Raw genomic sequence first — 50,713 nt, forward strand, 5'->3', positions numbered from 1 at the left:
CCCCCCCCCCCGCCCCCGCCCCCCGGGGCCCCCGCCCCCCGGGCGGGGGCGGGCGCGCCGCGCCCGGGGTGCGCGGCGCGGCGTACACACGACGATGGCCCGGGTCTCAGGCGGATACGCCGTCAATCCGAGCCATCGCGTCTTCCGCGCCGTACGGCTGCAGATATGGCAGCCAGCGCGGGTCCCTATGCCCGGTGCCGATGATGCGCCAGGCCAGACCGGATGGTGGGGCTGGTTGGTGGCGCAGTCGCCAGCCGAGCTCCGCGACGTGGCGGTCGGCCTTGACGTGGTTGCAGCGGCGACACGCCGCGACCACGTTCTCCCAGGCGTGCTGGCCGCCCCGGCTGCGCGGGATGACGTGGTCGACGCTGGTTGCGACGCCACCGCAGTATGCGCAGCGACCGCCGTCCCGGGCGAAGAGGGCACGGCGGGTCAGCGGAACGGGGGCCCGAAAGGGGACTCGCACGAACCGCTTGAGGCGAACGACACTCGGTGCGGGTATGACGCGGGTCGCGCTGTGCATCAGGGCGCCTGACTCCTCAAGGCTGACGGCCTTGTCATTGAGGATGAGTACGAGCGCGCGGCGGAGCGGTACGACGCCGAGTGGCTCGTACGACGCGTTGAGGACCAGAACATGCGGCACGGGTGCCTCCCTGTACGCCGGCGGCGCGTGGCTCGCGCCGGGACGATCTCCCCTTAGTGTCTACGCACGCCTGGTGAGAGCGCCACCACCACCAGGTAACGGACCAAGAGTGTTTTCGACCACAGTCTGTTCATCTCCGCGCCGCCAGCGGTTGTCGTTCGAACATCGCAACGAGACACCTGGCGTGCCCCGTTAGTGTGGAGCGTCTGCCCAGGTGTTTTTGCCGGGCATATCCCCACAGAAGGGCTGCTTCTCGTGCTTCGGTCCGCTCCGTCCGCTGACGTGACGCCACGCGCCACGGCGCTCGACGAGACACAGGAGTCCGCGGCCAGCGCCGCGAGCTGGATCGAGGAGAACTGGTCCGACTGGCTGGGCCTGGGCCTGCGCATCCTGCTGATCCTGATCATCGCGTTCGTGTTGCGTTCGGTGATCCGCCGGTCCATCACGCGGCTGATCTCGCGGATGAACCGGACCGCGCAGGCCGTGGACGGGACGGCGCTCGGCGGGCTGCTGGTCAACGCGGAACGCCGTAGACAGCGGTCCGAGGCCATCGGTTCGGTGCTGCGCAGCGTCGCCTCGTTCATGATCCTTGGCACGGCGGCGCTGATGATCCTCTCCGCGCTGGAGATCAACCTCGCGCCGCTGCTGGCGAGCGCCGGTGTGGCGGGTGTGGCCATCGGCTTCGGCGCCCGCAACCTGGTCACCGACTTCCTCTCGGGCGTGTTCATGATCCTGGAGGACCAGTACGGCGTGGGCGACACCATCGACGCGGGGGTGGCCTCCGGCGAGGTGATCGAGGTCGGCCTGCGGGTGACGAAGCTGCGTGGCGACGACGGCGAGATCTGGTACGTACGCAACGGCGAGGTCAAGCGGATCGGCAACCTCAGTCAGGGGTGGTCCACGGCGGGCGTCGACGTGCAGATCCGGTACGACGAGGACCTGGACAGGGCGAAGAAGGTGATCACCCGCGCCGGCGCCGAGATGGGCACCTCGCGGCCGTGGGACGAGGCGCTGTGGGAGCCGGTGGCGGTGCTCGGTCTGGACGCGGTGTACCTGGACTCGGTGGTGATTCGCGTATCCGCCAAGACCATGCCGGGCAAGTCGCTGGGCGTCGAGCGGGAGCTGCGCTGGCGGATCAAGCGCGCGCTGGACGCGGAGGGCATTCGCATCGTCGGCGGCCCGCCGCCCGCCGTCGAGGGCGCCCCGCCCGCCGCCGACCCGACGGCCGGCGTCTCCGCGCCCTCCGCCCTGGCCAGCCCGACATCGCCGCAGTCCCTCGCGACGGCGCCGATACCGCCGGCGCCGCCCAACCTCCAGAAGTAACCCGCCCTCGACGGGGCGGCCCCACCCGCCCCGGGCCGCCCCACCCCGCCCCGCGCGTCGCATCCCACCGCGCCCCGGGGCTACTTCCGCGCGCCCACGCGTCCCCCTGCCCACCGGGCCGGAGCAACATCACACACACCCACCGGGCCGACCCACGCCCGGCGCGCCCCAGCTCGCCGGCGCCTCCACCCACCGGGCCGGACCGACATCCCACCCGCACCCGCCAGGCCGCCCCCACGCCGCACGCCCCGCCGCGCCCCCGCTCACCGGGCCGAGACCACCGCCCCCGGCCGCACGCCTCGCATCCGCCCGGCCCGCGCCACCCCCGTACGCCCCACGGCCCACGCCGCTCGGCCCACGCCCCACGCCCCTCGGACACTCAGGCCCCCCTGCCCCCAGGACGCTCCCGTCCCCAAGGCCACAGCCCCCACTCCCCACGCCTCCGAAACCCGGGGCGCCCTCACCCCCAAGGCCACAACCCTCACGCACTCGCCACCCGCACTCGCCCGCGCCCTTCCGAAGCAAGGTCGCCACCCCCACTCGCCCGCGCCCTCCCGAAACACGGTCGCCACCCCTGCTCGCCCAGCGGCCAGCGACCAGCACCCAGCCACTCGGTCAGGCGCCCCCCACTCCCCCACCCGCCCAGCCCCCCACCCCACCAACCCGCCGATCGTTGCGCGGAGTGCGTCGGGGGTAGGCCGTCGGTAACGCTTTGGGCAGGCATGGACGGACGTTCGGATCGAACCATTGACGACGCGCTGATGGGCGCCTACCTTCCTGTTCACCGTTAGGAAACTTTCCTAATAGACGGCGCGGCAACGGGGCCCGGCGTCTGAGCGGAGAAGGGCGGTGGTCAGTCGTGGTCGGTACGCCAGGCACACCACGCGTGCTGCGGGCGATGAACGACCGGGCCGCCCTGGACCTCCTGGTGGCCCACGGCCCGCTCACCCGCACGCAGCTCGGCGAGCTCACCGGCCTGTCCAAGCCGACCGCCTCCCAGCTCCTGAGCCGGCTCGCGACGGCGGGCCTGGTCCGGGCCACCGGCACCGCCACCGGCCGCCCCGGCCCCAACGCCCAGCTCTACGAGATTAACGCGGGCATCGCGCACGTCGCGGCGCTGGCCGTCGACCCGCTCGGCATCACCGCGGTCGTCGCCGACCTGGCCGGCACGGTCGTCGGCGAACACCGCCTCGCGGCCGACGCGATGGCCGACGACGTTCGCGACCGCACCCCCGCCGTGGTCGTCGCGGCCGTGGACGGCGCGCTGCGGGCGACCGGTCTGGGGCGCGACGCGCTGCACCGCGTCGTCATCGGTACGCCCGGCGCCCTGGACCCGCGCACCGGGGCGCTGCGGTACGCGCCGCATCTGCCCGGCTGGCAGTCCCGTACGGTGCGGGCCGACCTGAGTGCCGCGCTGGGCACCCCGGTGGTCATCGAGAACGACGTCAACCTGGTCGCGCTGGCCGAGCACGACCGCGGCACCGCGCAGGACTTCGACGACTTCGTGCTGATCTGGGTCGACGAGGGGGTGGGCGCCGCGATCGTGCTGGACGGGGCGCTGCTGCGGGGCGCCACCGGCGGCGCGGGCGAGATCGGCTACATGCCGCTGCCTGGCGCCCCGTTGGCCCGTAGGGCCGAGACCTTCGCCGAGCCGGACGCCGGTGGTGGGTTCCAGCGGCTGGCCTCCTCGCCCGCCGTCCTGGCGCTCGCGCGGGCGCACGGCATCGCGGCCCGGGACGCGCCCGCCGCGCTGGCCGAGGCGCTGGTGACGCCGGGGGCCGGTGACGCGGTGCTGGCCGAGCTGGCGCACCGGCTGGCCACCGGCATCGCCTCCGTGATCGCCGTGGTGGACCCGGAGTTGGTCGTGCTCTCCGGTGAGGTGCCGCAGGCGGGCGGGGAGCGGTTGCTGGCCCTGGTCCAGGAGGAGCTGACCGGCCTCGCCCTGCCCCGGCCGCAGTTGCGGCTGAGTGCGCTGGACGGGAGTCCCATCCTGGTCGGCGCTTTGCGTACCGCGCTGGCCGACGCCCGCGACACCGTCTTCGACACCGCCTGACCGTCTCGCGGCCCGTACCCGCCGCCCGCCACCCACCGCCATCGGACCGCTCCCCCGCCCGCTACCTCTGTCCGTCCCCACGGGGCGCACGGCCCCGCACCCCGTGGGGGGGGGTCGCTGACCCGCCGTGCCCCGCCCTCGCCCTGCCCCGACGTCCCCCTGTCCGTCCGTTTCCGCTCTCTCCCCCACTCTCTCAACCCTCCGTACCCTCTTCTCGCCGTGAAGGAAGTCCGCCATGCCGCGAACGCGTACGCACCGCGCTCCGGCCGTCCTCGCCGCCGTGCTCGCCACCACCGGGCTACTGCTCGCGGGGTGTGCCAATCCGAGCACCGGTAGCGCGAACGACGACCCGACCAAGCCCGTGACCCTGAAGTTCTGGCACGGCTGGTCCGAAAAGAACGAGGTCAAGGCGATCAATGACAGCATTGACCGGTTCGAGGACCTGCATCCGAACATCAAGGTGAAGGCCACCGGGAACGTCACCGACGTCACCATGAACCAGGCGCTGCGCGCCGGTGGTGGCAAGGCCCCCGACGTGGTGTCCTCCTTTACGACCAACAATGTCGGCCAGTACTGCTCGTCGGGCATGTGGGTCAATCTCGACCCGTTCATGAAGAAGACGGGGCTGGACAAGAACAAGGTCTTCCCCAAGACCCTGTTGGACTACACGCGGTTCGAGGGCGAGCAGTGCGCGTTGCCGTTGCTGGCGGACGCGTACGGCATGTACTACAACAAGGACGCCTTCGAGAAGGCGGGCATCAAGCGTCCGCCGCGCACCATGTCGGAGCTGAAGCGCACGGCGGTGAAGCTGACGCAGCGCAAGGGCGACAGTTACCAGCAGCTCGGTTTCATGCCGAACTTCCGGCTCTACCAGAACAGCCCGGACCGGCTTTTCGCCCAGTGGGGCCCGCGCTACTTCGACGGGGACGGAAAGGCCCGGTTGGCCGACGAGCCGGCCGCCAAGGAGTTCTTCACCACGCAGCGTGACCTGGTGAAGTCGTTGGGCGGGTACGGGGCGCTGGAGGATTTCCGTACCACCTTCGGTGACGAGATGTCCTCGCAGAACGCCTTTCTCACCGGAAAGCTCGCGATGCACATGGACGGCGAGTGGCGTGGGCTCATGCTCAACGAGGCCAAGCCCAACTTCGCGTGGGACACGGCGCCCATGCCGGTGCCGGACGACCAGGCCGACACGTACGGGCGCGGCTATCTGACCGGGACGGTCGCCGGTATCGCACACAGCAGCAAGCACCAGAACGCGGCGTGGGAGCTGGTGCGATTCCTGACGGCCGACACCGATCAGGTCGTGGCCTTCGCCAACGCGATTCACAACGTGCCGTCCACGAAGGCGGCGCTCGTCTCGCCGAAGCTCGACGCCGACCCGACGTTCCGTACGTTCCTGCGGATCGCCCAGCACAAGGACAGTGTCGCGTTGCCGCCATCGATCAACGGTGGCCAGTACGTGCTGGCTCTCCAGGACTTCGCCTACGACGCGGAGGCGGGGAAAGTCGACAACCTCGACAAGGGGCTGCGAAAACTCGATGACCAGATAGACGCCGACACTCTCCAAGCGCAGAATTAACGGGGCCCAACCATGGCAAGAACACGTAAGGCAGTGGAGGCCGTCCCAGCCGGTGTGCCGGATAATTCGGCGGAGCTGCGGCGCAAGCACCAGCGGGACCGGCTGCGTACGCTCGGATTCCTCTCTCCCTGGCTGATCGGATTCACCGTCTTCTTCGGGTATCCGCTGATCGCCACCGTCTACTTCTCGTTCATGCACTACAACCAGATCGAGCCGGCCACGTTCGTGGGCTGGCGGAACTGGAAGTACGTGTTCGACCAGATGCCGTTGTTCGGCCCGGCGTTGTGGAACACGTTGTGGCTGGTCGTGGTGATGGTGTCGCTGCGTGTGGTCTTCGGTATCGGCATCGGGTTGCTGATCACGAAGCTGAAGACCGGTGTGGGCTTCTTCCGTACGGTGTTCTACCTGCCGTATCTGGCGCCGCCGGTGGCCGCGACCGTGGCGTTCGTCTTCCTGTTGAATCCGGGCACCGGTCCGGTGAACGAGGTGCTCGGCACGGTCGGCATCGAGGCGCCGAACTGGTTCAACGACGCGAACTGGGCCAAGCCGTCGCTGGTGATGCTCTCGCTGTGGGGCATCGGTGACCTGATGGTCATCTTCATGGCCGCGTTGTTGGACGTGCCCAAGGAGCAGTACGAGGCGGCGGAGCTGGACGGCGCGGGTTCCTTCGCCAAGTTCCGTTACATCACCTGGCCCTCGATTCTGCCGATCGTGATGTTCGCGGTGGTCACCGGGACCGTGCAGACCATGCAGTACTACACGCAGGCCCTGGTGGCCGGGAAGCTGGCGTCCGGGGTGAGCATCGGTCCGGGGACGACCGTTCAGCCGGGCTATCCCGACCATTCGACGCTCACCGTGCCGCAGCTCGTCTACTCGCTGGGCTTCCAGAACTTCAACACCGGCGCGGCATGCGTGCTCTCGCTCGTGCTGTTCGCCATCGCCATGGCCGTGACCACCCTGCTGATGCGCAAGCGCGCCGGGCTGCTGACGGCGGAGGACTGATCCATGACCACCACCGCACTTCCCCCGCGCACCTCTCGCGCGTCCCGGCCCACGCCCACTCCGGCGCAGGCCGCGGCGCGGGCGCGACGTAGGTCCGTACTGCACTGGATCGCCGTGCACACCGGCGCGCTGGCCGTCGCGCTGTTCTTCGTGCTGCCGTTCGTCTTCGTCTTCCTCACCTCGGTGATGAGCGACAGTCAGGCGATGAGCGGCGAGTTGTGGCCGCACGAGTGGCACTGGTCGAACTACGCGGACGTGTTCAACACGCCGGGCTTTTTGACCTGGTGGCGTAATTCGCTGCTGTACGCGGGTCTGGGCACGCTGTTCACGGTCTGCTCGTCCATACCGGTGGCGTACGCGCTGGCCAAGTTCCGTTTCCGTGGGCGCCGGGGCGCGATGATCCTGGTCATCTCGACGATGATGCTGCCGCCGCAGGTCATCGTGATTCCGATGTACCTGGTGTGGGCGCAGCAGTTCGGTCTTTCCGGGTCGCTGTGGCCGCTGATCATTCCGATGGCGTTCGGCGACGCGTACTCGATCTTCCTGTTGCGGCAGTTCCTGCTGACGATCCCCAAGGAATACCTGGAGTCCGCTCGTGTGGACGGGTGCGGGGAGGTCCGTACGCTGCTCACGATCGTGGTGCCGATGGCCAAGCCGGGCATCGCGGCGATCGCGTTGTTCCAGTTCTTCTACTGTTGGAACGACTATTTCGGTCCGCAGATCTATGCGGCGCAGAATCCGGGGGCCTGGACGTTGAGTTACGGTCTTGAGTCGTTCAAGAGCGCGCACAGCGTCAACTGGAACCTGACCATGGCGGCGACGTTGCTCGTCATGGCCCCGGTCATCATCGTTTTCTTCTTCGCACAGAAGGCCTTCGTCGAAGGCGTCACTCTCACCGGAGTAAAGGGCTAATTGGCTATGAAGCTCGCAGTGGTCGGCGGAGGCTCGACCTACACCCCCGAACTCATCGACGGATTCGCCCGGTTGCGCGACGCGCTGCCGTTGGAGGAGCTGGTTCTGATCGACCCGGCGGCCGATCGGTTGGAGCTGATCGGCGGCCTGGCTCAGCGGATCTTCGCCAAGCAGGGTCACCCCGGTCGGGTCTCGTGGACCTCGGACCTGGACGCGGGCGTGGACGGCGCGGCGGCCGTGCTGCTGCAACTGCGGGTGGGTGGTCAGGCCGCGCGGAACAAGGACGAGACGTGGCCGCTGGAGTGCGGTTGTGTCGGGCAGGAGACGACGGGCGCCGGCGGTCTGGCCAAGGCGCTGCGTACGGTGCCGGTGGTGCTGGACATCGCGGAGCGCGTGCGGCGGCGCAACCCGGACGCGTGGATCGTGGACTTCACCAATCCGGTGGGCATCGTCACGCGGGCCCTGCTGACGGCGGGCCACCGCGCGGTGGGCCTGTGCAACGTGGCGATCGGTTTCCAGCGCAAGTTCGCCAAGCTGCTGGACGTGGCGCCGGACCAGGTCTACCTGGACCACGTGGGTCTCAACCACCTCACGTGGGAGCGGGGCGTGCGGCTGGGTGGGCCCGAGGGCGAGAACGTGCTGCCGAAGCTGCTCGCCGAGCACGGCGAGGCGATCGCGGCGGACCTGCGCATGCCGCACTCCCTGGTGGACCGGCTCGGCGTGGTGCCCTCGTACTACCTGCGGTACTTCTACGAGCACGACGCGGTGGTGCGCGATCTGAAGTCCAAGCCCTCGCGCGCGGCGGAGGTCGCCGCGATCGAGAAGCAGCTCCTGGACCTGTACGGGGACCCGGCGCTGGACGAGAAGCCGGAGCTGCTGGGGAAGCGGGGTGGGGCGTTCTACTCGGAGGCGGCCGTCTCGCTGACCTCCTCGCTGCTCGGTGACACGGGCGACGTGCAGGTGGTGAACACCTTCAACAACGGCACGCTGCCGTTCCTGCCCGACGACGCGGTGATCGAGGTGCCGGCGGCGGTGGGTGCCGGCGGTGCCACGCCGCTGCCGGTCGCGCCGTTGGAGCCGCTGTACGCGGGGTTGACCTCGCATGTCACGGCGTACGAGGACCTGGCGCTGCGGGCTTCGCTGCTGGGTGCCGAGGCCGGCGAGCAGGCCGGGCGGCGCGCGGTGTTCCAGGCGCTGCTGGCGCACCCGCTGATCGGTCAGATCGAGTACGCGGACCAGCTCACCGACTCGCTCATCGCACACAACCGGGAGCACCTGGCGTGGGCCTGACCGGTTCCGTGCTCGCCATCGACGCGGGCAACAGCAAGACGGACGTGGCCCTGATCGGCCCGGACGGCGCGGTGCTCGGCTCGGCCCGTGGCGGGGGTTTCCAGCCGCCGTTGGTGGGCGACGAGCGTGCCGTCGCGGGTCTGGCCGGCATCGTCGCCCGGGCGGCGGTCGACGCGGGGCTCGACGGTTCGTCCGGGGTTCTGGCCCAGCACGTCTCGGCGTGTCTGGCCAACTGCGACCTGCCGATCGAGGAGGAGCGGCTGACGGCGGCCATCGCGGCCCGGGGGTGGGGGCGCAGCGTCACGGTCACCAACGACACGTTCGCGTTGTTGCGGTCCGGGTTGCCGGACGGCGGTGAGCCGACGGGTGTGGCGGTCGTGTGTGGCGCGGGCATCAACTGCGCGGGGTTGGCCCCCGGGGGGCGTACGGCGCGTTTTCCGGCGATCGGGCGGATCTCCGGCGACTGGGGCGGCGGTGGGCACCTGGCGGACGAGGCGCTGTGGTGGGCCGCGCGGTCCTGGGACGGGCGGGGTGAGCGGACGGCGCTGGCCGACGCGTTGCCCGCGCACTTCGGGCTCGGCGACATGTTGGAGCTGATCACCGCGCTGCATCTGGGTGAGGTGGACCGGGGGCGGCGTTACGAGCTGACGCCGGTGTTGTTCGCGGTGGCCGAGGCGGGTGACGCGGTCGCGCGGGCGATCGTCGCCCAGCAGGCGGACGAGGTGGTCACGATGGCCACGGTCGCGCTGTCCAAGCTGGATCTGCTGGGTGAGCAGGCGCCGGTGGTGCTCGGTGGCGGGGTGCTCGCGGCCCGGCATCGGTTGCTGGACGACGGTGTGCGTGAGCTGCTGGCCGAGCGGGCGCCGAAGGCCCTGGCGCGGGTGGTGCAGGCGCCGCCGGTGCTCGGCGCGGCCCTGCTGGGGCTGGATCACATCGCGGCGGCGCCGGCGCTCTACGAGCGCTCGCGCGCGGGTTACGCGGGCTAGGGAGGCGTGGCGTAGCGGGTGGCGCGGGGCGCGGTGGTGTGCGGTTCCGCGCGCGGCTCCCGGCTCGGGGTGTGGGTCGGGGGCCGGTGGGGTCGGGGGTGGTGGTGTGGTCGGCGGGGGTCGGTCGGCGCGGTGGTGGGTGGGGCGCTTCGGGCGTGGGCCCGGCGTGCCGTGCTCGCCGCGCCCCCGGGCGGGCGGCGCGGTAGCGTTGCCGTGCGCCCGGGGGTTCGCGCCCCGGGGGTGGCGGGGTGGCGCGCGCCTGGCCGGGGGTGGGGTGGGGGCGGCGGTTCGGGGGCGGTCGGGATCGCCTCGCTTATCCGGCTAGTCCGCTTTGCATAACATGGGGCGCCAGGTAGTAACTTCGCATCTATTGTCCCTCATTCGGAGCACCCCCCTCCCGCCCGGCCTGTCGTTAACCGGGCGTGACTTCATCCACCGCGCTTCCCGGTCCAACAGCCCCGGCCGCGCCCCTCACGGAGTCTCATCGCATGGGGGACTGGGTTCTCACGGCCACGCCCGCGGGCAGCCCCCGGGGCTTCACTCACGCTCATCTGCAACGCGGCGCCGAGTACGTGCAACTGCGCTACTGCCAGGCCGAGTTGCGTGATCTGGCCGCCGCCATGAAGGGCATCGAGACGGACTTCGCCCGGCGCTGCGACGCGCTACGCGCCCCCGGGCTTCCCGAGTCGGCCCGGGCGGCGGCCGACCGGCCCCCGCCCCCGCTGGCGGGCCCGCTCCCGCCGCCGCGACGGGAGCGCCATGCGTGAGCGATACGAGTACGGCGCCTTCGGCAGACACGGCCCCGAGACCGTCCCGCATCCCGAGTTCGGTCCCGGTCACGAGTCGGGCCTCGGCTTCACGCCGGGTTTCCCGCCGGGTTTCGAGCCCGGCTTCGGGCCGAGCCTCGCGGCGTACGACTCGTCGCCGGTGGGAGCCGAGCCGGACCCCGGGTACGTCGCCTACGACGCCTTCCCCATCGGGTCCGAGCCGCTCACCGCCCCCGATCTGGCCGTGCTCGGCGGGCACTGGGACTCCGAGGCCGAACTCACCCAGCTGTTGCGGGAGTCGGCACAGACCGAGCAGCTCGACCCTCTGGTGGCCGAGACCGCGCCTCCGCCACGGCTGTCGCAGCCGCCGGCCACGCACCGCAGGCGTCGCCTTCGCCGGCTCCGTGGGGCGTTGCGTGGCGGGCCGCGCCGGACGGTGTCCCGCGCGGAGGTGCTGAGCTGTCTGATCGCGGTGCTGGTCGCGGTCATCGTGGCGGTGGTCAGCGTGCTGGGCGGGATGTGCGCGCACGAGCCGCTGCGCCAGGTGGTGGCGCCCAACGTGGCGCACCATCTGACGATGTGGTGGCCGGTGCTCATCTACGGTCCGTGGCTGGCGGCCTCGCTGTCGATCATCCGGCACGCGGTGCACTACCAGCGGGCCCCGCACGCCTGGCTGGTCGTGGTGTTGTTCAGCGGCTTCTCGGTGGCGCTGTCGGTGGCGCACGCGCAGCGCACGGTGGGCGGCATCGCCGTCGCCGCGTTGCCCGCCATCGCCGCGTTGACCTGCTTCCACCAGCTGGTCCGCCAGATCACGCTGACCCGGCCGCCGCGCCGGCCCGCGCCGGCCCAGCACGGGGCGCCGCGCCGCTAGTCACCGTCTTGGCCCGGGTTCGTCGACGGGTGCCGGATCTCCGGCGCCCGTCGACGAACCCGGGCGTTCGTGTGTGGGGGCGGCCCGGTGGGCGGGACTCAGAGGCGGACGCGGATCCCCGTGGGCGCGTACCGCTGGACGGCCACCAACAGCGCCTCGCGGTCCACGCCGGGCCCGAAGCGGACGAGCAGGGCCGCGCCCTCGCTGGTGCGGCGCCGCCTGGGCAGTCGCGTGACGCCCTCCACCGCGTCGTCGATGACCCACAGGCGCAGCCACCCCGCCTCCCGCCCGGCGCCGGCGTCCAGTCGGCGTACCCGGCTCCACGGCACGTGGAAGGTGCTCTGGCCGGCGGCGCGGGCGGTGACGCCGCGCTCGTCGAGGCCGACCGCGTCCGGGCTCAGGTAGTCGACGCGTATCCGGCGCAGCGCCCGGGTCCCGGCGGGGAAGCCGAGCAGGCCGAGGGCCGCCAGGCCGGGCAGGGCCACCTCGGTGCCCGCCTGGTGGGCCACGCCGGCCGACAGGGCCAGCGGGAGGCCGAAGCAGGCGAGGAGGTGGAGCCAGGCCAGGGCGCCGGGGCGCACTCGCTCCCGGACGAAGAGGGCACCGGGCCCGAAGTCGGAAGGTGGCTGGAAAACGCGCATACGCGGTTCCTTTCGGCTTTCGTTCGCTCGCTCGCGTTCGGGCCCCGCGGGGGCGCCGTTCACCATGGCGTGGTGCGGCGGCCACGGCGGGAGCGGCCCAGGGTGCCATGTCCGCGTGACGGGGGCGTGGCCAGCCCCGGCCCGGGTGGCGGTCGTACCGGGCCCGTCGGTCGGGTCCGGTGGGGAACCGAACGGTCGCGCGCGGCGTGTTGGCAGGCGAGCGCGCGGGGGAACCACCGGGCGGCGGCGGTCGGTCCACGGCCCGGCAAGATCCGTTCCCGGCCGGTGTGGTGGGCGGCGCTTGCGGCCATACTGCTTGCGGAGGTGTCAGCCGGCCCGGTCCACCGGGCGCGGATGGGCCGCCGGCGAACCTGGGGGAGGTCTCGTGTCACACCCGCCGACCGGCGGAATCGCGCCAACGGCCCAGGCCGGGGCGTCGACCGGCCTCCCTCCATCCCCCGCCGCCACGCCGCCCCCCGGTGCGGGTGGGTCGCCATCCGGTCCGGGGCCCGGCCCCCGGCAGGCTCGTCGGATCCGACATCGATCTGGTGCGGGCGAGAGCGAAAGAGATATTCGGCGACCCCGACGCCGTTGTCTTCCGTACCATTCCCACCAACCAGCGCATACCGGCGCTGCGACAGCGCAAGGTGGACATCGTCGCAGGGACCATGCTGATCAACCGCGATCGCATCCGGCGGGGCATCGCGTTCTCCACCGCGTACTTCCAGGCCGGGCGGCAGCTCCTGGTGCCCCGGGGCTCGGCCATCACCTCCTACGGTCCGTCGCCGCGCGGCAAGCGGGCGTGCACGGCCGCGAGTTCGACGGGTGAGCGGTGGCTGCGCGACGGCCGGCGGGGGCGCGGGCGCCGGGGCCCTGCTGGACACGGCGCCCAACCAGCTCGACTGTCTGGTGCGCCTGCGACTGGGCCCGGTGGACGCGGTCTTCACGGACGACGCGCTCGCGGCGGGCCAGGCCGCGCGGGACCCGTCGGCGAGGCTGGTCGGCGAGCCGCTCACGCGGGAGCCCTGCGGTGTGGCGACGCACGGCGACGACACTGATCTGGTGCGCCGGGTGAACAAGGTGCTGGAGGATTACCGCGAGGGCGGGGCGGACAGCCCCTGGATGCGGGCGTACCGCGGGTGGCTCCAGAAGGACCTGAAGGGGATCACGGCGCCACCGGCGCCCGTTCACAAGGACTGACCGCACGCACAGGAGAGGTGATCGATGGCGGCCTCGGGACCCACACCCGGCTCGTCGGGGATGCCCCAGGGTCCGGTCATGGACCGGGAGGAGGTGGACCGCGCGCTCACGCGACTCGAAGCCGAGCACGAGGCGATCGAGACGTCGCTGCTCGCGCTCCAGGACCACGCCGGACGCAGGCTCCTGGAGGGCGCCGAGCTGTCCGGTACGACCAAGGCGCGGTGGACCGCCGCCGAGCAGACGATCTCCCTGCTGTGGACGTACTACGACGCGTACGCGGCGGCCTTCCGCCAGGCCCGCGAGGTGCGCGCCCGGCGTCGCTGGCCCGGGCGGGCCGAACTGGCGGAGCTGACCGAGGTGCTGCGCGGCGAGCACGTGACCGTGCCGGGCGGCTCGGTGGCCGGTTCGACCCGGCCGAGCGAGCGGTTCACGCTGGCGGCCCTCGTGGAGCGGATGAACGGCGGGTACGCGCGGGCGCTGGACGTCGTCGTCACCGCGGACGCCGTCTGGTCGGCGCTGCCCGCCCGGATCGACATGCTCGCCGCCGAGTTGCGGCGCACGCGCTCGCTGGCGCACTCGGTGGGTGTCCGGCCCGGCGAGCACCCCTCGGGGGACGACCTGGAGCGCATCACCGCCGAACTGACCGCGCTGCGCGCCGAGGTGATCCGCGACCCGCTGGCCTTCTGGTCCGGCGCCTCGCCCAGTTCGGCGCCCGGCGGCGGCCGGCCCGACACCGAGCGCTACGACCGGGCGGCGCGCGCCCTGGAGGACGTGCGCCGCGAGATCGAGGCGGTGCTGGGGGTGCGCCAGGACGCGGAGCGGCGGCTGATGGTGCTGCGCGACGTGCTCTCGCGCGCGGACCGTACGCTCACCGAGGCGCGGCAGGCGCGTGGCGAGGTGCTGGCGAAGATCGCCGCCTCCGACGTGCCCGCGGTCAGCGGACCGCCCACGGCCCTGCACGAACAGCTGGCGCTGGCCTCCGAGCACCGCAGGCGCTCGCAGTGGCACCGGCTGTCGCCGCTGTTGGAGAGCCTGGAGGAGCGGGCCGAGGACGAACTGCACCGGGCCCGCGAGTCGTTGACCGCGGTGACCGCGCCGCTGGCGGTACGCGCGGAGCTGCGTAGCCGGCTCGACGCGTACAAGGCGAAGGTGGCCCGGCACGGGATGGACGCGGATCCGCTGCTCGTGGAGCGCTACGACGCGGCCCGGCGGCTGCTGTGGAGCGCGCCGTGTGACCTGCGCGCCGCGGAGCGGGCCGTGGCGCGCTACCAGCGGGCGGCGGCCGAGACGCTGACGCCCCGTCCCCCGGCCGGGCCCGATCCGGCGCCCGGGCCCGGCGACCGGGGCGGGGCGGATGACGCGTGGGCGCCCGACCGGCCGGGCCGGGTCTCCGACGCCGGGGGCCCCGCGTGAGCGCCGATCCGTGCCAGCGACCCGAGTGCGCCGGGTCCTACGAGGACGTGGGCGGCGGGGAGCCGCCCTGCGACACCCGCGCTCTGGCGCCGGTGGCCTCCGCCAGCGGGCCGCTCAAGCTCATCGACATCGGCGCGGTGCGCCGGATGGGCGACGAGGACAGCCCGATCTACGGCACCGTCGGCTACCAGGCCCCCGAGATCGCCGGTCGGGGCCCGTCGGTGGCCTCCGACCTGTCCACGGTGGCCCGGACGCCGGCCGTGCTCACCGTCGACCTCCAGGGGCGCACGACCGTCTTCGCCGACAGCTTCCCCGCCCCCGGCGACATCGAGGTCCTGCACCGCTGCGAGTCCTTCTCCCGGCCGCTGGTGCGGGCCACCGACCCGGGCCCCGGGCGCCGGTTCGCCTCCGCCGGTGAGATGGCCGACCGGCTCACCGGCGTCCTGCGGGAGGTCGTCGCCCTCCGGGCGGGCCGACCCCGGCCGGCGCTGTCCACGCTCTACGGGGCGAAGCTCCACGGGGCGAAGACGCGCGTCGTGGACGCCCGGGTGTTCGCCGACGGCCGGGAGCCGCCGACGGTCGACGCGCGACGCGGGGCCCGGCGCGGCCGGCGCGCGGCACGGGCCCTGGCCCTCGTCGGCGAGCCCGCCACGGGCGCGCCGGCGCTGGGCTGCGGGCTCGGCGGGCCGGGTCAACCTCCGCACCCCCGGGAGCGGGTACCGCTTTCGGGGACGGCCCGGCCGGCGCCGCCCGACGCGGACGGCGCGGCGACCGGGGAGGCCACGGACGGCGCCGAGACCGTCCGCGCGCTGGACGTACGGGCTGCCGCGCTGGCGCTGCCCCTGCCGCGCGTCGACCCGGCCGACGCCAACGCCGGCTTCCTGGCCGGGCTGCTCGCGGCGGCCCCGGCCGCGCTGGGCGCCGCGCTGGCCGCCGCGCCCACCGACTCGATTTGGCTGCGGCTGCGCCGCGTGCGGGCCGCGTTGGCGCTGGGTGACGACCAGACGGCGGGGCGGGTTCCGGACGCGTTGGAGCGCGCGCGCCCGGACGACTGGCGCGTCGTGTGGTACCGCGGCCCGCGCGCGCTGGCCAGCGGCGACCACGGGACGGCCGCGCTCGCCTTCGACGCCGTCTACGACGCGTTTCCCGGCGAGAGGGCGCCCGAGTTGGCGCTGGGGGTGTGCGCCGAGGCACGGGGCGAGCCCGACAACGCCGCCACCTCCTACCACCTCGTGTGGGCGACCGACCCGAGATTGGTCAGTGCCGCGTTCGGGCTGTCCCGGGTACGGTTCACGGCCGGCGACCGGGCCGGCGCGGTCGCGGCCCTGGAGTCCGTGCCGGAGTCCTCCATCCCCTACGCGGCGGCCCGCGTGGCGGCCGCGCGGGCGCGGCCGCGGCCGGCTTCCCCGCCGGGGTCGGTCACGGCGGGCGGGCCCGGCCGGGCCGGTGCGCCGGGCGGGCGACTCGCCGAACTGACGGCGGCGGCTCGTCAGGTGGAACGCCTCGCGGACTTCGGACTTGACCCGGTACGGCGCGAGCGGTCGCGCACCGAGGTGCTCACCAGCGCGTTGGACTGGGTACTCTCCAGCGGCAGCGGAATCCCGCAGGCCGCCGGACCCGAAGCGGCGACGGGAGCCCGACCCGTGCTGCTCGGCAGCCGCCTGGACGAGCGCGGGCTGCGCTTCGGTCTGGAACGCTCGTATCGGGTACTCGCCCGGCTCGCGCAGCGGGGCGAGGAAAGGATCGAATGGGTGGAGCGGGCCAACCGGCTCCGCCCCAGGACGTGGGTGTGATCGATGTCGCGGAAGCCTCGGCTGTCAACCTGCCCGAGCTGTGCGGAGCCTCTTGACGTGGAGGACAACTTCTGCGGCGCCTGTGGCACGAGTGTCACCGCCGCGGCGGCGCCCGGTGGCGCCGGCCCCCACGGGGGGGCCGACCCCGCCGGCAGAGCCGGAGCGGGCGTGGAACCCGCCGCCGGCCCCGGGTTCGGCGCGGCCCAGCCCGCCCCCGTGCCACGGCCCGGGGCGGCGCCGCCCGTGCCGCCGCGCCCCGACCGGGCCCCGGCGGCCGGACCGGCGCTGCCGCACCAGTCGGCCGCCCCGTGGCCCACTCCCCGGGCCGACCACGAGGCGGCGGGCGAGGAGGGGGCCGCTCCCGCGCTGACCCCGGCCGCGCGGCCGGGTGCCGGCGGCGGGGGCCCGGACCGGTCCGGGGCGGCGCCCCGGGGCGCCGCGCCGGGATACGGGCCGGCCGCGAGTGCCGAGGTCGCCCCGGGCGTCCCACGTCCCACCACGGTCAGTTCCTGGTCGCCACGGTCACCGGAGTCGACCCCGGCGGACGCCGTCGACGCGCCGACCCTGGTGATCGGGCAGGCCACGGGCCCCGCCGGCGACCGTGGGCCGGCGGCCGGGTCGGGGCCGGTGGGCGAGCCCGCCGGGGCGTCGCGCGAGGCGGCCGGGCCGGCCGCGCCGACCGGCGGGGCGAGCGCGCCGCCCACGGGAGCCACCTCGGCCGGCGCCGGGGGCGCGCCGGGGGTCGGGGGGCCACGGCCGGCGCCGCGCCGGTGCGCCGAGTGCCGGGCCGGCGCCATCGACGACGACGGGTACTGCGAGAACTGCGGACACGCACAGCCACGGGAACGGGACCACATGGAAGAGGAGTTGGCGTTCGTCGCCGCGGCCAGCGATCGCGGACTACGCCACCACCGGAACGAGGACGCCTTCGCCCTGTCGGAGGCGGAGTTGCCGGACGGTTCGCCGGCCGTGGTCGCCGTCGTCTGCGACGGCGTCTCCTCCGCCACCCGCCCCGACGACGCCTCGGCCGCGGCGGCGCGGGTGGCCGGCGAGCGGCTGCTGACGGCGCTGCCCCAGGGCACGCACCCGCAGCAGGCCATGCACGAGGCGATCATCGCCGCCGCCGAGGCGGTCAACGCGCTGGCCCAGGAGGCCCGCCCGACCCACCGCGACCCGCACCGCCACGAGAACGCGCCGGCCTGCACGATCGTCAGCGCCGTCGTCGCCTCGGGCATCCTGACCGTCGGCTGGATCGGCGACAGCCGCGCGTACTGGGTGCCCGACGACCGCGCCACGCCCGCCGCCCGGCTCACCGAGGACGACTCCTGGGCCGCGCAGATGGTCGCCGCCGGGCTGCTGACGGAGGCGGAGGCGTACGCGGACGAGCGGGCGCACGCCATCACCGGCTGGTTGGGGGCGGACGCGTACGAGATCGAGCCGCACACCGCCGCGTTCAAGCCCGACCGGCCGGGTGTGGTGGTGGTCTGCACGGACGGGCTGTGGAACTACGCCGAGTCGGCGCCCGAGATGGCCGCGGCCGTGCCCGTCGACGCGCGGTCCCGACCGTTGGACAGCGCACGGCAGTTGGTCGGTTACGCACTGGAAGGCGGCGGCCACGACAACGTCACGGTGGCGGTCGTGCCGTTCCCCGTCCCGCCAGGGCGGGCGGGATCGGCCTGATGGTCCGCCGGCGCCGGAGGGCGTCGGTCACGGGGTAGGGGCCCCGCCGCTGGCCGAGGGGGTCGCGGCACGGCACGGAGGCGGCAGCCCGCGCGCGGCGGGCACGTCATGGAAGAGCACGGGACGGCGGGGGCGAGGGGGCTCCCGCCGCACCACGGGGGAACACCGGGGGGCACGCGTACGGCGACGGGAGCCGTCGGCGTACCCGCTCCCGTCCCCCGGTGTCGAGAGGTCCACGCGGAGCGTTCAGGACGTCAAGGAGCGGAACGGATGGCCACCTTCTCCACGTCGCGTGGGCCACGGTTCGCGGTCGGGGTCTACCAGAGCACGGTCCCGCCCGACGGGGTACGGAACGTGAGCGCGATCGTCACCGCCACCGGCGGCCCGCCGCTCCCCACGACCGGCCCGTGCGACGCGGTGGCGCGGGGGGACGGGCCGAGCGTCGCCGTGGCCATCACGCTCGACCGCCCCGGCTCGATGGCCTCCCCGCCCACCAGGCCCCGGCACGCGCGGAAGGCGACGGCCGCGGCGATCGGCACGCCGCGCGACGGCGTCGCCCGCGCCGTGATCGCCGGCACGCACGAGCCGGCCGAGGTCTGCCCCGGCGGCGGCGCACTCACCCACGCCAGCGCGGCCCCGCGCGCGGCGGCCAGGGAGGCGCTGGGCACGCTGCGCGCGGGCCGCTTCACCCGCGACGCGCGCGGCGTCGACACCGGCTGGGAGGTGAAAGAGGTCACAGCCATCGCCTCGCCCCTCCTCGAAACCGCCGACATCGTGGCAAACCCCTCCGAACTGGCCGAGGAATTCCCGTACATGATGGCGTCCGCTATGGGCAAGGACGTGACGGATGTCGCCCTGTGCGTCCGGACGCTCCGGGGCGCGGACGTCACATTCGTGAAACAGGTGGCTCTCACCGTGGACGCCCCCTCCCCCCACCGCGCCGAGGCCGGGCCGCGCTCGGATGACCACCCCACCGACTCGTGGGGCGACGCGTCCCGCGACTCCCCCGTGACGGCCCGCGTCCCGGCCGCCGCCATCAGCCAGGAGACGCTGGCCGCGCGGGTGACGCCGGACCCGGCGGGCGCCTCACCGCAGACGCTGGGCCAGGGTCTCGAACGCGCCGTGCGGACGGCCGACACGGCGGCGTCCACCTCCATGAACCCGCAGGTCGCGCGCTCCACGGGGCAGGCGGAGCCGGCACGGGTCGTCCAGCGGGGGCTCGATGCGCGCACGTCGGGCGACGGGGACGGAGCGACCGCCGGACTGGGCCGCGCGGTGCGGCTCGCCGTCGCCTCGGGGAACGCCGATACCGCGAAACCGCTTTCGACGGTGCTGGACGTCGTGGACGCGGTGACAGGTACTGTGCGACTGAAGGTGAAGGTGGCCGACGTGGACGAGATGACCCTGAAACGCGCTCCACGAAGACCGTTCGCGTAAAGAAACAACGCGGAGGTGCGGCCGGGCGACCGGCTGGACGATCCGCCTCATACCGGTCATGGCCGGGCCCCCACGGCCCGTCCTCGACCAGCGGCACCACCCGCACGACGTGGCGCGACCAGCACCACCCGTACGACCGGTTCCACCAGCTCGACCAGTTCCACCAGCAACGCGTTCCAACCGTTCCAACGCCAAGAAGCGGCACACGAGGGGGAATCACCGACATGCCGACTTGCCCAAACGGCCATCAGTCGTCGGCCGAGGACTACTGCGAGGTGTGCGGGCACCGCATGTCCGCCGCACCCGCCGGCGCCGTTCCCCCGCCCCCGCCGCCGCCCGGGATGAGCGCGCCCCAGCCGCCCCAGCCCCCGGCGCACCCGGGCCCGCCCGGACCGGGTGGGTACGACGGGCCCGGCGGCCCGGGACAGGGCCACGGCTTCGACGGCCAGGGCCGTCCCCCGGGCCCGCCCGCCCCCGGTGGTCCGGGCGGTCCGCACGGCTTCGACGGTCAGGGCGGCCCCGGTGGCCCCGGCGGCTTCGGCTCCCCGGCTGGCCCTGGACCCGGTGGCCCGGGCGGACCCGGTGGCTACGGCCCCGGCCCCGGCGCGCCCGGTGGCTACGACGGCCCCGGCGGCCCGCGCGGCTTCGACGGCCCTGGTGGCCCCGGGGGTCCTGGGGGACCTGGGGGACCTGGTGGCTACGACGGCTCGGGGAGGCCTGGCGGCCCCGGCGGTTACGACGGTCCGGGTGGCCCCGGCGGCCCTGTCGGGCCCGGCGGCTACGACCGACCCGGTGGGCCCGGTGGACCGGCCGGCCCCGGTGGCTTCGACGGCCCGGGTGGACCTGGCGGCCCCGGCGGCTACGACCGGCCTGGCGCTCCGAGTGGCCCGTTCGGCGCGCCCGGTGGGCCCGGTGGACACGGCGCGCCTGGTGGGCCCGGTGCCCCCGGTGGGTACGGCTACCCCGCCGTGCGGCCGGAGGCGACCTTCCCCGCGGAGCTGTGCCCGCAGTGCCGTACGCCGCGTGAGGCGCAGGCCCCGTTCTGCGAGGAGTGCCGCTACAACTTCGTGACCCAGTCGGCCACCTCGTACACGCCCTACAGCCCGGCGCCCGCGCCGGGCCAGGGCGGCTTCCCGCAGGGGCCGCCGCAGCAGGGCCCGCCGCCCGGCCAGCCCGCGCACCCGCACGGGGCCGAGCCCTCCCAGCCGCCGGGGCCGCACGGCCCCCCGCAGCCGGGCCCCGACTACGCGGGCGCCCGCCCTCCGCAGCCGGGCCGACCGGGTGAGCCGCTGCCGCCCGGCCCCGCCCCGCTGCCGCCGCACGCCGGTGGCCCGCACGGTGGTGGCGCGCCGGGCGAGCCCCGGCCCGCCGGTCCGCCGAGCGGTCAGGGCTTCGGAGGCGACGACGACTGGATGCTGTCGCCGCCGGGCGCCTCGGAGGCGCCGCCCGCGGCGCCGCCGCACGGCGCTCCGCCGCCGGCGCCCCACCCGTACCAGGAGCCGCCCGGCCAGGGCCCCGGTGGCGCGCCCGCCGGTCGACCGCCGTTCCCGGGTGACGACGCGTTCCCGGGCGCGGCCCCGCCGCACCCCGGGCCGCCGCAGTCCGGCCCGCCGGCCGGCCCGCCGCCGTTCCCCGGGCAGCCGGGGCCGGGGCAGCCGCCGGCCGGTCCGCCGCAGCAGGGTCCGCCGCACGCTGGGCCGCCGCCGCACGAGGGCGGCTACCGGCCGGAGGGGGCGTACCAGCAGGGTCCGCCCGGTGGTGGGCAGGCCGAGTCGGGCGCCTGGGTCGCGGTCATCGCGCCCGACCGTGACTACTTCACGGCGATGATGACGCGCAGCGGCCCGGAGGCGGCCGGTCTCAACCTGCCGGCGTACTCGCCCGAGCAGCGACTGTCGCTCTCCGGTCACCAGATCACCATCGGTCGCCGGCGGCACAGCACGGGCGAGGCACCCGACATCGACCTCTCGCGCCAGCCGGAGGACCCGGGCGTCTCGCACCAGCACGCGGTGCTGGTGCCGCAGTCCAACGGTGGTTGGGCCGTGGTGGACCAGGACTCGACCAACGGCACGACGATCAACGGCGGCGACGAGCCGATCCAGCCGTACGTGCCGATCCCACTCCAGGAAGGCGACCGGGTCCACGTCGGCGCGTGGACGACGATCACCCTCCGCAGGGGCTGACCGCCCCTCTCCCGGCCCGCCCGGGAGCCATGGGACCCAACGGGCCCGCCTCCGGCCGGGGGCGGGCCCGTCGCCGTGTCGTCGGGGCGGGTCCTAGGACCTGGGGCCTCCGCCGGGGCATCTGCGACCATGGAGAGGTGAATGAGATCCCGCGCGGCACGCTGCCAGAGCAGACCTTCTACGAGCAGGTCGGCGGCGAGGAGACGTTCCGGCGCCTGGTGCACCGCTTCTACCAGGGGGTCGCGGAGGACCCGCTGCTGCGGCCGATGTACCCGGAGGAGGACCTCGGGCCGGCCGAGGAGCGTCTGGTGCTCTTCCTCATGCAGTACTGGGGCGGCCCCCGGACCTACAGCGACCAGCGCGGTCACCCCCGGCTGCGGATGCGGCACGCCCCGTTCGTCGTGGACCGGGCCGCGCACGACGCGTGGTTGCGGCACATGCGGGAGGCCGTGGACGAGCTCGGTCTCGCCCCCGAGCACGAGCGGCAGTTGTGGAAGTACCTGACGTACGCCGCCGCCTCGATGGTCAACGCACCGGGCTGAGCCCGGCCGTCACGGGCCCCTCGAAAGGGGCCCGAAGACCACGTCGCACACCCTCCGTGTCGCATAGCGGACGATCTGTATCGCATGTCGGTCACAATCGGATCAAGTCCGGACCGCAACCGCTTTCAGCCGCCATCTTTCTCTGACAACATCCAGGCACGCTGCCGAGCCGACACGCCACGGCCACCTCCGGGTGTCCGCACGCCGTTCGCCGGTCGGCGACAGTCCGGTGGGCGGGGAGCGGCGCGGGGGGTTCAGTGGCGGGTTTCGTGTTGCTGCGTGTCCGCGCGCATCGCTTGCTGTTGACCGCCGCGCTGTTGACGGTGCTGCTCACCACCGCGGTACTGGCCACGCTCGCCGCCTTCGGCACGGCCATCGGGGACGCCGGGTTGCGGCACACCCTGCGCGAACGCGGCGCCGCGCCGGCCGCGCTGCGGGTGGCCACCGACCTGCCCGAGGCCGAGCGCGCGGCGGCCGAGCGGGTCGTACGGCGCGGGGCCGAGCGGACGTTCAGCGGCCTCCCGGTGACGCTGCGTTCGATGGCCCGCTCGGGCCCGTACGCGCTGCCCCGCGACCTCCAGTCCCGCACCGCCCGACAGGGCGACCCCGACCTCACGCTGTTCGCCGCGATCGACCGCTCCCGCGTCACGCTGACCGCCGGCGCCTGGCCCGACACGGCCCGTGGCGCGGCGCCGCGTGGCAAGCCGACGGGCACCGCCGCGCCCACCGCCGCGCCGCTGCCGGTCGCGCTCCCGGAGACCGCGGCGGCCCGCCTCGGGCTGCGCGTCGGCGCCCGGCTGACCCTGACCGACCGGCTCTCGGGGCCGCCCGTGCGGATCGAGGTCACCGGGCTGTACCGGCCCAGGGACCGCACCGACGCGTACTGGCAGTTGGACGACCTCGGCGGCAGCGGCGTACGGACCCTGGCGTTCACCACGTACGGCCCGTTGCTGACCGACGACGCGGCCTTCAGGACCGGGCGCGTGGCGCAGGCCGGGGTGTCCTGGCTGGCGATGGCCGACTTCTCCGGGGTGCGCGCCGTTGACGTGGACGACCTGCGGTCGGCCGCCGAACGTGGGCGGGCCGCGCTGGCCAAGGACCCCGCGCTGGGCGGCGGCCCCGAGGTCCACACGGGCCTGCCGACCGTGCTCGACCAGGCGGACCGTTCGCTGCTCGGGGCGCGCTCGACGCTGCTGATCGTGACGCTGCAACTGGTGCTGCTGGCCGGGTACGCGCTGCTGCTGGTGGCTCGGCTGCTGAGTACGGAGCGGGCCGGCGAGACGGAGTTGCTGCTGGCCCGGGGCGGCTCGGGGCCGCGGATCGCGCGACTGGCGGCCGTCGAGGCGCTGCTGCTGGCCGGGCCCGCGGCGGTGGCCGCGCCGCTGCTGGCCGGGCCGCTGATGGAACTGATCGCCGCGCACGGCCCGTTGGCCCGTATCGGCCTGGCCCTGGACACCGGGCTGACCTGGCAGACCTGCGCGGTCGGCGTCGCCGTCGCGCTGGGCTGCGCGGCGGCCGTGGTGGCGCCCGCGCTGCTCGGGGCCGGCTCGCGCGGCGGCCCGACGGTGGTGCGCGGGCGGGCCAGCGCCCTGCCCGCGCCGCTGCGCGCCGGCGCCGACGTGGGCCTGCTGGTCATCGCCGGCGTCGCGTACTGGCAGCTCGACCAGCGGGCCTCGGGTGGCGAGGGGGTGCTCAGCGGCGACGGTGGCGCGCTGGGCGTCGACCCGGTGCTGGTCGCGGCGCCCGCGCTGGCCCTGCTCGCCGGCACCGTGCTCACCCTGCGGCTGCTGCCGCCGGTCGCCAGGGTCGCCGAGCGGCGCGCGGCCCGTGGCAGTGGCCTGCCCGCCGCGCTCGCCGGCTGGCAGCTCGCCCGCCGCCCGCTGCGCGGCGCGGGGCCGGTGCTGCTGCTCGTGCTGGCCGTGGCGATGGGCATGTTCGCGGTCGGCCAGGGCGCCTCCTGGGAGCGTTCACAGGACGACCAGGCCGACTTCGCGGCGGGCACCGGCGTCCGCGTCATGTCCAGCCGCATCCCGCAGTTCGGGCAGGGCGGCGCGTACGAGGCGGTGCCGGGGGTGGCCTCGGCGGCGCCCGCCGCCCGCGCCACGTTCGGCCTCTCGGGCGGGCGCGGCGCCGACCTGCTGGCGCTGGACGCGCGGCACGCCACGGGGTCGCTGCTGCTCCGTGACGACCTGGCCGAGCGGGACGCGCGGGGGCTGTTGGCCGCGATCGCGCCACGCCCCGACACCGAGCGGCCCGGGATCGCGCTGCCGGGCACCCCCGACGAACTGCGGCTGACCGCGCGGCTGAGCGCGCCCGGCCAGCCGCGTGACGCCTCGCCCAGTGGTATGTCGGCCACGGTCACCGTCACCGTCGAGGACCGCTACGGGGTGCCCTACCGGCTCGCGCTGGGCAGGCTGCCCGTCGACGGCGGGCCCCGCACCCTGGTCGGCGGCATCGCGCAGGCCGCGGGCGCGCCGGCCGGCAAGCCCGCGGGCCCGCTGCGGCTCACGTCGGTCGAGCTGGACCTCCTCCAGTCGGACCGTGACGAGCGGCACCGGTTCGAGGTCTCCGCGCTGGCGGCGGTCGCGGCGGACGGCGCGGCGCGGCCGGTGTCGGTGCCGGCGTCGTTCGACTGGCGGTCGGCGGCCACCTTCGCGGAGGAGGAGCCGGGCAACGTGCGCGTCAAGCCCCGCGCGGAGCGCCCCGGCCACCCGGCGGACCGGCCGCTGACCGCCGAGTACCACACCGGTCGCCACATCGGCGCCGACCTCGTCTACGGCCAGCCCAGCAGCACGTTCACCTTCGCCGCGCCCTGGCCCCGGCAGCCGGGTCCGCTGCCCGGCATCGCCACCGACCGCTTCCTGGACTCCAGCGGCGCCAAGGTCGGCTCGACGGTCAGCGTGCCGGTGGCGGGCGAGACGCTGTCGGTACGCGTGGTGGACACCGTGCGCGCCCTGCCCACCACGGGCCCGGCCGCCGAACGGACCGGAGGCGCGGCCGGCGGCGCCGGGTCGGGCTCCGACGAGGCGCCGGCCGCCGGCGACACGACGCTCGACGGCGGCGCGCTGCTGGTCGACTTCCACGCCGTCAACCAGGCGCTCGCCGCCCGCGCGTCCGCCGCGCTGCCGCCCACCGAGTGGTGGCTGCGGCCGGCTCCCGGCAAGGACGACCAGGTGGTGGCCGCGCTGCGGGCACGGCCGGACACCGATCCGGCGCAGGTCGTCGCCCGCTCCGAGATCGCGGACGAGTTGCACGACGATCCGTTCGGCGCGGGCCCGCAGGCCGGGCTGGCGGCGGCGGCCCTGGTCGCGGCGGCGCTGGCCGCGGTCGGCTTCGCGGTCAGCATGGCCGGCTCGATGCGCGAACGGAGCGCGGAGTTCGGCGTGTTGCGCGCACTGGGCGCCCCGCGCCGTCAGCTCGCCCGCATGGTCGCGGCCGAACAGGCCCTGCTCATCGGCCTGGCCCTGGCCGTCGGACTCGCCCTGGGCACCGTGCTGACCAGGGCGGTCGTCCCCCTGATCGTGTTGACCGGCGAGGCGGCCCAGCCGGTTCCCGAAGTGCTGGTCGAGCTGCCGCTGTGGCAGGTCGGCGGGGTGCTCGCGGCGGTCGCCGCCGTACCCGTACTGATCGTCGCGGCGGTGGCGCTACGACGCGGCGACCCCGTCGCCACACTCCGCCACCGGGGAGGTGAGTAGGCCATGGCCGCGTCCACACAGGACCAGGGGTCCACGCCGGAGCGCGCGGGGCAGCAGGGGCCCGCGCCCCGCGTCACGGACGAGCCCGGGCAGGCGGTGCCCGCCACGGACCCGGGCCGCCCGGCCGCCGACGGCCGCTCCCCCGCGCCCGTCGTGACGGGCTGGATCAGGCTGCGGCTGCGCGCCGCGCCGGGGGCGGCCTTCGCGCTGGGCCTGCTGGTGCTGGTGACCTCGTTCCTGGCCGCCGCGTTCCCGCGCGGCGTCGACGCGTACGAGACGCACGCCATTCGCGAGCAGATCCGCACCGCCGCGCCCGACCGCAGCGCCTACCAGGTCACCTCGGGCCCGCCCGGCGCCCAGCGCCCGCAGCACGAGCGGGCGGCGGCGCTGGCGCCGGGGCCGCTGGCCGAGCAGTACCGCGCGGTGCGCGAGCGACTGCCCGGTCTGGTACGCGTCGACGCCGGGCAGTCCGCGTACGGGGTGCGCACCCCCGAGCCGCTGGTGGCCACCGACGCGTGGCTGCCGCGCCCCGACGGGCTGCCGCCGAAGCTGTCGCTGACGGCGCAGTCGGGCCTGGCCGAACACGGCCGCGTCCACGAGGGTCGGCTGCCGCGCGGCACGAACGATTCCACCCACCCCTTCGGCGACGAGCGTGCCGGCGAGCGCGACGTCGAGCGCCTGGAGGTCGAGGTGGCCGTCACCCGGGAGACGGCCAGGGCGCTGAAGCTGCGCGTCGGCTCGCGTGTCCACCTCGACGCGCCGGGCACCACCGCGCTGTCGGCACGGGTCGTCGGCGTCGTCGAGCCGCGTGACCCGGAGCGGGCGTACTGGTCCGTCGAGTCGCTGCTGCGCTCACCCGGCCTGGCCACGGTGCAGGCCGCGGGCGACACGCCCAAGTCGTTCTGGGTCGGGGCGCTGCTGCTGGCCCCCGACGCCGGGCCCTCGCTCCTGGCCGCGACCGGCACCCCGGAGACGTTCTGGCGGCTGGCGAACGACCCGGACCACCTCACCGGGCGGGATGTGCCGGCGCTGCGCGAGCAGATCGCCTCGCTGGAGAACGGGCCCGCGCTGGTGGCGTTGCGGCAGGCGATCGGGCCCGGCACGGCCCTGGACACCGACGTCGACACCATCGTCGGCGACTTCGGGGTGATGCGGGAGGCGGTGGCGCCGGTGGTGGCCGTCGCCGCGTTCGGCGTCGGCACCGTCGCCGCCGTCGTCCTGCTGATGGCTGGCGGACTGGCCGCCGCCCGCCGGCGCGCCGAACTGACCCTGCTGCGCTCGCGCGGCGGCTCGCTGGTCGGCGTCGGCCGCCGCCTGCTGGCCGAGACGTCGGTGGTCGCGCTGCCGGCGGCGGCACTCGGCTGCGCGCTGGCGGTGCTGATCGTGCCCGAGGCGCGGCTCACGCCGGCGCTGCTGGCGACGGCCGCGGTGGCGCTGCTGGCCTGCGGCGCGCTGCCGCTACGCGCGGTCGCCGCCCACCGCCGCCCGCTGACCAGCACCGAGCGTACCGACGTGGTAAGGGTGCGGCCTTCGCGGCGGCGCACGGTGGCCGAACTGACGGCGCTGGTCCTGGCGGTGGGCGCGGTGGCGGCCCTGCGTCAGCGCGGCACCGCCGACGGCGAGGTGGACGCGCTGGTCAGCGCGGCGCCCGTGCTCGTCGGGGCGATCGCCGCGCTGGTGCTGGTGCGGCTGTACCCGTGGCCGCTACGGCTGGCCTCGCGCCCCGTGCTGCGGCGGCGCGGCGTGATCGGCTTCCTGGCCCTGGCCCGCGCCGGCCGCGCCCAGGCGACCGGGGCGCTGCCCCTGCTGGCGCTGATCACCGCGCTGTCCACCGCCTCCTTCGGCGGCTCCGTGCTGGCCGGCGTGGACAACGCGCGCGAACGCGCCTCGCTGCTGGCGGTCGGCGCCGACGCGCGGGTGGACGACCGCGCGGGCCTGCCCGACGCACTCGCCGACACGCTACGGAAGGTGGCGGGCGTACGGCAGGTCGTGCCCGCGCACATCGAGTACGACCTGCGGCTGGCCGACGACGGCGAGGAAATCGCGCTGGTGGCGATCGACCCGGTCGCGTACAACAAGCTGGCCCGCCACGTGGGCATGGACCGCGTGCCGGCCGACGCGCTGCGCGCCGGTCGCGGTGGTGTCGTGCCGGCCATCGCCTCGCCCGGGGTCGCCCGGCGCATGGGCACCGGGCCGCAGGAGCTGCGGCCACTGGGCGGCGACATCACGGTCAAGGTGGCCGCCGTGCACGCGGGCACCCCGGCCACGCAGGTCAGCGACTACCTCCTGATCGACGCCGCGCGACTGCCCCGCCCCTATCCGACGACGCTGCTGATGGCCGGCTCCGGCGCGCACGGCTCGGGCATCGACACGGCGGCGCTGCGCGCGGCGGTGGGCGCCGGGGGCGGGCCGGCCGAGAGCGGCCCGGACGCGGCGGCGCGCGAGGCCGGCGTCGCAGGTCAGGGCGGGTCCGGGCAGGGGGACGCCGCGCGGGGCGGCGCCTCCGCCAGCGGCGACGGCAGCGTCCGCGTCAAGGCGCGGGCCGAGGAGTACGCGGCGCTGGCCGACTCGCCGCTCCAGGACGGCACGGAGCGGCTGTACGCGGCGGCGGTCGTGGCGGGCGCCGGGTACGCGGCACTGGCCGTACTCCTCTCGCTGCTCCAGGCCACCCCGGAGCGCACGGCACTGCTGGCCCGGCTGCGCACCATGGGCCTGACCCGACGTCAGGGTCGGCGGCTGTTGGTCCTTGAGGCCCTGCCGCAGGCCCTGCTCGCCGCGTGCGGCGGCGTCCTCGTTGGTTACGGCACGATCCGGCTGCTCGCCCCCGGCCTGGACCTGACGCGGCTGGCGCTGTCCGCCCGCGCCGGCTTCGGCGAACTGGGCACCGTGCGGCTGCGCGCCGACGCGCTGTCCCTGCTGGTCCCCGCGGTGGGCGTGGTGCTGCTGACGCTGGTGGTCGTGCTGGCACAGGCGTGGTGGAGCGGGCGTCGCAAGGAGAACACCGAGCTGAGGGCGGGAGAGACGCGATGACGCGGACGGCGACAGGCACGAACGGACCCGACGGCGACGGCGACGCGGGTGGCGGGACGCCGGCGGGCGGAGCGTCGACGGACGGGGCGTCGACGGCGGGTGGGGGCGCGGGGGGCGCGTCGTCTGGTGGCGCGTCGTCTGACGGCACGGTCACGAGCGGCGGCGCCGCTGCTGGTGGCGCGGCTGCCGGGAGCACGTCGTCCGAAAGCGCGTCGCCCGCGGGCGCGGGCGGCGCCGGGTCCGGGGGTGGTGGGGCGCGGCCGGCCGTCCCGTCGCTGGCCGAGCTGGAACGCCGGGCGACCTCGCACCGTGACCGACCCGCCTACGGTCACGACGCGCTGATCACCTGCGACCGGCTGGTCCGCGTGTTCTCCACCGACGGCGTGGAGGTGCAGGCGCTCCAGGGGCTCGACCTGCTGGTCGCCGAGGGCGAGTTGATGGCGCTGGTCGGCGCGTCCGGCAGCGGCAAGTCGACCCTGATGAACATCCTGGCCGGCCTGGACGTCCCCACGGCCGGCGCGGCGTCGGTGGCCGGCAGCGACCTGCTGAACATGGACGCGAAGGCCCGGCTGCGCTACCGCCGCGACATCGTCGGCTTCGTCTGGCAACAGACGGCCCGCAACCTGCTCCCCTACCTGACGACCATCCAGAACGTCCTGCTCCCCATGCAGTTGCGCGGCCGTGGCCGACAGCGCGCGGCGCGACTCCAGCACGCCGACGAGCTGCTGGGCATGCTGCGCATCGACCACTGCCGGGACAAGCGCCCGCAGCAGATGTCCGGCGGTGAACAGCAGCGCGCGGCCATCGCGGTCGCCCTCGCCAACACCCCGGCCCTGCTGCTCGCCGACGAGCCCACCGGCGAGTTGGACTCGGCCACCGGCGAGGAGATCTTCGCGGCCTTCCGCACGGCCAACGCCGAACTGGGCACCACCGTCGTCATCGTCACCCACGACCAGGCCGTGGCCAGCGAGGTGCGCCGCACGGTCGCCATCCGCGACGGCCGCACCTCCTCCGAGGTCCTCCGCCGCACGGAGGTGGACGCCGAGACAGGCCAGGAGTCCCTGGTGGCCCGCGAGTACGCCATGCTCGACCGCGCCGGCCGGCTGCAACTCCCGGCCGAGTACACCCAGTCGCTGGGCATGGAACAACGTGTCCTGCTCGAACTCGAACCCGACCACATCGCCGTCTGGCCCGACCAGGCCCCCACCCCGTCCCGCGACGAGCCGCCCTCCGCGCCCCGCCCGAGCGGGGCCGACGCCTGAGCTCCGGCCGCCGCCCCGGCGCCGAGCGGGCACCGGGGCGCTGGGCTCCCCGCCGGGGCGCTGGGCGTGCGCCGGGGCGCTGGGCCTGCGGCGGGGTGGCTCAGTCGCTGGGCCAGTCGTAGGGGAGGAACTTTCCGTCGAAGGTGATGACGACGTGCTCGGCCCCGTCGTGGGTCGCGCGCCCGATGTCCAGTTTGAAGTTGATCGCGCTCATGATCCCGTCGCCGAACTGCTCGTGGATCAGTTCCTTCAGGGCCGGCCCGTAGACCTGGAGCGCCTCGTGGAGGCGGTAGATCGTCGGATCGGTGGGGACGGCGGTGGGCAGCCCGCCACGGTAGGGGACGGCGGTGAGCGCCGGCACCGCCTCCGCGGGGAGGTCGAGCAGTTCGGCGACCTGGCGCGCGCGCTCCGGTGGGAACGGGTGCTGCCCGAGCAACGCCGCGGTGGTCCACACCAGCGGCCGGCCGATCGCGTCGGCCAACTGCTGCCATGTGAGGCCCTTGGCCAGCCTGTTGGCGACGATCGTGGCCGTTACCTCGTCCCGGTTCATGCGGGGTCTCCCTGTCTACGGGTCCGGCGCGCGGGCGGTCCGCGCGCGAGCGGGCGGGCCGCCGGGGGTGGCGTCCTGGCGTTCGCCAGGGTGTGGCGCTGGGGCGGTCGCCGCTCGCGACGGGTCGGTCAGGCGAGCGCCGGTGTGGGGGCGGGCAGGTACGGAGTGATGTTGCGCCAGGCGCGCTCGATGTATTCCTCCTTCTCGCCGACGGGGGCCACGTAGTGCAGCGCGTCCTCGGCCGCCGCGGTGCCCTTCAGGCGGGCGATGGTCCAGGCGGCGAGGTAGTGCGAGGCCAGGCACCCGCCGGCGGTGGCGATGGTGTCCTTGGCGTAGAAGGGCTGGTTGAGCACCTCGACGCCGGCGGCGCGGACCCAGGGCCTGGTGGTCAGGTCGGTGCAGGCGGGGATGTCGTCGAGCAGTCCGAGCCTGGCCAGCACCAGCGCGCCGGAGCACTGCGCCGCGACGAGCTGGCGCGTGGGGTCCAGGCCACGGAGGACGTTCATGATCGCCGGGTCCTCGACGACCTCGCGGGTGGCGACGCCGCTGCCGACGATCACGGCGTCGGCCGCGCACGCCTCCTCAAGGGTGGACATCCGCTCGATGGTCACCCCGTTCATCGACGTCACCCGAGGTCCGGGGGTGGCGATGGTGACGCGCCAGCCGTCGGTCTTGACGCGGTTGAGCACTCCGAGCGCGATCAGGGAGTCGAGCTCGTTGTAGCCCTGGAAGGTGAGGATGGCTGTGTGCACGGCGGCTCTCCTTCTGGATGAGTGGGTGCGGGTTCTGGATGAGCGGGTGTTGACGGTAGGGACCCGCGATCAGGACAGTCAAAGAATTGTCATGGGTACAATCCGGCGCATGACAGCCGCCCGCTACAAGGTGCTGGTCGACGCGCTCGCGTCCGACATCCGGGCCGGGCGGCTCGCCGCGGGCGTACGGCTGCCGACGCACCGCGCGCTCGCCGCCCGCGAGGGCATCGCCGTGGTGACCGCGACCCGGGTCTACGCCGAGCTGGACGCGATGGGCCTGGTGAGCCGGGAGCAGGGCCGTGGCACGTTCGTCCGGGACATCGCGGTGCCCGCCGGCCACGGCATCGACCAGCAGGTCGTCGCCACCGACGCCGTCGACCTCAACTTCAACTACCCGTCGCTGCCCGGCCAGTCCGATCTCCTGCGGCAGGCCCTGCGCGAGGTGGCCACCTCCGGCGACCTCGACTCGCTGCTGCGCTACCAGCCGCACCGGGGGCGCCCCCAGGACAGGGCCTCGATCGCACGACACCTCAGACGCCGGGGGATCACGACGGACGCCGACCGGCTCCTGGTCGTGAGCGGCGCGCAGCACGGGCTGGCCGTCACCGTCATGGCCGTACTCGAGGCCGGCGACGTCGTCGCGGTCGACGCCCTGACCTATCCCGGCTTCAAGGTGCTCGCGCGGGCCTTCCGGCTCGACCTGGAGCCGGTGCCCACCACCGCCGACGGGCCGGATCTCGACGCCCTGGCGGCACTGTGCGCGACTCGCCCCGTCCGCGCGATCTACACCATGCCCACCCTGCACAACCCGCTGGGCTGGGTCATGTCGGCGACCGACCGCGTCCGCCTGGTCGCCATCGCCCGCCAGCACGGCGCGCTCCTCATCGAGGACGCCTCGTACGCCTACCTGGTCTTAGACCCCCCACCGCCGCTGGCCGCGACCGCCCCCGACATCACCGTCTACGTCTCGGGGCTGTCCAAGAGCATCGCCACGGGCCTTCGGGTCGGATTCGTCGTCGCCCCGCCCCGCACGATCCCCGCACTGGAACGCGCGATCCGGGCGACCACCTGGAACACCCCCGCCCTCACCACCGCGATCGCCTGCCGCTGGCTCGACGACGGCACGGCGGACCTGCTGGAAGCGCGGAAACGAGCCGACGCCAGGGCCCGCCAGACGCTGGCCCGAGAAGAACTGGCGGGCCTACCGCTCACAGGCCACCCCTCGTCCTACTTCACCTGGCTGCCGCTGCCCGACGACGCACGCGCCGACCGCCTCACCGCCACCCTCGCCCGCCAGCACATCTCGGTGACCACGGCGGAACCCTTCGCCGCCTCGACCCCCACCCCGCAGGCGATCCGCCTCGCCCTGGGCTCGACCGACCCGGACAGCCTCCGGTCCACGCTGCGCACGGTACGCCGCGTCGTCGCCGAGGACGCCTCCACGTAGACGTCCCCCGAGAGCCGCTCCCCGCCCCGCCCGGGAGTCGACCACGACGCGGCTCGCCCCGGACTGCTACCCACCCGCTCCCGGGCAACGCGACCACACACCGCCGTCACCCGCCACCGCCGACAACCGAGCCGCAGGTCAGAACACATGTGAACGCCCCCGGCAGCGGCCCGCCACCCCACACCCCGACGACGATCCGACCCAGCCGGACCCACCGCACGATCACCCAGCCTCACGACGGAACCCAGAACACCGGCAACGCGGGACACTCACAAAGCGCGAGCCACCCCAGCCGGCGCCGCTAAGCCGGAGTGACCGACAGACCGGTCGCCCCCGCCGTCCGCACGGCTATGGAGCCGTACGGCGTGCGCAGCCGCAACCACCCACGCGCGGCGAACAACACCAGCGACGGCTCCGCCACTCCCGCACCACGCTCCCCCAGGCCAGCACCGGCTGGAGCGGGACCCGCAGCACCGAGGTGGGCTGGAACTTGGCTGGCCGGGTCGGGCCCAGCTGGCGCCGGGTGACTCGGGGCGGGGTGAGCCGCGCCGGGGTCCGCTGGAGCGAGGTGGGTTGGGGTGGGCACAGCCGCACCCGAGACAGCTGGAGCGGGGTGGCCGGGGACCTGGCGAGCCGCGCTGGGAACGGCTGACGCGGACTGAGCCGAGGCGGGGCTGGCGTCATCGGGGCCCCCTGGCGCGGGCTGAGCCGGGGGGGAACTGGCCGGGTCGGGAACAGGCTGAGCCGAGCTGGAGTCAGCCACCTCGGAGTCCGTCGCGCCGAGGCGGGCTGGACCGTCGCTGACCATGTCAGGCCCGGCTGTCGCAGGCTGAGCCGGGGCGGGGTGGGCCGCGCCCGCAGCAGGCTGAACCCACCCGGGGTGGGCCGCGCCGAGCACGGCTGGCGCGGGCTGAGCCAGGGGGGAAGTGGCCGGGTCGGAGGCGTTGCCCTGGTCGACACCCCTCACGGGGCGGGGTTCCGGGGCCGGTGGGGGCGCGGTCGCCGGGCTCCCGGTGCGCGCGGCGGCGATCGCCGGTGCGGGCTCCGCCGCCCGGGTCGGCGCCGGGTCGATCGTGGCCGGCGGCTGTGTGGAGGTGGTCGCGGGTGGGGCCAGGGGGGCGGCGCCACGGGGGTGGGCGGCTCGCAGGAAGCCCACGGACTGCGCCGCGTGGGCGGCCCGCAGTGGCAGGTCGGTCTCCCCCACCGTGCGGGACCAGATTTCGCGGCCGATGCGGTCGCGCTCCGCGCGCGTGCGCAGTTCGGGTGCCAACGCCTCGTCCCGGGCCCGGAACTCGGCGACCGCCGCCGCCAACGTCCCGCGCAGCGCCTGCGCGTCCGGCAGACCCGCCACCCGTTGCCAGCCACCCCGTGGCGGCAGCACCCCGGCCCACGGCGGCCCGGTCACCGGCTCGGGCACGACGACCGCGAGCCCCCGTGACCCGACCTCGTCCGGCGCGGTCTCGGCGCCGTGACGTGCCGCGTCCACCGCGTCGGCGAACTGCCCGGCCGAGACGGTGACGTCCAGCTCCCACACCGCTTCGGCCACGCGCTGGCCCGCGTCTCCGTCGCCGGCGGTGTCCTCCGCTGACGAGGCCGCTCCCGCCCGTGGCGGCGGGGTGAGCACCGCCGTACGGATCGCGAGCACCTCGAACGACGCGGGGCGGCCGAAGACCGCGAGCACCCCGCCCGCCCGTGGGCCGACACCCACCACGCTGGCCTGCAACCGCACGGCCGCGGCCCGGTCGTAGCGGATCAACCGGGCCAGGAAGGCGGCGAGGTCAGCCGCCTCCCTGGCGTCGGCGAAGTGCAGCGCTGGCGCCGTCATGCGGCGACGGCCTCCTCCGACTCGTCATCGCGCTTACGCCCACCCTTGGCGGGCGTCTCTTCCAGGTACGCCTGGAGGAAGCGCTCCTCGACGGGCGTGAGCCGTCGCGGACGGCCGGCCTCAAGGTTGTACGGGACGACGACGGTCGAGGCCCGCACGTACACCGTGTCCTCGTCCTTGACCTCGTACGACAGCGTGAGTGACGCGGCGCCGATCTTCGTCACCCAGGTCTCGACGGTGACCGGGGCGTGCCGGTGGACCAGCGGCTTGCGGTAGTCGATCTCGTGTCGGGCCACCACGGAGCCCCCCGAGAACGCGTCGCCCTCCGCCTCGGCCGCCAGCCGCCACATCAGGTCGACGCGCGCCTCCTCCAGATAGCGGAGGAAGACCACGTTGTTGACGTGCCCGAAGGCGTCCATGTCCGACCAGCGCAGCGCACACGCGTACTTGTGCCGTGCCATCCTGCTCAGCCCCTGGTCAGCTTCTTGTACGTGGCGCGATGGGGCCGGGCCGCGTCCGGGCCGAGCCGCTCGACCTTGTTCTTCTCGTAGGACTCGAAGTTGCCCTCGAACCAGAACCACTTCGACTCGCCCTCGTACGCCAGGATGTGCGTGGCGACGCGGTCGAGGAACCAGCGGTCGTGGGAGACGACCACGGCGCAGCCGGGGAACTCCAGCAGCGCGTTCTCCAACGAGGAGAGCGTCTCGACGTCGAGGTCGTTGGTGGGCTCGTCGAGGAGCAGCAGGTTGCCGCCCTGCTTGAGGGTGAGCGCGAGGTTGAGGCGGTTGCGCTCACCGCCGGAGAGCACGCCCGCGGGCTTCTGCTGGTCCGGGCCCTTGAAGCCGAAGGCGCTGACGTACGCCCGCGAGGGCATCTCGACCTGGCCGACGTTGATGTAGTCCAGCTCGTCGGAGACGACGGCCCACAGGGTCTTCTTCGGGTCGATGTTGGAGCGGTTCTGGTCGACGTAGGAGATCTTGACGGTCTCGCCGACCTTGATCGAACCGGAGTCGGCGGTCTCCAGGCCCTGGATCATCTTGAACAGCGTGGTCTTGCCCGCGCCGTTCGGTCCGATGACGCCGACGATGCCGTTGCGCGGCAGAGTGAAGGACAGGTCGTCGATGAGGACCTTGTCCCCGAACGCCTTGGAGAGCTTCTCCACCTCGACCACGACGCTGCCCAGGCGCGGACCCGGCGGGATCTGGATCTCCTCGAAGTCCAGCTTCCTGGTCTTCTCCGCCTCGGCGGCCATCTCCTCGTAACGGGTCAGGCGCGCCTTGGACTTGGCCTGCCGGCCCTTGGCGTTGGAGCGGACCCACTCCAGCTCTTCCTTGAGGCGCTTGGCGCGCTTGGCGTCCTTCTGCCCCTCGACCTTGAGGCGGGTGGCCTTCTTGTCGAGGTAGGTGGAGTAGTTGCCCTCGTAGGGGTGGGCCCGGCCGCGGTCGAGCTCCAGGATCCACTCGGCGACGTTGTCGAGGAAGTACCGGTCGTGGGTGACGGCGACGACGGTGCCGGCGTACTTGGCCAGGTGCTGCTCCAGCCACTGGACGGACTCGGCGTCCAGGTGGTTGGTGGGCTCGTCGAGGAGGAGCAGGTCAGGGGCCTCGAGCAGGAGCTTGCACAGCGCCACGCGACGCCGCTCACCACCGGAGAGGTTGGTCACCGGCCAGTCGCCGGGCGGGCAGCCGAGGGCGTCCATGGCCTGCTCGAGCTGGGTGTCGAGGTCCCAGGCGTTGGCGTGGTCAAGATCCTCCTGGAGCTTGCCCATCTCCTCCATCAGCGCGTCCGAGTAGTCGGTCGCCATCAGCTCGGCGACCTCGTTGAAGCGCTTGAGCTTGCCCATGAGCTCGGCGGCGCCGTCCTGGACGTTCTGCAGGACCGTCTTCGTCTCGTCCAGCGGCGGCTCCTGGAGGAGCATGCCCACGCTGAACCCGGGCGCGAGGAAGGCGTCACCGTTGGACGCCTGCTCAAGACCGGCCATGATCTTGAGGACGGTCGACTTGCCCGCACCGTTCGGGCCGACGACACCGATCTTCGCGCCCGGCAGGAAGTTCAGGTTGACGTCGTCGAGGATCACCTTGTCGCCATGGGCCTTTCGGGCCTTGCGCATGGTGTAGATGTACTCAGCCAAGAGAAACCGTCCGGCAATCATGAGGGTGGGCAGATAGAACCATCTTGCCGTACGCGTAGAGCTGGGCGAAAACGAGTAAGGTCCCCGCTCCCCAGCCCCTCGCCACGGCCGCGCGCCAGCCTGATCGACAGGCCCGGCGCGAGCTGTGCGCGCCACCCGAAACGGCGGCATCCTGCCTGGTCAGCGGCCTAAGCGGCGGGCTCGTTCGACCGCGCGGTCTTCTTCCTGCGCACGAGGACGACCGCGGCGCCACCGACGAGGACCAGCCCGCCCGCTATGCCCGCGATCAGGGCGACGGGGCTGCTACTCCCGGTATCGGCCAGGTCACCGTCGCCCTGCGCGGCCATCTCCCGCGGGACGTCGTCCACCGGGGTGGGGCTCGGCCGCGAGGCGGGGCGGTTCCCGCCCCCCGCGGCGACGGTCGCGTCGGCGGCGCCCGGGGTGTCGGGGTCCGTGGCGGAGCGGTCCTCCGCGCTCACGGTCCGGCAGTCCAGTGCCCCGGCGAACGTCTTCTCGAAACCGTCCGGCCCGGTCAGCGCGAACCGGTACGCCCGGTCCTCGCGCGCCGGCACCGTCACGACGGCGGACCTACCCGGCGCGACCACGTACTCACCCTGCGCCAGCGTGTAGGGGAAGCGCGCGTCTCCCTTGTTGGCGACCGTGACGTCCACGCCGCCCTTGGCGCAGTTCGGCCTGGCCGAGACCGCCGGGATGGCGCCGGTCCTGGCCCAGTTGGCGCCGGCCCGGGCGGAGACGGTGCTCTCGCTGGAGCTCGCGAGGATCTGCGTCTGGCTCTTGGCGTGCTGCCCGACTCCGGAGAAGGTGCGCCCGACGGGCACCTTGGTCGCCGCCTCCACTGTCAGCCCCGCCGTGCCGTCCGGCGATCCCGGGGGGACGTCGAGGAAGAGCCTGGTTCCGTTGGTCGCGCGGGTGATCGGCTTGCCGTCGGCGCCGACGACCCTCACTCCCGAAGGCACGGTCGTCGTGGGCGGGGCGATGGTGACGCCGCTCGCGTTCGTCCTGACCGTCACCGGGCCGAGTCGCGTGCCGGTCTTTCCGGCGATCGCGGGCGGGTCGAGGGTGAGTGACGCCCTGGGTTCGCCCACCCGTCGCGCCGCCTTGTGGAGATAGTCGGCGAGTTTCTCCGCTTGCGGGTGTACGGCATCCACTTTGATGTGGTCCGAGTAACGCCAGATGGCCACCTGCGTACCGGCTGCCGCCGTCTTCTCACTCAACGTGCCCGTTCCGGCCGCTGCGGCAAGCCGGTCGAGATCGTTTATCTGCGGATAGGAGTGCTGGAGAATCCAGCGAATTTTCCCCGCGTCGGGATTGTCGTGGAGCGAAGAGGACTTCCAGGGCACTTCCTGGTACTTCGCCTGGTCCTGCGTCGGGTTGTGGATGTCGATGCTGTAGCTCTGGAGCGTGCCGCCGTTCTCGACGGACATCTCGAAGAGCCCGGCGCCGATCTTCCCTTCCTTGCCAGGCTCGCGGATGACCGCCCGGTCGAAGGTCCTGAGCCCGTCGAGGGTCGCTGTCGCACCACCACGGTAGACGGGCACGTCGTCCGCCGTGGCCGGCCCCGCCACGGTCACCACTCCCACCGCGGCGAGCCCGGAGGCCAGCGCCGCGGCGGCAAGGCGGCGGGTTCCCCGCCTCGTGACACAAAGCATGGATTTTCCTTCCAGGGCAGACACGAGCGGCCTACCGGCGGCGTCGCTCCTGATGGCGAACTCGAAACTCGGAAGCCCTCGTTGCTACGGACGAAGATCCTAGATACGGGGCGCACCCGGACCCCCTGATAGCCAGCCTCGGCCACCGATCCGACTCGGAATCGTTATCGGAGTCAGGGTTCGACGATCGGGATTATCGACAAATCCCTGTGGATTCATGGGGCCGTTGGGCTCATAGCAGAGATATCCGACATCACTTCCGCACCCGCTTCCGTGGCCACCGCCGCCGCGAACGGTTCAACTCCCGTTGACACGGCCGAAGAGGGAGATTCAGATACTCCGCTCGCCGCCTTCCTGGCCTGTGCGACGCGGCGGAAGGCCGATGTTCCACGTGTCAGATCGTGCCCGACGGCGAGCGCGTCCAGGTCGGCCGAGAACCACCACTTCCCCTCCCGCTCCTGTTCGTTCACGCGCAACCTGCCGCGCACGATGAGGGGGTCGCCCAGCGACACCGAGGCGGCGACGTTCCCCGCCAGCCCGCGCCAGGCCCGCACCGTGTAGAAACTCGTCCCGCCGTCCGTCCACCGCGTACGACCGCGATCCCAGCGCCGCGAGGTGACGGCGAGCCGGAACCGCACCACCGCGACCCCCTCCGTCGTCTCCTTGTACTCGGGCCGCGTCGCCACGTTGCCCACCGCCGTCACTTCGGTCTCGTTCATCCGACCCACGACTCCTTCTCGCTCGTCCACTCGTCCGTCACCGCGCGAACGGCCCCCACACGCTGGCTCCGCCCCCTCGCGCCCACATCCCGCACCGCGAACCCACCCACCTCACCCACGCCGTGGCCACGCGCTCGCGCGCCCGTCAGCCGTCCGGTCCCCTCCCGTACGCCATCGGGCCCCACCAGGAGCACGCCAGGCCCACTTCACGCTCGGCCAGGGCGGACCGCCGCACAGCGCCACCGCACTACGTCACCGGGGTGGCCCTGCCGCGACACAGCACGCGCCAGGGCCTCCCCCGTCACCCACCGCTCACGTGGCACCGCTCGCTCTGTGCTCCACCGGTCGCGTGCGCCGCAGGTGATCCCATAGTGAGCGCGCCCCGAGATCCCCGCTGAGCCATGTGGACAGACCACGACCTGTGGATAACTCCCTCACCCGTTCGGGGAGCTTGTGCGCACGGGAGGGGGCTGGCGTGGCTGTGCTCTGGCCCGGATCTCCTCGTGTCCCGGTGGTCCGCACGGTCGGACCGCATACCGCGCCGCCTCGCGGACGTGCGAGGCATGCGGGGGGGTCGGCTCGTCAGCCGGCGTACCGCGTCTCCCTCGCCGATGTCAGACCGCTCGACGTAGGCTCCGTACCGGCGCCGAGGACACCAGTGCCCGCAACTCGGTTCGCCCCCGCTCCACGACATCCAGGATCTCGGCTGGACGGGCATCGGGCGGCAGCGGTGTGTCAGCCATCAGGTTGAACATCGTGTACGGCTTCTCCAGCCAGCGCCGCAACGCCCGCCAGTGCTGGGTCCGATCCGGGGGCAACGCTGGATCCCAGGGGTGGGCGGCGTAGTTGGTGCGGTCCTCGCCGTAGGCGTACAGCAGGCCCGAGCGGCGGACCAGGCACGGGAAGCAGAGGCCGCAGTGAGCCAGGCGCGAGGTGCCGGGCTGATGAACCGGGGGTGTGCCGCAGCTCAGCGTGGCCTCCACCACCTCCCGGGGCAGGTGGGCGTCTCGCGCTACCGCGCACACCTGGCCCTTGGTGAACGCGGCGAAGGGGTTGACGACACGGACCGCGAGCTCGGGTGGTCGTGCTGTCTCCTCGATGACCCGGTTGAGGTGGGACAGCGTGAGCGGGTGCACTGACCTGGTGGAGCAGGCGCCGACGCGGGCGGCGGACAAGGGCGGGTTGAGGGCGAGTTGGCCGTTCTCGGGAAGGTGGACCACGGAGACCCGCTCGGCCGCGGCGGCGGAGACGGCGGTGGCCGCGTACAACAGGCCACGTGATCGAGTGGAGCGCTCCAGACGAAGCGTCGTGCCCTTCGGTCTACGGACGGTCTGGCTCAGCTCGATCCGGCGCAGTGTGCGCTTCCCTCGCTGACACACCGCCCGGTAGAGCTCGCCCTGCAGTGCCTCGAAGTTTCGCTCCTGGAAGGTGACCAGCAGCATGGAGCGCGAGCTGGGGACGACGGCGCGCTGGACCGCCCAGCCCAGGGAGTCAAGGCCGCCGGAGAAGAGGGCCACTTCCCGCGCGTAGTCGTCGGGGCCGAAGGGCAGCGGTTCGCGTCGCGCTCGCCCCGCAGTGTCGAGAGGCCGGAAATCGACCTCCCAGCGGTCACCCGTCACTGTGGCGAGCAGCGCCGTGAGGTGGGGAAGCGCACGGCTCCACGCGGCCGGATCGGCGACGGGCACACACAGCCGGATGTGCCGTGTCCAGCGGTCGAACGCCACCGTGCGGGGCGTGCGGCGATCGGCGGCGAACACGGCCCGGGCGACGCGTTCGAGGTCGCTCGCCCAGTCCGGGGCGGTACCGAAGAGCTGACGTTGGTCGGCTGTGCGCGCCGGCGACTCCCAGTAAAGGTCGTCGGCCAGGGGCTGCCAGGGTGACGCGGGTGGCGGCGCGCCCTGGTGGGCGAGCCAGAAGTAGTGGACCGCTGTCGTGTGCTTCACGTGGCGGGCACCTCCTCGCCGGTGGCCGGTTCGTACACGGAGCCGGAGGCCAGGCCGAGCGCCGCTCCGACGGTTCGCGGGAGCAGGTCGCGGGCGACCCTCGCCAGCGAGCCGCTCGCCGAGTTGTCCGGAGCCACGCGCCCGTTCCTTCGCTCCGCCCCGTCCGCGAGGTGGGCCTCCTCGCACGGGTTGGGCAGCAGGCGCAGCACACGTTCAAAGACCCCCCGCGCGACGTGGTCCTCGGGGTCGAGCAGGGGCAGCGCCGGGAGGACGAACGTGACCTTCTCGGCGATGACGGCACGCAGGAACTCGGCCACGACACTCGCGAAGAACCCCTGGTAGAGCAGGCAGAGCAGGTCGCCCGTCCAGCCGGAGCCGTCGGCGGCGAGCGCCTCGGGATGGAGCCGGCTCACCTCGTCCGCGGTCGCCACGGCGGCTCGCCGTACGGCCGCGTCCGTGATCGTGCCGCCTGTGCCACCGACGACCGTTGAGACGTAGCCGACGAACGCGGTACGCGGGTCCGTGTCGGCGCGGAGCACATCGGGTATCGCGTCGAGAGCCTCATCCCGGGGGCCGCCCGTCGCGCTACCGGTGGCAGCCAGGGTGGTGGTGCGTGCCAGGGCTCCCAGCAGGGAGCTCACCCGCTCGCCGGCCGCGTACGTGGCGTCGTACAGGCCGAAGGCCGTCGGGTCCGCACGGACGGTCCGGTGAAGCACCGCCAGGTAGTCGTCGGCGATCGTGTCCAGCTTCGCCGGGGCGCCTGGGCGGTCGTGGCGCCACGATGACAGGCGCCTGGCGACACGACTCCACTCCCCGGCCGTCGTCCCGGAGCTGCCTCCAGGGCCTGGCCACCGTGCCGACGTACCCACCTGGCACCCCCCTGACCGGCCGGCACGACAGCCACAGCGCCGTCAGCGGCCGACTCCTTGATCCAGGAGAACAGGCGCCGTCCCGGTGTCGACAGGGCGCGACTCGGCCAAGCGCGAGCCGTCCACCGAAGTGACGAGACGCCACCGGTGGGGGCTCGGGGGCTGGTGAGGAGAGGCACGACCCCCGAATGGTGGGGTCCCGGCACGTGTGCGATCACGAGACAACTCGTCTCGGCGGGCTTCCATTTCGTGCTTCCGTCACGCTCCATGCGCGCTGACGCGTCGGCACTGGTGATGTCCGGCCCCGCTCCGTCGTCGGGCGGGGACGCCGCCCTCCGTGCGGGGCGGGCCATCAGGTCGCAGGAGGTGAACGGGCGGTTCGGCTGTTCACGAAGCCGCCCATGGGACGTTCACGTGACCGTGGGGCCTCGTTGGACGGATCGGTGTTCGCGTGGCGCGCTACTCACCACAGCCAGCCAGCACCCAGAACCGCTCGAATCACTTCTCCACCGTGAGGAGTTAGCGGCGCTATCGGGAGGCCCTGTGGACCTGACGAGCCCCTGCGCGGGACACCTCACACAGGGGCCGCGCGGAATCCGGCGCTGCGATCCCCGTCGGCTGGTGACGGGCTCCGCGTCACCAGCCGGCCTGGCCTGAATCGACTGGCGCACACGCGCCCCCCCGGGGGGCACACATGAAGATCGACGGGCCCCCCGGAGCGCCGGCCCGCCGCCCCCGTGGGCGCGCCCGGAGTCCGTGGGTGGCCGCCGGCCCGCATGGGTGGCCGTCGGCCCGCACCCCGTCCACGGCTCGCGTCGAGTGCGGCGCCCACTTCGGGGTCGCGCCGGGCTTGGTCGGGGGCTCTCGCTCGCTCCGCGTCACACAGCTCGCGCTTACACCGCCGCTACGCGGGCCTCGCTAGCGTGCCTCTGACCAGCGCGGACGGGGGCTCCCGGGGGAGGGCGGGCGGTAGTCGGGCGGAGCGTCGCGCGGCTGGTGTTGCTGGCGGGGCGCTTGGCCTATGAGCGATGTGCTGAGCCTCACGCGAGAGCCTCACCGGCGTTTGCGCTGGTGAGGCTGGTTGTGCGCCCCCGGCAGGACTCGAACCTGCGGCCAAGCGCTTAGAAGGCGCCTGCTCTATCCACTGAGCTACGGGGGCCGGTTGGTGGCCGCGAACGGCCGGTGGAGCCCCTGGGGCCTGCGGGTCCGACCGTTGGGCCGCTGTGCCGACGGCCGTGCGGGGCGGAACCGTGACGTTGCCGGGTCAAGGATAGGGCTCCGTACGCCTCGTCCCGGTTGCTTCACCTCCGTGGCACGTTGTGGAGGTTCCGTGAAGCGATGCCGATAATCGCAGGCGAGTACGAATCCTGCACGGCTTTTCGCGGATCGGCGGGCGGGTGTTGTGCAGTCGTTATGCCTGCGGCTCAGTCCTCCCGCCGGGCCCCTGCCCCTTCTGCGGTGATCCGGGTGGGTCTCATCGGCGCGCAGAGAGGGCTATACGCTTCAAAAGCTAAGCAAAATTGGGCATTGTTCCCATGTGGCGACCTTGGACGTACGGCCCCGACTGCTCGACGCGCTGTCCGCACTGCGTGACCGTGTTGACGCCACACGCTTCCCGCTCCCGCTTCCCGGCGCGGCGCGCGCCCGACGCAGCCGTGCCGAACTCCTCGCCCAGCTTGATGACTACGTCGTGCCCCGGCTGAGCGCTCCCGAAGCGCCTCTTCTCGCGGTGGTCGGCGGCTCCACCGGGGCCGGGAAGTCCACGCTGGTCAACTCGCTGGTCGGCCGGCGGGTCACCGCGGCGGGGGTGCTGCGCCCGACGACGCGTACGCCGGTCCTGGTGTGCCATCCGGACGACAGTCACTGGTTCTCCGGCCGGCGCGTCCTGCCGCACCTCGCCCGCGTGTGGATGCCGGTCCAGGACGGGCCGCCGGAGTCGGGCCACGCGTCGTACGACGGGGCGGTCGAGCGCGCGGCGGTGGTCGGGGGACCCGTGGGATACCGGGTGGGGGACGGGCGTGAACCGTACGAGCGGGCGTATGAGACGTACGACCCGTATGGCGCGGGCGGGGCACGTGGGGCGTACGGGGGTTTGGGGGCGGTGGGTGGTCTCGGCTCCGGCGTCGGCGCGGGAGGCGGGATCGCCGCTGGTGGGGGCGTCGACGGCGGGATGTATGACGCTCTCGGGGGCCGGGGAGGGTACGGCGGCTTCGGGGCGTACGGGGGCTACGACGCCTATGCGGATCGTGGGGGTTACGGCGGTCGCGCGGGCTCGGAGGGGTACGGGGGTTATGGGGATAACTACGAGGGTTATGGAAGGCGCGGGGGTGACGGGGGGCTCGGGGAGGTGGGTGGGTCCGGGGCCGGTGGGGGCTACGGGGCCGAGGAGCCGTATGACGCGTTGGTGGACTCGTTGCGGCTGGAGGTCGATCCGGCGCTGCCGCGCGGGCTGGCTCTGCTCGACGCGCCGGACATCGATTCCCTGGTCGTCGAGAACCGTGAGCTGGCCGCCCGGCTGATCTGTGCCGCCGACGTCTGGGTGCTCGTCACGACGGCGGCACGGTACGCCGACGCGGTGCCCTGGCACCTGTTGCGGACCGCCAAGGAGTACGACGTGACGCTGATCACCGTGCTCGATCGGGTGCCGCACCAGGTGGCGCTGGACGTCACCCGCGAGTACGCCGCGCTGTTGGAGGAGGCGGGTCTGGGCGGTGTGCCACGGTTCACCATCCCGGAGTTGCCCGAGTCCGCGGGCGGCGGCAGCGGGTTGTTGCCGGCCTCGGCGGTGGCGGCGTTGCGTGACTGGCTGGCGCGGCGGGCCGAGGACCCGGTGGCTCGGGCGGCGGCTGCCGCGCGTACCGCCGAGGGGGCCATCGCCGCGCTGCGTACCCAGTTGCCGGCGCTGGCCGCCGCGGCGGCGGCCCAACACGCCGCCGCCGTGCGGGTCGCCCAGCGGGTGGACGACGCGTACGCGCGGGCCGAGGAACGGGCGCTCCAGGAGATCGCGCGGGGCGCTCCGCTGGCCGGGGACGCGCCCACGCACTGGCACTGCTTCCCCCGTGACAGCGCCCCCGGCACGTTGCTCGACGCCCTCACCGCCTCCCTGGCGACCCTGCTGACCTGCGTGATCTCCGCCGCCGACGCACAGATCGCGGCGGCCGGCCACCACGATCCGGCGGGCGAGGCGACGCTCGCGCCGCCGGACGCGGCGGGCGTCGCCGGCCGGGCGGGCGTGGCGGCGCGGCACTGGCGGCGCTGCGTGGAGGAGTTGGCCGAGGAGCGGGCGGGGCTGGCCGAGCGGCCCGTCACGCCCGACCCGGAGGTGGTCGCGGCCCTGGCGGCCACGGCGTTGCTCGGCGGCCGTCGCGCCCCCACCGCTGGCGAGCGGCTCGCGGACGCGCTCGGCACACCCGGCGCGCAGCGGCTGCGGGACGCCGGGCGGCAGCTGCTGGAGGAGTGCGTACGACGCGTCCTGGACGCCGAGCAGGAACGGTCGCTCGCCCCCCTGGACGCTCTCGACATCACGGCGGAGCAGCAGGCCGACCTGATCGCCGCCCTTTCCGTATTGCGGAAGGAACACCCCCGTGTGGCGGCCTGGTCGCCGACACGGCACGAATCTGAGCGCAGAGAGAGGTGACCGAGATGACGGCCACGGAGCCCGGCCCGGAGACCGAGGCCGACCACGTCCCCACGGGGCACGCCGAGCACGACGGGACCGGCGCGACGGGCGGGGCCCGTGGGGCCGGCGGCGGCACGGCACCGGCTCCCTCCGGTACGCCCGACGCGGGGGTCGGCATCGGGGACGGGGCTGGGGTACGTGGTGGGGGTGACGGCTTCGCCGGGGGCGGGGCCTGGGCTGGGGCTGGCGGGGGTGGCGTGGACACGGGGGGCGGTGGGGTTGGTGGGGCCCGCGCCGCCGTGGCGGGGAACGGGGCTCGGGAGGTGGCCGGTGCGATCGATGCGACCGACGGCGTCGCTGGGGCCGATGTCGAGGGCGAGGTGCGGAGGGACGCCGACGCGGTCGGCGGGTTCCACGACGCCTGGCGCGGGGTCGCGGCCGAGGGTGGGTCGGAAGTCGGGGACAGGGCTGGGATGCCCGGCATGGGTGACGGCTTCGGCCGGGTTGGTGTCGGAAGTGAGGTGCGTACGGGGGGTGCCGGGGCTCGTGTGATCGGTGGTGCGGGCGAGGTCGAAGGCTGGGCAGGGGCGGAGGGCGGTGCGGAGTGGGTGGGCGCGGGAGAGGGGCGGGGTGGGGCTGTCGGAGGCGGTGGTGGCGTACGTGGTGTGGGTGGTGTGGGTGGCGGTGGTGGGGACGGTCGGGGTGAAGGTGCTGGAAGCGGAGAGGTTGGGGCGGTGGATGGGGTGTATGGGGTGGAGGTGGTGCGTGAGGAGGTGGCGGGTGGTACGGGTGAGGTGATGGGTGCTACGTGGGAGTCCCCGCCCGAGGTCGGGAATTCGGTCGGAGCTGGCGGGGCGCCGACGGGGTTCGGGCAGCCGCCCCGGCACTCCTGGGACGACGGGCTGATCGCACGCCGGGCCCCCGCGTCGGTACGTACGCGCGGAGGCGCGGGAAGCGGAAGCGCGGGGAACGGGGACGTGAGGGCTTCGGGCGCACCGGCGCGTGGGGCGCGGGCTGGGGCTGATGCGGGTGTGGTGGCCGGGGCTGGGGCGGGGGCAAGTGGCGGCTGGGGAGCAGGCGTTGCGGCGGAGTCGGGGCGTGCGGCGGGGGCAGCGGATGCGACGGGGACGGCTGATGTGACAGGGGCGGCTGAGGCGGGAGAGCCGGGCGCCGCAGTCGCGAGGGCGGGTGAGGCGGGTGAACTGGGTACTGCGGTCCCGGGGGCGGGTGGCCCGGATGCGATGGGTGACACGGCGGGGCGGGGCGGGGCGGAGTACGCCGGCGCCGCGACGGGCGGGGGCGCTGGGGGTGTGGCTGGTGCGGCGGGCGGCGGGATCGCGACTAGCGCCGCCGGTGCGGTGAGCGGCGGAGTCGCAGGCAGTGCTGCCAGCGCGGTGGGCGGCGGGACCGCAGCCGGAGCCGTCGGTGGAGTGGGCGGCAGGGCCGCAGGCGGAGCGGTAGACGTGGGTAACGAGGCTGCGGGTAGTGCAGCGGACGTAGTACGCGGCGGGCCCGCAACCAGTACGGCCGGCCTGATGGACAGCGGAGCCGCAGGTAGCGCCGCCGGCGCGGGGGGCAACGGGATGGCAGGCGGCACGGCCGACGTGGTGCGTGACGGGGCCCCAACTAGTACGGCCGGCCTGGACAGAGGGCCCGCGGCCGGTGCTGCCTCAGCCGTGAGCGGCGGAACCCTGAGCAGCGCCGCCGGCGCGGTCGGCGACGGGCCCGCACGCGGCACGGCCGACGTGGTGCGCGGCGCGGCCCCAGCCAGCACGGCCGCTGTGGTGGGCGACGGGGCCGCAGGCAGAGCGGCAGACGTCGTGGGCGGCGCGGCCCCAGCCAGTACGGTCGGCCTGGACAGCGAGCCCACAGCCGGAGCTGCCTCAGCCGTGAGCGGCGGAACGCCGAGCAGCGCCGCCGGCGCGGTCGGCGGCGGGCCCGCACGCGGCACGGCCGACGTAGTGCGCGGCGCGGCCCCAGCCAGTACGGCCGCTGTGGTGGGCGGCGGAGCCGCAACTAGTGCCGCCGCCGGTGCGGGGGGCAGCGGGATCGCAGGCAGTGCTGCCGACGTGGTGCGCGGCGCGGCCCCAGCCAGCACGGCCGGTGTGGTGGGCGACGGGACCGCAGGCAGAGCGGCAGACGTCGTGGGCGGCGCGGCCCCAGCCAGTACACCTGGACCAATGGACGGCGGTGCCGAAACCGGAGTCGCCGGTGCGGTGGCCGACGGGGCCCCAGCCAGTACGGCCGGCGCGGTCGGCGACGGGCCCGCACGCGGCACGGCCGACGTAGTGCGCGGCGCGGCCCCAGCCGGTACCGCCGCTGTGGTGGGCGGCGGAGCCGCGGTCGGTACGGCTGGCCCCATGGGTGGCGGCGACGCTGGCGGGGCCTCGGGCCGTGGCGCAACCGGGGCCGACGGGTGGGGAGTTGCCGGGGGCGTGGAGGCGGTGGGGAGTCTGGGCGGCTCAGCGGGGTGGGGAACGACAGGCGGCGCGGGCACGGTGGCCGGCTCGGCAGGACCCGGGCCCGCGCGTGGTGCGGCGGAGGGGGGAGCCGCGGAGGGCGCGAGGGACGCGGCCCGATCGGCAGAGGCCGAGGCCACGGGCGACCCAGCGGAACGGGGAGCCGCGCGGAACCCGTGGGCCGCCGCGAACGGGTCAGGCGCGGAAACCGCGCCGGGTCCAGCGGACTCGCCGGACCCCACGGACCCGACGGACCCCACGGACCCCACGGACCCGACAGGCTCCACTGACCGAACGGACCGAACGGACCGAACGGACCAAACAGGCCGAACAGACCCAACAGGCCCAACGGGCTTCACGGGCCCGACGCGTTCGGTGGACGCGCTGGCAGGCGGCGGCGCGGGGGGACGGGGGGACGGGGGACGCACGAGGTCCGCGGCGCGCGCGACTGGCCCGGGGGCGGCGGCGGGCCTGACCGGTCACGCGCCAGTCGGAGAACCCACGGGCGGGGGCGACGGGGAGGCCCCGGGGGCCGCGACGGGTGCGGATGCGTATGCCGTGGGGGCGGCGAGGGTTACGGGAGAGGGCGGGGCGTGCCGGGGTGCGGCGCTTGGAGATGCCGCTTCCGCGCGCTGGGGCGCGGGCGGCACCGGCGGGGCTTCGGCGAACGCCGAGAGCGCTCCGGCGAGGGCGGGAACGCTCGCCGATAACGCCGACTTCGACACGTACGCCCTGGCCCAGGCCGTGAGCGGGCCCGATCGCGCCGTGGTGGCCGACGGTGGTGAGCCCTCGGCGGCGTCCGGCAGGACAGGCCCCGCCACGACGTACGACATGACGGGCGGGGCGGGCGCGACCGACACGAAACCGGCCTACGACGCTCGCGGCGTGACGGGCACCAGCGCGGGATACGCGCGCGGTACCTCACGCGCCGACGCGGCGTACGACGCTCGCGGGACGACGGGCGCGGGTACGGGCGCGAGGCATGACGGGCAGCGTGTGGCGGAGGCCGCCCCGACGCACGGTGCGTCGGGCGGGGCGGGCCCGCACCCGACGGTCAGCGCCGGCGTCGCGACCAGCGCTCACGGGGCGTACAGCGCGCGCTCCACGGCCGACCCGGTGGCCCCGACGTCGAGGCCGGACCCGACGTCCAGCGCGAACGACACGACCAGCGCCGACGGGGAACCCGGCACGCACGGCGTCGCCGGCACGACAACCCCGACGAATCCGAACCGGGCGGCCAGCGCCAGCGACGCGACCAGCGCTCACGGGGCGTACAGCACCCGCGACATGACCGACTCGGCGGCCTCGCCGTGGGGTCAGGGCTCGGCTTACGGGGCGCGTGGGGCGGCGGGGTTGCGGGGGCGGTTGGTGGCGTTGCGGGAGGTGGTGGGGCTCTCGCGGAGTCGGGTGGACGGGCGGACGCTCGCCGAGGCCGAGAAGGTGCTTGACCAGGCGGCGGCGCGGGATCGGTACGCGCGTGGTCACACCGTCGTCGCCCTCGCCGGCTCGACCGGGAGTGGGAAGTCCACGCTGTTCAACGCGCTGGTGGGGGCGCCGCTCGCGGAGGCGGGTACGCGGCGGCCGACCACCTGCGCGCCGCTGGCCTGCGCGTGGAGCGACCGCGCCGACGGTCTGTTGGACCGGCTGGGCGTCACGCTCGCCGATCGGCACCGGCCGGCTGATCCGGCCGACCCCGCGTTCGCCGGCCTCGTACTGCTCGACCTGCCCGACCACGACTCGGTCAGCGTGGGACACCGGGCGCGAGTGGAGCGGCTGTTGGGGCTGGTGGACGTGATCGTGTGGGTCGTGGACCCGGAGAAGTACGCGGACGCCGTGCTGCACGAGCGCTATCTGCGCCCGCTGGCCGGGTACTCCGAGGTGATGGTCGTGGTGCTCAACCAGGTCGACCGGTTGCCGGGCGACGCCGCCGACCAGGTGGTGGACGACCTGCGGCGGCTGCTCGACGAGGACGGGATCGCGCTCGGCGAGCACGGCGAACCGGGTGCGGCGGTGCTGGCCCTGTCGGCGCTGACCGGTGAGGGCGTCGGGGAACTGCGGGAGACGCTGGGGCGGTTCGCGGCGGACCACGGGGCGGCCGAGCGGCGGCTGACCGCCGACGTCGACGGGGCGACCCTGCGCCTGCGGCCGGCGTACCTGACCGAGGGGCGCACCGGGTTGAGCGAGCGGGCCTGCGAGGAGTTCGAGGACGGTCTGGCGGACGCGGCGGGCGTGGTCGCGTTGGGACAGGCGGCGGAGCGTTCCTGGCTGCGGGAGGCGGCGTACGCGTGCGGGACGCCGTGGGCCCGGCTGTTCGACCGGCGCGCGGGTGGTTCGCGCGCGCCGGTGTCGCGACGCCGTGCGGGTCGGCCGCCGTACGGGGCCGCCCCGCCCCACCCCCACCCCCTGGGCGGGGCCGCTCTCGCCCCC

The 50,713-nt window shown here is 74.3% G+C and carries 30 protein-coding genes, 1 tRNA gene and 4 pseudogenes; 23 read left to right on the forward strand and 12 right to left on the reverse strand.

The genetic code is table 11. The features are described 5' to 3' along the window. Positions 1 to 106 precede the first annotated feature (106 nt). Complete coding sequence (locus ACFVFR_RS16635; protein WP_176161630.1) at positions 107 to 643, reverse strand: HNH endonuclease; 537 nt, start codon at positions 641 to 643, stop codon at positions 107 to 109. 255 nt (positions 644 to 898) lie between these two features. On the opposite strand from ACFVFR_RS16635, the gene ACFVFR_RS16640 reads away from it, so the two are divergent. The 9 genes from ACFVFR_RS16640 to ACFVFR_RS16680 all read left to right on the forward strand — a co-directional run bounded on the left by ACFVFR_RS16640 (position 899) and on the right by ACFVFR_RS16680 (position 11,429). Next, positions 899 to 1,966 (forward strand): mechanosensitive ion channel family protein, encoded by a 1,068-nt coding sequence (locus ACFVFR_RS16640; RefSeq protein ID WP_383702067.1) that lies wholly within the window; start codon positions 899 to 901, stop codon positions 1,964 to 1,966. Positions 1,967 to 2,864: 898 nt separating this feature from the next. Beyond that, positions 2,865 to 4,019: an ROK family transcriptional regulator gene (locus ACFVFR_RS16645; protein WP_383702168.1), complete on the forward strand. Its 1,155-nt coding sequence runs from the start codon at positions 2,865 to 2,867 to the stop codon at positions 4,017 to 4,019. Between the two features lie 235 nt (positions 4,020 to 4,254). Then, positions 4,255 to 5,601: an ABC transporter substrate-binding protein gene (locus ACFVFR_RS16650; RefSeq protein ID WP_383702069.1), complete on the forward strand. Its 1,347-nt coding sequence runs from the start codon at positions 4,255 to 4,257 to the stop codon at positions 5,599 to 5,601. A 12-nt stretch (positions 5,602 to 5,613) separates the two neighbouring features. Next, the gene (locus ACFVFR_RS16655) at positions 5,614 to 6,603 is read left to right on the forward strand and encodes a carbohydrate ABC transporter permease (protein ID WP_383702071.1); all 990 of its coding nucleotides are present in this window, start codon (positions 5,614 to 5,616) and stop codon (positions 6,601 to 6,603) included. Positions 6,604 to 6,606: 3 nt separating this feature from the next. Beyond that, positions 6,607 to 7,515 (forward strand): carbohydrate ABC transporter permease, encoded by a 909-nt coding sequence (locus ACFVFR_RS16660; protein WP_383702073.1) that lies wholly within the window; start codon positions 6,607 to 6,609, stop codon positions 7,513 to 7,515. A 6-nt stretch (positions 7,516 to 7,521) separates the two neighbouring features. Beyond that, on the forward strand, positions 7,522 to 8,805 hold the full coding sequence (locus ACFVFR_RS16665) for a 6-phospho-beta-glucosidase (protein WP_383702075.1): 1,284 nt from the start codon (positions 7,522 to 7,524) through the stop codon (positions 8,803 to 8,805). Then, entirely contained in the window at positions 8,796 to 9,791 is a 996-nt protein-coding gene (locus tag ACFVFR_RS16670) for an N-acetylglucosamine kinase (protein WP_383702077.1), read from the forward strand. The genes ACFVFR_RS16665 and ACFVFR_RS16670 overlap by 10 nt, the downstream gene beginning before the upstream one ends. A gap of 488 nt (positions 9,792 to 10,279) precedes the next feature. Continuing rightward, positions 10,280 to 10,558, forward strand: coding sequence for a hypothetical protein (locus ACFVFR_RS16675; protein WP_383702079.1), 279 nt, complete (start codon positions 10,280 to 10,282; stop codon positions 10,556 to 10,558). Continuing rightward, positions 10,551 to 11,429 (forward strand): hypothetical protein, encoded by an 879-nt coding sequence (locus ACFVFR_RS16680; RefSeq protein ID WP_383702081.1) that lies wholly within the window; start codon positions 10,551 to 10,553, stop codon positions 11,427 to 11,429. The genes ACFVFR_RS16675 and ACFVFR_RS16680 overlap by 8 nt, the downstream gene beginning before the upstream one ends. Before the next feature lie 98 nt (positions 11,430 to 11,527). Here ACFVFR_RS16680 and ACFVFR_RS16685 read toward each other — a convergent pair whose 3' ends face one another. Next, entirely contained in the window at positions 11,528 to 12,070 is a 543-nt protein-coding gene (locus tag ACFVFR_RS16685; RefSeq protein WP_383702082.1) for a hypothetical protein, read from the reverse strand. A 548-nt stretch (positions 12,071 to 12,618) separates the two neighbouring features. Here ACFVFR_RS16685 and ACFVFR_RS16690 point away from each other — a divergent pair. The 11 genes and pseudogenes from ACFVFR_RS16690 to ACFVFR_RS16740 form a co-directional block, all read left to right on the forward strand. Further along, a pseudogene (locus tag ACFVFR_RS16690) lies at positions 12,619 to 12,777 on the forward strand (sugar-binding protein); the annotation flags it as partial. Positions 12,778 to 12,895: 118 nt separating this feature from the next. Next, a complete protein-coding gene (locus tag ACFVFR_RS16695) occupies positions 12,896 to 13,270 on the forward strand; it encodes a hypothetical protein (protein ID WP_383702176.1) in 375 nt (124 codons plus the stop codon). 24 nt (positions 13,271 to 13,294) lie between these two features. Next, positions 13,295 to 14,683 carry a hypothetical protein gene (locus ACFVFR_RS16700; protein WP_383702085.1) on the forward strand — a complete coding sequence of 463 codons (1,389 nt, stop codon included), beginning with the start codon at positions 13,295 to 13,297 and terminating at the stop codon, positions 14,681 to 14,683. A gap of 113 nt (positions 14,684 to 14,796) precedes the next feature. Further along, positions 14,797 to 16,476 (forward strand): annotated as a pseudogene (locus ACFVFR_RS16705) (tetratricopeptide repeat protein); the annotation flags it as partial. Between the two features lie 3 nt (positions 16,477 to 16,479). After that, positions 16,480 to 18,156, forward strand: a complete 1,677-nt coding sequence (locus ACFVFR_RS16710; protein WP_383702087.1) for a protein phosphatase 2C domain-containing protein — start codon at positions 16,480 to 16,482, stop codon at positions 18,154 to 18,156. A gap of 270 nt (positions 18,157 to 18,426) precedes the next feature. Beyond that, positions 18,427 to 19,598: pseudogene (locus ACFVFR_RS16715) on the forward strand (hypothetical protein); the annotation flags it as partial. Between the two features lie 963 nt (positions 19,599 to 20,561). Continuing rightward, positions 20,562 to 21,773, forward strand: coding sequence for an FHA domain-containing protein (locus ACFVFR_RS16720; protein WP_383702171.1), 1,212 nt, complete (start codon positions 20,562 to 20,564; stop codon positions 21,771 to 21,773). Between the two features lie 137 nt (positions 21,774 to 21,910). Then, positions 21,911 to 22,315 carry a globin gene (locus ACFVFR_RS16725; protein WP_383702089.1) on the forward strand — a complete coding sequence of 135 codons (405 nt, stop codon included), beginning with the start codon at positions 21,911 to 21,913 and terminating at the stop codon, positions 22,313 to 22,315. 257 nt (positions 22,316 to 22,572) lie between these two features. Continuing rightward, positions 22,573 to 26,010, forward strand: a complete 3,438-nt coding sequence (locus tag ACFVFR_RS16730; RefSeq protein WP_383702091.1) for an FtsX-like permease family protein — start codon at positions 22,573 to 22,575, stop codon at positions 26,008 to 26,010. Positions 26,011 to 26,013: 3 nt separating this feature from the next. After that, positions 26,014 to 29,040 (forward strand): FtsX-like permease family protein, encoded by a 3,027-nt coding sequence (locus ACFVFR_RS16735; RefSeq protein WP_383702093.1) that lies wholly within the window; start codon positions 26,014 to 26,016, stop codon positions 29,038 to 29,040. A 275-nt stretch (positions 29,041 to 29,315) separates the two neighbouring features. Continuing rightward, positions 29,316 to 30,302, forward strand: coding sequence for an ABC transporter ATP-binding protein (locus ACFVFR_RS16740; RefSeq protein WP_383702174.1), 987 nt, complete (start codon positions 29,316 to 29,318; stop codon positions 30,300 to 30,302). Between the two features lie 100 nt (positions 30,303 to 30,402). On the opposite strand, the gene cynS is transcribed toward ACFVFR_RS16740, so the two are convergent. Continuing rightward, positions 30,403 to 30,852: a cyanase gene (gene cynS / locus ACFVFR_RS16745; RefSeq protein ID WP_383702095.1), complete on the reverse strand. Its 450-nt coding sequence runs from the start codon at positions 30,850 to 30,852 to the stop codon at positions 30,403 to 30,405. Positions 30,853 to 30,980: 128 nt separating this feature from the next. After that, positions 30,981 to 31,604: a DJ-1/PfpI family protein gene (locus ACFVFR_RS16750; protein ID WP_383702097.1), complete on the reverse strand. Its 624-nt coding sequence runs from the start codon at positions 31,602 to 31,604 to the stop codon at positions 30,981 to 30,983. A 109-nt stretch (positions 31,605 to 31,713) separates the two neighbouring features. On the opposite strand from ACFVFR_RS16750, the gene ACFVFR_RS16755 reads away from it, so the two are divergent. Further along, a complete protein-coding gene (locus ACFVFR_RS16755) occupies positions 31,714 to 33,051 on the forward strand; it encodes a PLP-dependent aminotransferase family protein (protein ID WP_383702099.1) in 1,338 nt (445 codons plus the stop codon). A 1,003-nt stretch (positions 33,052 to 34,054) separates the two neighbouring features. Here ACFVFR_RS16755 and ACFVFR_RS16760 read toward each other — a convergent pair. From ACFVFR_RS16760 to ACFVFR_RS16795, 8 genes and pseudogenes are all read right to left on the reverse strand, one after another. Next, a pseudogene (locus ACFVFR_RS16760) lies at positions 34,055 to 34,876 on the reverse strand (hypothetical protein); the annotation flags it as partial. After that, complete coding sequence (locus ACFVFR_RS16765; RefSeq protein ID WP_383702101.1) at positions 34,873 to 35,337, reverse strand: acyl-CoA thioesterase; 465 nt, start codon at positions 35,335 to 35,337, stop codon at positions 34,873 to 34,875. The pseudogene ACFVFR_RS16760 and the gene ACFVFR_RS16765, both read right to left, overlap by 4 nt. A 5-nt stretch (positions 35,338 to 35,342) precedes the next feature. Then, positions 35,343 to 37,007: an energy-dependent translational throttle protein EttA gene (gene ettA, locus ACFVFR_RS16770; protein ID WP_383702103.1), complete on the reverse strand. Its 1,665-nt coding sequence runs from the start codon at positions 37,005 to 37,007 to the stop codon at positions 35,343 to 35,345. 188 nt (positions 37,008 to 37,195) lie between these two features. Further along, a complete protein-coding gene (locus ACFVFR_RS16775; protein WP_383702105.1) occupies positions 37,196 to 38,677 on the reverse strand; it encodes a TQXA domain-containing protein in 1,482 nt (493 codons plus the stop codon). A 215-nt stretch (positions 38,678 to 38,892) separates the two neighbouring features. Then, positions 38,893 to 39,396, reverse strand: coding sequence for a single-stranded DNA-binding protein (locus tag ACFVFR_RS16780; RefSeq protein ID WP_383702107.1), 504 nt, complete (start codon positions 39,394 to 39,396; stop codon positions 38,893 to 38,895). A 614-nt stretch (positions 39,397 to 40,010) separates the two neighbouring features. Then, positions 40,011 to 41,339, reverse strand: a complete 1,329-nt coding sequence (locus ACFVFR_RS16785; RefSeq protein ID WP_383702109.1) for a hypothetical protein — start codon at positions 41,337 to 41,339, stop codon at positions 40,011 to 40,013. Next, complete coding sequence (locus ACFVFR_RS16790) at positions 41,336 to 42,055, reverse strand: hypothetical protein (RefSeq protein ID WP_383702111.1); 720 nt, start codon at positions 42,053 to 42,055, stop codon at positions 41,336 to 41,338. The genes ACFVFR_RS16785 and ACFVFR_RS16790 overlap by 4 nt, the downstream gene beginning before the upstream one ends. Positions 42,056 to 43,294: 1,239 nt before the next feature. After that, a tRNA-Arg gene (locus ACFVFR_RS16795) sits at positions 43,295 to 43,367 on the reverse strand. 378 nt (positions 43,368 to 43,745) lie between these two features. Between ACFVFR_RS16795 and ACFVFR_RS16800 the strand changes: the two genes are divergently transcribed. Together ACFVFR_RS16800 and ACFVFR_RS16805 are read left to right on the forward strand one after the other, a co-directional pair. Then, positions 43,746 to 45,845, forward strand: a complete 2,100-nt coding sequence (locus ACFVFR_RS16800) for an ATP-binding protein (RefSeq protein ID WP_383702113.1) — start codon at positions 43,746 to 43,748, stop codon at positions 45,843 to 45,845. 3,728 nt (positions 45,846 to 49,573) lie between these two features. Next, positions 49,574 to 50,713, forward strand: a 1,140-nt coding sequence (locus tag ACFVFR_RS16805; protein WP_383702115.1) for a GTPase, incomplete at its 3' end; no start/stop codon positions are given.

The organism is Streptomyces sp. NPDC057702, assembly GCF_042799315.1.
Classification (GTDB): Bacteria; Actinomycetota; Actinomycetes; order Streptomycetales; family Streptomycetaceae; genus Streptomyces.

Bases quoted from the DNA above. Each gene is read 5' to 3' on its own strand.
- ACFVFR_RS16645 (WP_383702168.1), top strand. From the start codon at position 2,865: ATGAACGACCGGGCCGCCCTGGACCTCCTGGTGGCCCACGGCCCGCTC.
- ACFVFR_RS16650 (WP_383702069.1), top strand. From the start codon at position 4,255: ATGCCGCGAACGCGTACGCACCGCGCTCCGGCCGTCCTCGCCGCCGTG.
- ACFVFR_RS16655 (WP_383702071.1), top strand. From the start codon at position 5,614: ATGGCAAGAACACGTAAGGCAGTGGAGGCCGTCCCAGCCGGTGTGCCG.
- ACFVFR_RS16660 (WP_383702073.1), top strand. From the start codon at position 6,607: ATGACCACCACCGCACTTCCCCCGCGCACCTCTCGCGCGTCCCGGCCC.
- ACFVFR_RS16665 (WP_383702075.1), top strand. From the start codon at position 7,522: ATGAAGCTCGCAGTGGTCGGCGGAGGCTCGACCTACACCCCCGAACTC.
- ACFVFR_RS16675 (WP_383702079.1), top strand. From the start codon at position 10,280: ATGGGGGACTGGGTTCTCACGGCCACGCCCGCGGGCAGCCCCCGGGGC.
- ACFVFR_RS16680 (WP_383702081.1), top strand. From the start codon at position 10,551: ATGCGTGAGCGATACGAGTACGGCGCCTTCGGCAGACACGGCCCCGAG.
- ACFVFR_RS16685 (WP_383702082.1), bottom strand. From the start codon at position 12,070: ATGCGCGTTTTCCAGCCACCTTCCGACTTCGGGCCCGGTGCCCTCTTC.
- ACFVFR_RS16700 (WP_383702085.1), top strand. From the start codon at position 13,295: ATGGCGGCCTCGGGACCCACACCCGGCTCGTCGGGGATGCCCCAGGGT.
- ACFVFR_RS16710 (WP_383702087.1), top strand. From the start codon at position 16,480: ATGTCGCGGAAGCCTCGGCTGTCAACCTGCCCGAGCTGTGCGGAGCCT.
- ACFVFR_RS16735 (WP_383702093.1), top strand. From the start codon at position 26,014: ATGGCCGCGTCCACACAGGACCAGGGGTCCACGCCGGAGCGCGCGGGG.
- cynS (WP_383702095.1), bottom strand. From the start codon at position 30,852: ATGAACCGGGACGAGGTAACGGCCACGATCGTCGCCAACAGGCTGGCC.
- ACFVFR_RS16755 (WP_383702099.1), top strand. From the start codon at position 31,714: ATGACAGCCGCCCGCTACAAGGTGCTGGTCGACGCGCTCGCGTCCGAC.
- ACFVFR_RS16765 (WP_383702101.1), bottom strand. From the start codon at position 35,337: ATGGCACGGCACAAGTACGCGTGTGCGCTGCGCTGGTCGGACATGGAC.
- ACFVFR_RS16775 (WP_383702105.1), bottom strand. From the start codon at position 38,677: ATGCTTTGTGTCACGAGGCGGGGAACCCGCCGCCTTGCCGCCGCGGCG.
- ACFVFR_RS16780 (WP_383702107.1), bottom strand. From the start codon at position 39,396: ATGAACGAGACCGAAGTGACGGCGGTGGGCAACGTGGCGACGCGGCCC.